This is a genomic window from Spirochaetota bacterium (assembly GCA_017999915.1).
Lineage (GTDB): Bacteria > Spirochaetota > UBA4802 > UBA4802 > UBA5550 > RBG-16-49-21.
On sequence record JAGNKX010000003.1, the window covers coordinates 115,344 to 173,014 of the forward strand.

Below are 57,671 nucleotides of genomic sequence, written 5' to 3' on the forward strand. Positions count from 1 at the left end.
CCCGGTATTTAAATTCTACATCAATAAATCTTTTTGTTATCCGATTAAAGTTATATCTGAAAATAGAATTGTTGGCATTGGATCTGGAATATCATTCGGCAATACGGCATGGTTGGCTCATATCATTGTTAAAGAGGAATTTCGCAATAATGGTATTGGAGCGGAAATTGTAAAATATCTATGCAATTTTCTAAAACAAAATGGCGTTGTTTCCATATCATTAATATCAACGGACCTTGGATTCCCCATATATAAAAAAGTTGGATTTGTTGAACAAACAGAATATGCTTTTTATAGAAATGACGGTGTTCTTGAAAATAAAATATCGAAAAATATCAGTTATTTTTCCAATCCGGACATTGATGATATAATTTTATTAGATAAGAGAATAGCGGGCGAAGACAGGAGTGTTTTATTAAAAGAAAAATTATCTGATTCTTATGTATACAAGAAAAACAATAAACTGTCAGGTTTTTTCTTACCTGAATTAGGTGAAGGTTTAATTGTAGCTGATGATGCGGAAGCAGGTATAGAATTAATGAAATTACGCTATACGAAAGTTAACAGGGGTGCATTGCCAATTAATAATTCAGATGGAATACAATATTTAAAGAATAATGGCTTTAAAGAAGTAATCAGGGCTAAGCGTATGATCTATGGAGAAACATTCATCTGGGAATCAAGCAAAGTGTTTAATAGAATTGCCGGCAATTTTGGCTAAAAAAATCATCTTGATCAATCGATCGCCGACCCGATTCTCGGTCACAAGACCCATGCCCCCGGTACGGGGCAATTAATTATTCCGACCCTTTCTTAATTATCCGCGCCAACTCCACAGCCCTTTTCATCATGGCTGCAGCGGAATGCAGGCCCGCAAGGTCCTGCTCCACCCCGTGCCGAATTTCCTTGTCAAACAACCCCGTCCCGTTGGGGCTCGCTACGGCCGACGCTCCCAGGGGGCTTATGCAATGGTGGACGCTGACCGGGATCATCTCGAAGGTCAGGAAGGCGTACAGGTGTGTGAGGTGGGTGGTCTCCAGGCCGCCGTGGCGCGCCCAGGCCACCGCCGCGCTGACTCCGACCTTGTTCTTGAGCCTGCCGCCTGCGATGTTGCCGAAGACAAAGACGCGGAACCGGTCTATCAGTGCCGCCATCTTCGCGCTGGTGCGCATGAAGTACACCGGGCTGGAAAGGATGATGATGTCGGCCTTTTCCGCTTTCTGATAGATCTCCTGGAGGTCATCCTTGATGGAGCAATACCGGTCAGGGGTCTGCTTGTTCAGGCAAAAATTGCAATGACTGCAGTCCTGGATGTCGATCCTGGAAAGATTGATGATCTCGGTTGATATATCATCGCCCTGGACCGAATCGGCCATCTTTTTCAAAAGAAGCTCCACGTTGCCTTCTTTAACCGGGCTGCCGGACAGAGCGAGGATGGATAGTTTCATGGGTTGTTTCCTTTGGTTATTTGTTAATAATGAAAATAAGGTAGTATTAAATGTAAATAAAAAAATAACTGATAATCAATATCGTGGGGTCAATGCATGCCTGTCCGACCCAATGGAATAGGGATTCCTTGCAAAGGCAGGTTTAGTCATTAAACGTGTGGAAAATTATCATGCAAACAGTTCCGAATAAAATGCTTGAACTTTTTCTGTCTCCCTGTACTGTTACATTGCCTGGGATACCTGTCCCGCGCCGGTGCTGACGGCCGGGCATCGTTCGACCGGTGAGGCATAGCACATACTACGTGGAGGTAGCAGATGAAAAGAAAAATAATCAGATCCATAATCATGGCCGGTATCTTAATGGCCGCCATCGGCCTGACCTACGCGGCGGAGCCTTCTTTTACCTATACCATGCCCGAGGGATGGAAAGTGGAATCGCCCAAGGGAACTGTCGCGACAGCCACCTCGCTGGATAATAACGTCCATATTAAGATATACGAATTCGCCAACAAGGATAAACAGAATGCCCTGCAGCTCTGCGAGAAACAGCTCGCCAGGGGGAAGCACGTGAAGGTTCTCAATCCTCCGACGGACATGTCGAAAATGAAAGACCGCTTCGGAGCGGATTCGGTCGCGAAGATGCAGCTCGTCATGAAGCGCCCCGACGGCGCCGAGGTGTCCTACCGCGCCTTCGTGTTCGTGAAGGGAGGAACCTTCGTAGTAATAGAGGCCTATGCGACAAAAGAGGCCACGAAGGAAGTGTTCGATCAGGCCAACGCGGTCATAGAAAACTTCAAGTTCAAATAGAGGCGTTACGTTCGGAAATATACCTGGTTTAGTACACAACACCTCCCCCTTGATGGGGGAGGCGGGGTGTGGGTGAACTAACAGCCGGAATGAAGCATTTGATGTTCACCCTCCCCTGGCCCCTCCCATCGAGGGAGTGGGATTATGCTTCTGTAAATAATTTTGTCCCGAGATAGATAATGGCCCGGTCCCGAGTAATAATCATTTTTGTCGTTCTCATATCCCTGTTCATCGACCAGGGCCTCCTGTCAAAACCGGCAAAGAAGAAGTACCGGCCCCGGCATGCCCGGTCCCGGCCGGTCAGGATCGTCAAGGAGAGGCCGAAGCCCCCTGACCCGGCCCTTGAATGGAAGGATTGCGGCGAATACTGCCTCCGCAATTTGTTCGGCAGCGACATGGCCGGCGTCAGGATCAATCCCGTGACGGGGGAGATCCGCGACATCGCGATCCAGGGCGGGTATATCTACCTGCTGGTCAAGAATTTCAACCTCATCACGGACGCCATCTTCATCATCAGGAAGGACTCCGGCAGGATCGAGTCGATCTGGGGCATCGGCCGCCAGAGCGCCGAGGGGATCACCTGCGACGGACAGTTTATCTGGATCATCAGCAGCTCCGAAAAATACTTTTTAAGAAAGCTGTCCCTTTCCGGCAGGGGCTCCGGCGATATAGCCATAAAGACGCTTCCGAAAGGGGATATCCGGGGCATCGCCTGCGCGGGGGACAACGTCTTTTTCACCGCCCGCGCCGACGAGGAGTCGGTCCTCTACCTGTTCAACCGGCAGAGCAGGGCCCTGAAGAAGATCGGGTCCTACCGCGGCGGGATCAGCGGCATCGCCTGCTTCCAGGGCAATATCATCGCCGGCGTCAACGAGTTCGACACCTATTCCGGCCGGTGGCTCCTGGTCATGGGCCCCGACGGAGGCCTGAAGAAAAAGCTCTCCTTCGTCAATAGCGACATCTCCTCCATGACCAGCGACGGCAAGCGGGTCTATTTCCTGGAAAAGCGCTTTCCCGGCGCCAGGGTCTCGCCGATCGTGGTCCTGATGGACGGCAACATGGTCCTCGCCGATCCCCGCATCCAGAGGGTCGAATTGACATTCCCGATAAAAGGCAATAATTCCAACCTCTTCAATGTCGACCTGTGGCTTCCCTATCCAATGAACCGGAAATTCCAGAACGTCAGGGCTGTGGCGATAGAGCCCCGTCCCCTGGAGGTCACCCTGGACCGCTTCGGGAACCGCTGGGCCCGGGTGAGATGGGAGCGCGTTTCCGGCAGCGTCAGGGCGGTAATGAAGTTCGACATCATCACCGCCGCGGTCGCCTTTACCATAGAGCCGAAGCTGGCCTTTGAACCGGCCGCTATCCCGGCCGACGTGCGCAAGTCCTTTCTCGGCGAGACGGGCGTCTTCGATCTTTCGAGCTACGTGATAAAGTCGCACTCTTCCCGCATCGAGACCGAAGGGCCGGGCCTCGCCCGGATCCTGGCGATACGAGATTACGTGAACGGGGCCATACGCTTCAGCGGATACGGCGACCGGTGGGTGAAGGCGAGCGATTACCTGTTCCGGGGCAGGGGAGACGCCTACGGCCAGACCGTGGGATTCGCGGCGGTGTCGCGCTTCCTGGGCATTCCGGCCAGGGCCGCCGGAGGGATCCTCCTCGACGGGGCGCAGAGGGAGCGGGAGTCCGACTATTCACTGCCGTGGAACCAGGTCTATCTGCCGGGAAGCGGGTGGGTCGATATCGGTATCGGCAGGGACTACGACCACGGCCGCGAGCAGTTCGCCTGCCGTCCAGGCAGGGTCTTTATAACGATGGAAGGGGATTTCGACACCGTCGATTACGCCACGGTGTTCACCGAAAAAGAATGGACCAGGGCCTGCCGGTGGTCCAGCGTGGACAAGAACAGGCCGGCCGATGTGTCGCCGGGGGCGGTACAGGTCAAAGCGCAGGAACTCAGGGAATGAAAAAAAATTAATGACAGATCGGGCCCTTGTTTTAATCATTTCCTGAATGAAAAGACCAATCGCATTAATCGTCCCGGCGGCGATCATCGCTGTAGCCCTTTTGTGCGGCGCGGGTTCACCCCTCCGCGCCTCCGATAAGCAGACCGTCCCCCTGGTGTTCCACCACGAGTCGTCGGAGGAGCCCCGGGTCGAGCAGCTCCTCAGGGAATTCGATTTCAGCTCCCAGGTCTCCGCTGGCCTGACGGAATTCCAGGAAATGGCCCTTCTGAAGAACTGGGTGTACAGCCACATCCCCTATGACCTGAACTACGCCGATTCGGAGCTGCGCGACTCCATCCGTATTCTCCGGAGGGCGGCCAAGGGCGAGGCTTTCATCTGCACCACCATATCCACGGTTTTTCTCCAGACCGCGGTCAGCATGGGCTGGACGCCCCGCCAGATCATACTCAGAAAGCCGACCGGGGACGAGCACGCGGGCAACGACATCTGGTCGAACCAGTACCGGAAGTGGGTGTATATCGATCCCACCTGGAACATTCATGTGGAGCGGCGCGGTGTGCCGCTTTCGATTTCCGAGATCAGGCGCGAGTGGCTGAAGAACAACGGCCATGACATCGTGTACGTGTTCGGGGCCGGGAAGAACGAAAAGCGCTACACCACTGCGGACCTTCCGGTCAGGCGCAAAGACAGCAAGATATGGAGCCTGATACCCCTTGACCGGAGCTGGCTCTCCTATTCCAATGAGATTGCCGTGCTGGGCAGGAACGACTTTTTCTCGTGCTGCAATCCCAATGGAGCGAACGCCTGGGACCCGATGTACGTGATGATAATGAAAAGGTCCTGGAAGGACAGGTTCAAGACCTTTTTCTCGAAAAGCTCGGGATATTCATCGACGGCTCTTTTTTACGATCTGAACAGGGTCGACATACGCATTGAAGGGAAGGGTGACGGGAAGCAGGGCCCCGGGCGGAAGGCCGTGGAAGTGAGGCTCAACGCCTTCGGCGGCAATGCCTATACGCCCAATTTCATGGAATACCTCATCACGCTGAACGGGTCCGACTGGAAGGTGACCGGGGACCGCTTCACCTGGAAGCTTGAGCCCGGCGAGAACGTGGTGCGTGCCAGGGTCATGAACAGGTTCGGCGTGGTCGGTCCCATTGCTGAAAAACGGCTTTCCATCGAGGGAAAGAAGAAAACCGAGAGTACCCGCAGAAAAGTCCGGCGCGGCGGTAAACGCCGCAGAACAAAGTAACCATGGTGAGACTGTATCAGTATCTGATCGGTAGCGGTACAAATACGGAGGTCGGGTAGGGAACGTGTGGCTGTTTAATATCGTATCGATCAACAACCTCCTGGTGACGATTCTCACGGGCATCATGTTCATCTATTTTTTCACCCGGGGGGAGAAAAACCGGGAACTCTTTTCCCTCCAGTTCTTCATTCTCATGATCCTGCTCTGGCAGCTCTGTCTCCTGGTGAATAACACCCTGTTCCATCCGATAGCGGCCTATCCGATCTATTATTTCCTCAACTCGGGCTATTCAGTCAGCGGCTACCTGGGCCTCGCCATTTTCTCCTATTATTTCATCGAGCCGGTGTTCGAGCGTGAGAGAAAAATCGTCTTTATCCTGGGACTGGCCGTCTTTTTCGCCATCCTTATGTACTCCATCTTCATCGGTTTCTCTCAGCCGATCCAGATGGCCTTCAATCCGGGCCAGGACGTGTATTTCATCCGGCCGTCCCGGCAGAGGAATTACATCATCATCGCGCAGATCTTTCTGTCGATCCTGACCTTTAAAAACCTGATATACAAGACCATCGTTCTCGATGGGGAGGAAAAAAAATTCGCCGCGAAGATCACGGCGACCAACATGACGGGGCTCCTGTCGGTGCCCATGACATATTACCTCGTAACGCTGTTCCACTATGACGAGATCATCATAAACACCCTGCTTACCTTCGTTGCCAGCGTGGTCATCATCTATTTTTTCTGGGCCTATATCGATCACGCAAAGTTACGGTTCTTTTATTCAGATAAGACGCGTCTGATCATTCTCTTCCTGGTCATCATCATCATCGGCGTCATCTCGACGCTCACCTTTACCGCGTACCGGCGGGCCTATTACGATAACCTGGACGGCATCGCCCGGAGAATTGACATCGACGTGAACACTTTTACCAGGGACAGGGACTACTATTCCCGCCGCTACAAGGGTGTCATTGAATTCATAACAGTCAGAGACACCGGAACGGATGAGGAGAGATATCTCCTCGGCAACCAGCCCCAGTTTCCCATGGTCGCGTCGGAGATTCCCGAGAAGGGGCTTCGCCATGATTTCAAGCTCGTGGGGAAGAAGGTGTACCTATTTTTTTCCATGCGGCAGGACCCCTATATCGTCCAGGTGGGGTTTCCCTATATCGCCTATCGCAGGTACATCCATGGATTACTCTCAATAATTTTTTTCGGCACCCTGGCCACCGTTATCGCCCTCTTTTTCCTGCTCCGCTTCATGGTCAGGATAAGCCTCATCAAGCCTCTCCAGGGACTGATGGACGGCATCGAGGAGCTGCAGAAGGGTAACCTCGACTACCGTATCGACGTGGACTCCCTCGACGAGATAGGGTACATCTCGCACCAGTTCAACTACATGGTCTCGGACCTGAAGGACCGGAACGAGGAGCTCCGGCAGTCGGAGAAAAAGTACCGGGAGCTGACGGCCCTCCTGCCGGACATCATTTACGAAGCCGACAGGAACATGAACATCACCTACCTTAACGAGGCTGGTTTCGCCCTGACCGGGTATGCGCCGGAGGACCTGGCGCGGGGACTGCAGCTGAGTGCCCTGATGACCGGCGGCGATTACGAAGCCCTCAGGGGGTTCCTGGCGAAGCAGGACGACGGCGCCTCGGTCAGGATTTTTACCCACGGGGTCAGGCGCCGCGACGGCGCCTTTATCTCGGGGGAGAACAACGCGGCGGTCATCACCGCCGGCGGCGCGGTCGTCGGGATGCGCGGCATCATACGGGATGTCACGGAGAAGCTCCGTCTGGAACAGCGGCTTATCCAGTCCCAGAAGATGGAGATCATCGGGAGCCTGGCCGGCGGCATCGCCCACGATTTCAACAACATCCTGGGCGGCATCATCGGCAGCGTCTCCCTCGTCGAATTCAAGATAAGGAGCGGGGAGATTAAGAACCCGGCCGAGCTCGCGGACGAGATCACCACCATCAAGATCTCCGCCGAGCGGGGCATGAAGATGGTGGAGCAGATCCTCGGCATATCGCGGCAGCAGCGCCTCAGCCTGGGCGTCACCGACATGAACAGGATACTGGAGCACGTGCTCGACATATGCAAGAACACGTTCGACAAGAAGATAGAGCTTGATTTCAGGTTCGACAGGAAGAGCGCCGCCCTGGTCATGGGCGATGCGACGCAGCTCGAGCAGGTGGTCCTGAACCTCTGCATCAACGCCCACGACGCCATGACCGTCATGAGGCCGCCGGAGGAGGAGCACCGGGGCATACTGTCGGTGACCATGCACCGGGTGCCGTCGGGCCGCGAGCTGCTCGCGAAATATCCCGACGCGGCCGAGCGCGAGTACATGTGCCTCCAGGTGCGCGATACCGGGGTGGGCATAAGCGCCGATACGCGTGAGCGTGTCTTCGACCCGTTCTTCACGACCAAGGAAAAGCACCGGGGGACCGGCCTCGGGCTGGCCATGGTGTACAATATCATAAAGCAGCATGAAGGCTTCATCGATCTGTATTCCGAGGTCGGATCGGGCACCACCTTTAACGTCTATATCCCCGCCTCGGACCAGGGCGTCCAGGGCCCCGAAGACGCCGCGGCGGCGCCTGAACACAGGATGGGGGAGGGCCTCATCCTCATGATCGAGGATGACGCGACGATCCAGAAAACGGCGCGGAAGATATTGACCCTCCTGGGCTACGATGTCTTGATCGCCGAGAACGGCCTCCGCGGCATAGAGGTCTTCCGCGAGCACCACCGCGATATCGATGCCGTGATCCTGGACATGGTGATGCCGAAGCGGTCGGGAAAGGAGACCTTTATCGAGCTGAAGAAGCTGGACCCCGGCGTCAGGGTGCTCGTCTCTTCGGGATTCCGAAGCGACTCGCGCATAGACGAGGTGCTCAAGATGGGGGCTCGGGGCTTTCTGCAGAAGCCCTATACGATCGAAGAGCTTTCGGTGGAGCTTGCCAAGGTGATCAAGGGCGACGGGAACTGAATGGAACCGGCCGCGTCCAGGCGCGGACCGGCATATCAATAACGAGGACAAGGTATGAGCACAAGGATCAATTCGGCGATACTGGTTATGGTTGCGGGGGCGGCGATTCTCTTCGGGTCGTGCGCCGACACGAAGCGTCTCAGCGAATCACAGATTCGCACGCTCTACAAGAATTCGCGGAGCCTGAATGAAACGGCGGCCTTTCTCGCCGGGACCCCGTTGAAGAGCACGTCCCCGCTCTATCGACTGACTGAAAACGATCAGTACCGGGCGTACCGGCTGTATATCGACGGCATCTGGGGCAACTACAAAAAAAAGAACCTCAATAATATCGAGGCATGGAGAAGGAAGCATGTAAAGGATGACGGCTCGGGCCTGGTCATGTATCCCTTCAGCGGTCCCGATATCCTGAACGCCCTGGCCTTCTTTCCCGGGGCGGACGAGTATGTCATGATCGGCCTTGAGCAGCCCGGCAACGTCCCTGATCCGCTTCGCTATCAGGGGCCCAATATCTACCTGGAGCTCTGGAAGATCAAGAACGCCCTGCGCACCATCCTTCAGTTGAACCTGTTCCGCACCATAGAGATGGCCGCGGACTTCAAGGCCGATTCCTTCAGCAATATCACCGGCATCATGATGTTCTTTCTCGCGCGCTACGAATACCAGATCCTGGACATCCGGAAGGTCTATATCGACATCGACGGCGCCGTCCGGCGCGGGGACCCGAAGCCCGGCATGAAGAACGCCGACGGCGTGGAGTTTGTTTTCAGGAAGCGGGCCGGGTCGCCGGTCCAAATTGCGCGTTTTTTCAGCGTCGATCTTTCCGACGGTTCTCTCACCAGGCTCAAGGGCGTCTCGGCCTTTTTAAGCAAACGGAAAGGGTTCACCACCTTTGTCAAGTCCGCGTCGTACCTGCTGAGCTATGATAATTTCAGGATACTCCGGTCATATCTCCTTGCGGGGAGCAGGTATATCCTCCAGGAGGACAGCGGCATACCCTACAAGTTTTTTGACGCCGGGGATTGGAGACTGTCGTTCTACGGGACCTACCGGGTCATCGCCATATTTGCCAACCGCTTCCAGAGGGACCTCGACGCGGCAGTGAAGCTGAACAACAGGGGGCCGCTTCCCTTTGATTTCGGGTATGGCTTTGAGCCGGAGAAGTCGAACGTTATGATTGCGGTCAGGAAACCTAAAAAAGGCTAGGCCTTTATATTCTTGTGCCCGGGACCCGGGCAGGGCTTTGACCGTGAGACGGTCGGCATTATGCGAGGGGGAAGGCCTTCCCGGCCTCCCCCCTCGCGCTCCCCCCTCCGGGTCGCTCAGGCGCCGCGACGGGCTGGGCGCTTAACTCGCCCTCATTCACTCCGCTTCGCTCCGTTCTGTGAGGACTCAGACAACAAGCGCCTATCAGTATCCGCCCTTCGGGCGGATGTTTTTAAGGCCGTTATGGCAATAATGATATGTATCCCGGCATCGCCGGGCACGAGGCCCGGCGTCGCGAGGATGGCCCAGGATGGGCCTTCCGGAGCGAAAGGAGTAGGGCTCTTGTACTCATCGCTTTAAAGCGAACATTCGACTAATACTATCAAAAACATATCAGCCTGAAAATAACAAACAACATCAACCCATAGCCCCCGCCGGCATTGAGGCGGCGCGGGGGGAGGGTTCGAAAGGGAGAGGGTATCCGCGGTGATACCCCCTCCCTTTCAATAATAATGCCGACCCGCCTCCGGGTCATTAGCCCGCCCCGGCCCGGGGCAATTAACAACAATACTGTTAAGTATTATCGAAACGCCGGCCCGATGCTGTACTTGAAAACCTCGTTAAAGAGCTCCCTGGCCTCCTTCCCGTGAAGGAGCCGCGGCTGAGAATAGTCGTAGATCAAATAAGGAATAAGCTCGGTTGAAACATGCCTTCCCCCATAGATGTGATGGCGCGCTATCATGCCCCGCCGGGTATTAAGGCTCTGCATCTGGTCAAAGAGAAAATTTCCCAGCCCGTAGGATATGAACCTTCCCTTGTAGAACTCGAGGCCCATGGGCCGGTGGGCCGATGACGAAACGATGATGGTCGCCCCCAGGTCGGCGGCGAGGTGGAAATAACGCTTCTGGATCTCCTGTGGTACCGGCTCGTTCTCGTTGCCCCACTGCACGGTGACGAAGACCAGGGAGGCCTTCGCAACAGCTTCTTTGACAAGACGCGTGAAAAGCTCCTTCGACAGGCGCACTGCGCCGGCCCTCGAATCAGTAGCGAAGGCCGGTTCCGGGCCGTACTGGTTGAAGCCGACGAAGGCGACGGTGATGCCCTTCGCCGTGACGTACAGGACCTTTTCTGCGTCGCTTTTATTCTTTCCGCCGCCGAAATATTTCATACCGGCACGATCCAGCATCTCGATGGAAGCGCTATTGTGGCGGCTCCCGAAATCGTTGTTATGATTCCCCGTGAGCTCTATGATGTCGAAGCCCGATTCCTCCAGTATCTTCAGGTAGCGCGTAGGCGAGCAGAAGAGCATGCGGTCTTTGAGCGGCCAGTCGCAGGGATCGAGGAAGGACACCTCGTTGGAGGTCGTGGCCAGGTCAGCCCGGGACGTTATCGCCTTCGTGTATTTGACCGGCGAGAGGAGGTCTCCCGATTTTTTCACGGCCGGCATGAAGGCCCTGGTCATGGCCGTGACGCCGGTCTGCGCGATGGTGAGGTGGGACTTCGGGTCCCACTGCTCCGCGCCGCCCATGGTGAAGGGATACGTCCCGCCGTCCTCCAGGGAATAATCGTCGCCGATTGTTCCCCAGGGAAGGGTCCTGTCGACATAGAGGACCTTGAAGCAGGGCCTGAGTCCCCGCAGGTCGCTGATGCCGAGGAACCCGCGCTCCGACGCCAGGGACTCCCTGTCAAAAGATATGGTTTTGAACCGGAGTCGCGAGTACTCCCTGGACAATTTAGCTTTCATGGCGCTGTCCGCGTATATGCGGACCGGCGTGTTTTTGCCGCCGATCTCCTTGAAATTCGTTACCCCGCCGGAAAGGATTTTTTTAAGCTGGGATGATGATATGTTCCCGAGAGTATTGGTTGCATGGACCTGTATGAACATCGGCCTGCGCGAAGAGCCGAAAGAATATGCAGGGTCTGAAAGTACCACTATGGCAATTATGAGCGATGGTATTGCAACGCTCCGGTTGATAATGCGGTGTAACATCAAGGTAACTCCAAGGGTTGTATGCATGCGGCATGGCGGCGGCTCATTGCGGCATTGGGAGAGATTTAAAGGGCAGACGGATTTTAGCAAGAAATAATTTATCGGACGGTTTGGCGCTGAAGGGAATTCACGATCTGAGGGACTAGGACTCGAACCTAGGTTTGTGGGGCCAGAACCCACCGTCCTGCCGCTGAACGATCCCTCAAAATGTACTGGGGATATGTAATTATGACCGTCCAATAAATCAAGAAAATAAATGAAAATTATTTAAAATATTAATAATTGACAGGAGCCGCGGGCCGCTTATTTTGGCAAATATATGTAACAGTCTGAATGCATGCCGGATGGGGGTTAACTATCATAACTGTCCGCAATGTGAGGATACCTGAAAAAATGAACAACGTATATGAACCGCTTATCAATGACGAGTTTACCGGGCAGCCGCCCACTAAGCGGCTCCTGGCATACCTGCTATCAAAGAAGGAAAAGGGCGCGAAGATCGCCGGGTTCTATTGTGGATATGCCCCCGTGGAGCTCATCAGGGCCATGGGGCTCGTTCCTGCCGGTCTCTGCGCGTACTCTAACGCGACCATAGAGGCTGCCGAGACAGTGCTCCCGGCCAACCTGTGCCCGCTCATCAAATCGAGCTACGGCTTCATCCTCAAGGATACCTGCCCGTTTTTCGGCATATCCGACGCGGTCATCGCGGAGACCACCTGTGACGGAAAGAAGAAGATGTTCGAGCTCATAGCGGATAAAAGGCCCATGTTCGTCATGGACCTGCCCCAGCTCCCGGATGAGCCTGAAGCGGTCGATAACTGGACCGTTATGATACGAAAGCTCCAGAGGTTTCTCGAAGAGACGTTCAATACGACCGCGGATGACGATACGATCGAAGCCGCCATTAAAGACACGAACAGGAAATCGCGCCTCATGAACCGGGTGTTCGACTATTCCGCCCTGCAGCCGCCCCTGATCGGCTGGAAGGAGATGTACGATATATTTTTTCTGGCACAGTCGGCTTCGGGCGCGGAGCTGGAGCCGTTAATTGAAGACGTGCTGGCGAAGCTCGAGGAGAGGAAACGGGCCGGCTATGTCCACGGGGAAACGGGGGCGCCGAGGGTCATGGTGAGCGGATGTCCCATAGCCGGCGACTCGGCCAAGGTCCTGTCGATCATCGAGGAGGCGGGCGGTGTCGTGGTCGCCCTTGACGCCTGTTCCGGCATGAAGTGCTTCATGGACACGATAGAGGAAAACACCGGCGACCCGCTGCGCGCGATCGCAGCTCGCTATATGAGGATCCCCTGTTCCTGCATGACGCCCAACAACAGGAGGCTGAAGCTCATGGACCGGATGATCGAGCGGTTCAGGCCCGATGCCGTTATCGACGTGGTGCTGCACGCCTGCCATTCCTACAACGTGGAGTCGTATAGGGCAGGCATGAACGTCCAGAAAAAGCACGGTCTTCCTTTTCTTAAAATTGTGACCGATTACTCTGATGGTGATGCGGGCCAGGTCAGGACCCGTATCGAAGCGATTCTTGAAACATGCCATCAATAACGGCAAAAAGCTAATCAAATAGCGATGAAATAGCGTATTGAGACCGCCGTATGGCATTATTACGTTGATTGGATCAGGCTTTGCTGCTTATTCCTTTACCGGCAGCACATGTATGGCTTTAATTATTAGATGTACCGTATCACCGGTTTTTAGATCAAGCGCTTTGACTGAATCCGTTGTAAGTACCGAACTCATTTCATTTGCCGTTACAACGTCAAACTTTACCTGAGTCATGACATCGCCGGTTTTAATTGTTTTCACCTTGGCCACGATGTTGTTCTGGGCTCCGTATTTCATTATGATACCTCCCGATTGTAGTAAAACAGTTTATTGTTATAAAAGAATATGATATACTTGTTGCAAAACTGGCCTCTCGCGCTCGCAGTCCCGACTCGTCGGGATTCAGGGGCTTTTTAAGGGGCTTCGCCCCTTAGACCCCTTTAATTAATTCAGAATTGCAACAAGTCTATTATATTAAACATAGAGCGCTGTGTCAATTTTTCATGAAAACTATCGGATTATGTGCTGCTGTTATCATAATCCAGCCTTTCGGAAAAAATGATTGCTAATATGATACGCTGTTTAGTATGATTTCATTGCTACTTAAATTTGCACACAGGGCCTGGCATCACTATGAAAAAACCGGTCGAAAATACCGATAAACCAATCTATTTAGACAACGCCGCAACGACCTTCCCGAAGCCCGGAGAAGTGGTGGACGCCGTTGTGGACTACATGACGCGCGTCGGCGGCAACCCGGGCCGGTCCGGCCACCAGCTCTCGATCGACGCGGGGGAGATCGTCTTCTCCGCCCGCGAGGCCGTGGCGGAGCTCTTCGGCGTTACGAACCCGATGAGGGTAATATTCTGCTCCAACGCCACGGAGGCCCTTAACCTTGCCATCCAGGGAATACTCCATGAGGGCGGCCATGCCGTGACCACCGCGATGGAGCACAACAGCACAATCCGACCCCTCAAGGAGCTGGAAAAGCGCGGAAGCATTGCCTTGACCGTCGTTCCCTGCACCGGCGGCGTGGTCGATCCCGCGGACTTCGAGCGGGCCCTGCGACCGGACACGAAGCTGGCCGTGGTCAACCACGGCTCCAACGCCTTCGGCGTCATTCAACCCCTGCGCGAGATAGGCGAGGCCTGCCGGCGGAAGAACGTGACGCTTATGGCGGATTGCGCCCAGACAGCGGGCCTTGTTCCCATCGATATGAGGAATGAGCCGGTCGACATGGTCGCCTTTTCCGGCCACAAGGGCCTGTACGGGCCCACCGGCACCGGCGGGCTGCTCCTTTCCGAAAAGTTCGACCATGGGAGGCTCCGGCCCCTGAAGTTCGGAGGCACCGGCAGCAGCTCCGACAGCGTGTATCAGCCCGATTTTCTTCCTGATGAATATGAAAGCGGCACGCTGAACGTGGCCGGCCTAGCCGGCCTCTGCGCCGGTATTAATTATATTTTGTCTTTACAGGGCGGCGTGGGGGCAATACTGATGCGCAAGAAAGAGCTCGCCCGCTACTTCCTGGCCAGGGCCGGCGAGCGGGTCAGGGGCTTTGTCTCACCGGTCCCGGCGGAACTGGTCGGGACCGGCGTGGTCTCCTTTAACATTGAAGACCTGGAGCCGTCGGATGTGTCCTATCACCTGTCCGACCGGTACGGCGTCATGAGCCGCTCGGGACTTCACTGCGCCCCGCTGGCCCACCAGACCATGGGGTCCTTTCCCCGGGGCACCGTCCGGTTCAGCTTCGGCATCTTTAACACGAAAGAGGAGATCGACCGTGCCGTCAGCGCCCTCGAAGAAATAACCATGATGAAGGATGATTGATGAACGCCTTTTCGGTCATTTTGTTTTATTCGGCGACTTCGTCGATATGGACGGCCCGTCTTCTCAAGAAGGCGGGCATCGAGAGGAAGATGGTCCCCATACCCCGCTCTCTCAGCTCGGACTGCGGGTACTGCGTGCGGATAAAGAGCGTGGATGTCGAACGGGTGAAGGATGTGCTGGCGAAAGGCGGGGTGGAGTTTGAGCGGATCGAGGAATGGAAATAACCCCGGGTTTAAACCCGGGGATAAGGAGCGACGATGAGCGACAAGTGCGACATCAGCAAGCTGAACGTCCTGCGCCTCACCGAATCGGTGGCCAGCTCCGGTTGAGCTGCTAAAATAGGTCCGGAGGACCTGCAGGAAGTAATGACGGGATTGCCGCTTAAGTATGACGGCAGCGTGATCGTGGGGATGGACTCCAGTGACGATGCGGGGGTGTACCGCATTTCCGAAACCGAGGCGCTGGTCCAGACCGTGGATTACATTACGCCCATCGTGGACGATCCCTTCACATTCGGACGGATCGCGGCATGCAACAGCCTGTCCGACGTGTACGCCATGGGCGGCAGGCCCATAACGGCGCTGAACATCGTATGCTTTCCGACGAAAAAATTCACCCTGGACATCCTGAGGGAAGTGCTCGGGGGAGGGCTTTCCGTGCTGAATGAGGCGGAAACACAGCTCCTGGGCGGGCACAGCGTGGATGACCCGGAATTCAAGTACGGCCTCGCAGTTACCGGTCTTGTTCATCCGGACCGGGCAGTGCGGAACGATACCCTCCATGATGGCGATCTGATCGTCCTTACCAAGCCGCTGGGAACAGGTTTGATCGCCACGGCGATTAAGGCGGGAACGGCGGGCGAAGAGGTCATGAGACCTTTCATTGGATCGATGACCACCCTGAATCGTGTCGCAGCTGAAATAATGCTCGCTCACGGGGTCCATGCCTGCACCGATGTCACGGGGTTCGGGCTTATCGGCCACCTGAAGGAAATGGCGGGAAAAAATCCGTTGCGGATCGAAATAGATTCAAAAAGCGTGCCGGTTCTTCCCGGCGCGCGGGACGCCGCATCCGGCGGACTGATACCGGCCGGCATGTATCGGAACCGTGATTTCGTCGGAACCCTCTGCGAAACCGGCCCGTCGGTAGCGCTGGACCTGACCGACGTCCTGTTCGATCCCCAGACCTCCGGCGGCCTTCTCATCGCCGTAAAAGAGGAATCGGCAAAAAAACTTGTTGCAGCCCTTCATGATGCCGGTGTTACTGGTGCTTCGGTTATAGCCGCGGTTCGCACAAGCTTGACCCAGAGGATCATAATTACATGACAATAGAATCATTGGTGCGGGAGTTCGGCTATCTGGCCGTGTTCATAGGGACTTTTCTGGAAGGAGAGACCATTCTAGTGGTCGGCGGCTTCGCGGCCTATGAAGGCTACCTGGAGCTGCCCTGGGTCATCGTGACGGCCTTTTTCGGCAGCCTCTTCGGCGATCAACTCTATTTCTTCATTGGCCGCTACAACGGCAGGGCCCTGCTGAAAAGGTTCCCGGGCTGGCTGCCCCGGGTCAACAGGTTCAGAAAACACATGGACCGCCATGACACCTGGTTCATCCTCGTGTTCCGCTTTCTTTACGGCCTCCGCACGGTGGCGCCCTTCGCCATCGGCCTGAGCAACGTGTCCCTGAAAAAGTTCATTTTCCTGAACATCCTGAGCGCGGCCATCTGGGCGGTTACCCTGGGAGTCCTGGGATACTTCTTCGGCCGCGTCATGGAGGCGGTCCTCGACGATATCAAGAAGTACGAGCTTTTTATCATGGCGGGAATTTTCCTTATAGCCTCGATCATCTTCGTGGTAAAGAGGCTCAGGCGGAGGCGCAAAATGAAAGCCGGCGCAGCGGCACCGTCGGCTGGGAGCGCTGAAATAAAATAAGTCTCCCGGGAGGTTGCCATCCATGAACCTTGAATGGGCGATAATGAATTTCGGATACCCGGCCATCGTGGCGGGCACCTTTTTCGAGGGCGAAGTGATACTCGTTCTCGCGGGGTTCGCGGCGCATCGCGGATACCTCAATCTGCCGCTGGTTATCGTTTGCGCATTTGCGGGGACCCTGCTCGGCGACCAGCTCTATTTTTACCTGGGCCGCAATCGTGGCAAGGCCATGCTCGCCAGACACCCCGGCTGGGAGGAGCGCATCTCCCGCTTCAGCCGGCTCATGGACCGGTATCACACCCTCATCATCCTGGGGTTCCGCTTCCTCTACGGCCTGCGGACCGTGGCGCCCTTCGCCATCGGCATGAGCGAAATCCCCGCCTGGAAGTTTGCCGTCCTCAACACGGTCAGCGCCGCGGTCTGGGCTGCGACGGTGGGCGTCCTCGGATACCTTTTCGGCCATACCATGGAGATCCTCCTTGACGAGATCAAGCGCTATGAAATGGCGGTCATGGCCGGACTGCTGGCTCTCGCGGTGATCATTTACGCCATTAAACGCTACAGGAATAGGATTAAATCGAAGTAGCCTTTCCCGGAAATAGAAACAAATCCCTTTTTGATCGCACTTATTATCAAGGACGGTGCCGCGCCACGGTCCCCGCCCCTCCACTCAGCTTGGGGCCAGATGGGATTTGTTGTCCAGAAAAGAAGGTGCATGGTTTGCGGCGATATATATCCGGAGCCAGGCGCAGCACTCCATGCAGATGAAACCATGGCATGTAACAGTTCAGGCGGTATATATAAATCATTCCGAGGAGGCTCCTCATGGCAACGAAACTTCACTTTCCGCAACCCTTCCATCATCAGCATCCGCCGGTCCGGAACACCAATGACATTTTCGAGGAAAAAAGGATCTTCAGCATAAGGGCATCAGACCGCTTCGCGGCCGTTGTCGGCTCCTGGAAGTTTATTGTTATACAGACGATCATTCTCATCCTGTGGGTCATCCTCAACGTTACGGCGTGGGCCTATCACTGGGACCCCTATCCGTTTATCCTGATGAACCTGGTCCTGTCGCTCCAGGCGGCCTACGCCACCCCCATCATCATGATGAGCCAGAACCGGCTGGCCGACCGTGACCGTATCGAGGCGCATAACGATTACCTTCTTAATGTCAAATCCGAGGAGGAGGTGCGCGTTATACTGGAGCACCTCGAGGCCCAGAACCGTGCCCTGGCGGAAATACACGATGCCGTGACATCAAAAAAAAGTATTGATTAATAATTGTTCCCCTGTAGTATGAGAGCCGGACAGACCATGCATTGGGGGGCGTCCCGCGCGCCGGGGGGCAGAGGCCCGCGATCATGGCATGGGGGAGCGAAAAATCTTCATCAGACGGGGCGGATGGACCCCGGTACAAGCCGAAATCCGAGGTGGAGCGATGTCCCTTAACAAGTATACCATCACCGAGCTTGTCTCCCGTCTGAGGAACATCCCCTCCCTGGGCCGCCTTGAGCCCGCCTCCCTATTCGGCGGCATCGACTTTTTTGCCGATGTCACCCCGGAGCTCCTGGCCGCCATCGCCGGCAGCGTATCGCTCTGCGAATTCAACCAGGGTGACATCATCTGCCGCCACGGCATGTTCGACGAGAAATTCTACGTCATCCTCACCGGCAGGGTCTGGGCCGTGATCCCCACCGAGGAGAACCCCAAGTTCCGCCTCTACAGCCTGGGTCCCGGCGAATTCTTCGGCGAGGAGATCATCTACACCTCGGAGCCGCGCGAAAGCACCGTCATCGCCGACAACTTCGTCTTCGCCCTGGCCATGGACGGCGAAAGCCTCCGGAAGCTGATGGGCGCCTCCGCCTCGGTCCGGTCCGCCATGGAGAAAAGCTATATCGACCGGCAGCTCAGGAACGACCTGCGGCGGGTGCCGGTGTTCACCAACATGAACGACCGCCTCTTCGAGGAGGTCCTGGGCCGGGTCGAGCTCATCACCCTGACGGGAAGCAGGACCATCTGCACCGAGGGGGAGACGGGCGACGCCTTCTACCTGATCCGCGACGGAGAGGTGAACGTGTACCGGCACCTTGAAAAGGAGGAGCGCCTCATCGCGATCCTTTCGGAGGGGCAGTTCTTCGGCGAGATGTCGCTTCTCTCCGACGAGAAGCGGAACGCCACGGTCATCACGTCGAAGAAGACCGACATGGTGAAGATATCGCGGGACGATTTCCTCTCCATCGTCAGCAAGGACGCGGTCATGCTGAAGGAGCTCAACGAGGTCGTGGACGAGCGCCGCGTCCACCAGCGGGACGCACTGAAGAACCCCAACATGGCCGTCATCACGAGGAAGCTCCTCGACCTGAACCGCGAAGTCAACGTTCACCTGGACATCCTGTCCCAGTGCTCCATCGACACCGAGCGGGGGAGCGCCCTCATGGCCACCCTCCCGGGGTCGCGCTATCCCTACGTGTACCCCCGCGACAGCGCCTGCGCCGCGCGCTTTCTCTTCCGCCTGGCCACGAGCACCCTCAAGTCGGGTGAGATCGCCCTGCGCCTCCTGGGCGAGATCGCGCGCTACATCATGAACTGCCAGCGCGCCGACGGCTACTGGGGCCAGCGCTACGGGGTACACGGCGAGGACAAGGGGATCTACAAGCAGGAGGACAATGTCGCCCACGGCGTGTCGATCCTCTGCCGCTACCTCCTGGCGGCGAAGATCAAGAACATGGACATCCCCGGCGTTGAGAAGTATTTCGACGCCATCGACCGGGGCGCCTCCTTCGCGCGGAAGAACTACTACCGCAAGGAGATCCACCTCTTTTACTCCACCACGTCGATACACGAATCGGCCATCGAGGAGGGGTATACCATATGGGTCAACTACGCCTACCTCCTGATGTACCGCCTAATCGAGCGGGTGGGGGCGGCCTACGGCATCCCCGGGCGCTTCGCCGGGGAGGCGGAGGTCAGGGCCGGGTTCCAGCCCACGGTGGAGAAGGTCTTCACCCACACCGGGCGCTATATCCGCCGACTGAAGCCCGACGGCACCCTGGACCTCAGGCCCGATATCACCCTCCTGTCGCCCTTCTTTTTCGGCACCGGCCTGGACGAGGATTACTTTGACAATGGCGCGACCTTCGGCAATTCCATCGCCTTCATAGAGGACATGCTATGGGACCCGGAGCTGGGGATGCTGCAGCGCTACCTTCCCTTCATCGAGGACCCGGAATCCCACATCCACGCGGGCAACGGCCCCTGGGTGCAGTACACGGCCATGCTGGCCCAGTACTATTTTTACACAGGGAACGCCGCGCGGGGGAACGAGATCATGGGCATCATCGACGGGTACCGGAGCAAGGAAGGGTACCTGTGCGAGCACCTGACCACGCCGGAGCGCTTCTTTGAGTTCAAGAACCTGGAGTGGCTCACGGGCCATGACTTCGACAAGGAGTTCGAGCCCCACATATTGATTGACGATACGCCCTATGACAATATAGTCGAGGAGCTGAACCACATGCGGAACGCCTACGCCCGCGTCGAGGAGGAGTGCGGCAGGATCGGCGGCAACGGCCACATATCCTTCGCCACTCCCCTCATGTGGTCCCACGCGGAGTACGCCATGGCGCTGATGCTCCGCGCCGAGAAAGAACTGGAGAAGTACCGACAATGAAGCGGAATCTAACAACAGTGATCGCGGCCGCCCTGCTGGCGGTGCCGCTATGGGCCGCCGGCGACGACGGCGCGGCTAAAAAAATTCGGTTTGCGTACAGGGCCGGTGAAAAGTACCGGGTCGTGACCGAGGTTAACGAGGATGTCCTGGTCAACGGCGTCCTGTCGCACAATTCCCTGATCCTCAACAAGGTGGCGGTCGACACGGCGGAGGTGAAGGGCTCCTCCGGCCGCCTCCAGTGCGAATTCCAGATGTCGGAGTCGATACGCGGCGGCTTCAACACCTATTACCTGAAAGAGGACTACCGGTCCGAATTCTGGCGCGATGAATTCGGCGTCTTTACCATCGATCCGTCCTACTTCATGCCGGTGGTGCGCAACGTCCCCCGCTTCCCTGACGGCGCGGTGAGGCCCGGAGACACCTGGACCGGCGACGCCGACGAGGCCCATGATTTCCGGCGGAGCTACGGCATCGCGAAGGCCTTTCATTTTCCGGTGAAGGTCCACTACACGTACCTGCGCGACGAGGTGAAGGAGGGGGTGAAGACCGCGGTGCTGAAGGTCGAGTTCACGATCTTCCACAGGGTGAATTACGACGGCGCGCCTTCGCGGCCGGTGCCGGTGAGGATAACCGGCACTTCATCGCAGATATACTGGTGGGACATTGCAGCCGGGCAGTTCCATTCGTACCGCGAGGACTTTGATTTCATCTTCTTCCTGTCCAACGCCGCCACTGTCGAGTACCGCGGCAGCGCCGAGGGGAGGCTACTGAAATCGCCGAAGCTCGACCGGGACCGAGTCGCCGATGACCTCGCGAAAAGCATAAAGGAGGGCAATATAGACGACGCCGCGGTCCGTAAAGACAGGAACGGCGTCACCATCGTCCTTGATAATGTCCGGTTCCCGCCCAATTCCCCGGCGCTGACGGAGTCGGAAAAGGACAAGCTCTCGCGCATAGCAATGATCCTGAAGCGATATCCGGAGCGGGATTTCCGGGTTACGGGGCATACGGCCCGGGTCGGCGAGGAACAGACGTCGCAGACGCTGTCGGAGCAGCGCGCCATGGCGGTGGCGGAGTTCCTCATTGCAAAAGGGGCATGCCGGAAAACGCAGGTAGTCACGCAGGGGAAGGGCTCCCGGGAGCCGGCGGCTGACAACGACACGGAAGAGGGGCGGAAGCGAAACCGCCGTGTGGAGATAACGATACTGGAGAACTAGCCATGAAAAAAACCATCATAGCAAAGAAAACCATCCTGGCGAACAAGTTCGTGAAGCTCATCGAGGAAAGCCATGAAGAGCTCACAGAAATATTCATGAACGATCTTCTCAAGCACCCGGAAACGGACGCCTATAAGAATTCGGACAGGGACGACATATACCGCTTCAGCGACCTCGTATACAAAGACCTGTCGCTCTGGATATCGAAGGAGTTTTCAAAAGAGAAAATAGATGAGCGGTACGGCAAGATGGGGAAGGAGCGCTGCGAGGCGGGGATACCCATCGAGCAGGTCCTGAAGGCGCTGATACTGCAGCGCCGCCATATCTGGCTGTTCGTCATGGACAAGATGTATGACGATAAGACCGATTACATGGAAGCGCTGGAGCTCAACAACAGGGTCACCCTTTACTTCGACCGGGCCATGATCGCCATGGCCCGGGGCTACATGAAGATGATACATCCCCAGCTTCGTTAACAGGAGGCCTCTTCCTCTGAGGCGGAACGCCTGTTAACCCTGACAAAAAACCATGCCCGCCAAGAAAAGATATTGTATTTGGCGCGGATTGTGTAATAATGGAATCCGGCTCCTCCTTCGTGTTCGGGGAGCCTATCCGGGAGGCGCGGCTGCGTATCCCGTTGTCCTCTTGCTTGCTAACGTTGAAACGGCCCCGGTCCGGGGCCTGTGATAAGGATTGTGTTATACCATGAATACCGTACATGACAAGGAACTGGCCGGAAAGATTAACCTCCTGAAGGGAGTGAGCATATTCACATCCCTGGATGAGAAGGAGCTAGATGTTGTGGCCGATAACAGCGAGTTCTATTCGTACCGGAAGGGAGATGTCATCTTCCAGGAGGGAAGCTACAGCGACGGGCTCTACGTCATCCGGGAAGGCGAGGTCCTCATAACCAAAAAGCGCGCCGACGATGAAACGATGAACATAGCCCAGTTCATACCGGGCGAGAGTTTCGGGGAGATGGACCTTCTGGAAAACCGTGTGATGAGCGCCACGGCTATGGCGGAATCGGACGCTGTCCTATTGGTATTCCCGTCGCGGGGAACGAAGTTCCGGGATGTGCTGGGCCGGTATCCCGAGATTTCGGCGCGGATCCTTCATGAATTGATGGCGGCCATTGCCGGAAGGATCCGGGGCACCAACCGCCTCATTTCCGAAAAATCCCAGTGGGTCGATGATTTGAAGCAGCAGCTGTACAACGATAAGCTCACCGGTCTCTATAACAGGACCTTCCTCGACGAGGAGCTCCCGCGGCAGATCCATGAATACGGCCCGGTGTCGTCCCTGGTGATGATAAAACCTGACAGCTTCAAGGCGATCAACGACAATTGTGGCCACGAGGCGGGCGACAAGGCGCTGAAGCTGATCGCCTATGCCATCAAATCACATATCAGGGACGCGGACATTGCCGTTCGTTTCCGCGGCGATGAGTTCGCGGTGGTGCTGCCCGGCGCGGCCCTGGACGACGCGCTTGCCCGCGCCGAGCATCTTCGGACACAGCTGAATAATCTGAATTTCGATCATATAACGGGCGGCGGGTTTTCCACTACGGTGAGCATCGGCGCCGCCGAATACCAGGACCACGGCGGCGATCCGAAACGGCTGGTCGAAACCTGCTTCAGCAGGATGTTCGCGGCCCGTGAGCGCGGGGGCAACCGCATTGTGAGCGGTGATTAAAAACAGCAAGGACGTGTATCGGCATGACCATATCAGTTGAATTTCTCAGCACGGTTGAGATACTTTCCCTCCTGGGACCGGAGGAGGTAAACAGCATCGCGGGTCTCTTCAGCGTCCATGAGATCGACGAGGGAGAGGTGCTGTTTCGGGAGGGCGACGAGGGGAACGAGCTCTTTATCGTAAAAAGCGGATCCGTAGCGAGCTCCATCCGGCTTCCGGACGGCGGGGAGCGGCAGATAGCCCGGTTTATGGCCGGCAACTTCTTCGGCGAGATGTCGATATTCGAGAACGCGCCGCGGTCGGCCACCTGCCGCAGCCTGGAGAAGAGCACTCTCCTGGGCCTTCACGAGCGCGATTTTTACCGGATGATCGAGGAATATCCCGATATCGCGACCAAGATCATGTACCGGATGCTCAATATCACCGCCCAGCGCCTGCGTGATACCGGTGAATTCCTTTCCGACATGGTTCACTGGGGCGAGGCGGCGCGGCGAAGGGCAATCACCGACGAGCTCACCGGGGCCTATAACCGCAGGTTCCTTGACGACGCCCTGGTGAGCCAGATCGACGTGGCCAGGAACAGCGGCAATCCGCTCTCCCTGATCATGGTTGACCTGGATTATTTCAGGGAGATAAATGAAAATTACGGCCACGACGCGGGCGACCGCTGCATCATGGAGGTCATGCGCGTCTTTAACCGCCATCTCCGGGAAACCGATATCCTGGCCCGGTTCGGTGGCGACGAGTTCACGGTGCTCCTGCCCGACACGGCGCCGGAAACGGCGCGCGATATCGCCGACCGGGTGCGGACAGCCCTGGTGGGGCTGGATCTGCTGAGCGCCTACCAGGGCCCGGTCAAGACGCTCTCCATGAGCGCCGGCGTGGCGTCGTTTCCCGGGGACGCCGATGAGATGAAGAAGCTGAAGGACGCCGCGGACAAGGCGCTGTACCGGGCGAAGGAAAACGGACGTAACCAGGTCGCGTGCGCGGGTTCATAATCAAAACGGGGCAAACATCACGTCAATGAACAAACAGGCGATAGAGACCATTTACGAGAAGAACAGGATCGTCGAAAATATCATCGACGCCCTGCAGGAGCGCAGCCATTTTCTTTTTCTCGGACACAAGAACCCCGATGAGGACTGCATCGGATCGATGGTAGCCTTCGCCCTGATAGCCGGCAAGTTCTCGAAGAAGGCCAATGTTTACATAAGCGAATCGATGCATGAGCATTTCCAGTACCTCCTTGATATCTGCCGCCACAACGCGATCAGCTGCTCCGAGGCGATGGCCAACATCGACGAAACCGTCGACGCCGTCGTCGTGTGCGACACGCCAAAGCCCTCGATGATAGACCTCAACGCGGACATCGAGAAGATCCTGGGAAGGCCGGGCGTTCTTAAGATCGAGGTGGACCACCACCTGGGAGCGGACAGCGCCTATATCGGCGACGAGGGATACCGCCTCGTAACCGAGGCCACGTCATCCAGCGAGCTGGTCGGCCTCATCGCCATGAAGCTGGCGAAGAGGAAGGAGATCCTCAAGCGCTACAATATCAACAACCCCCTTTCCAGGAACGTGATCCTCTCCGTGCTCACGGGGATCGTGGGCGATACCAATATGGGCCAGTACATCATCTCAAAGCGCCAGAAACGGTATTATGACATCTTCAGCAACATGTATAATTCCCTCCTCGAGCGGGAAACCACCAAGGAAACCAATTTCGTGAACAAGGACGAGGTGTTCCACGAGATCCAGCGCCTCTCCGCGGTTGAGGACAGTTGCTTCAGGTTTATCTATAATAAGAAGAAGTTTTCGAAATCGATCGGCTTTTCGGTGCTGAGCGTCGATGACATGAAGGCCCTCTATGACGCGTACGACAGCGATACCATCGTCTCGGTCACCCGTTCCGTCGCCGATCATCTCGCCGAAGAGAGCGGGTGCTTGGGTTTCGTCGTATACGATGATTCCGAGGCGTCCGGCCTGGTCCAGTTCAGGCTGCGCCGCGGCCAGAAGTACAAGGGGCTCGATCTCCGCAGCGTCCTCGAGATTTTTTCATTTAAAAACGGCGGCGGCCATGAGGGCGCCATCGGCTTCCGGGTCCACCGGAAAAGCATCGGCGACCTTGACGCCTATGTCGCGCAGCTGATCGAGGGCATTGAAAAAGCCCTCGAAAGGTACGCGCGTCCCTGAAAGGTCCCACGTTCGATGCCGCAGCCCCTATGGGTGGAATAAGCAATCAGCCGGGATGCCGCGGTGCCGGCACCCCGGCCGGACGATCGCAGCGTGCGCTAACCCCGGAGCTCTGCTCCGGGGTTGAAAGCGCGCAACACATTATGCGACAAAATACCCCGCAGCTTGCTGCGGGGTATTTTGTCAGGCCGATTTCCTCTCCAGGCCGCCATCCTGTCTCTTGAACGACTCGATGAAGCGGACCTCCTTGCCGATTAACTTGATCCGGGACTTCTTCTTGCCGTCGCTGCCTTCCCACCGCTCCTGGCGCAGGGTCCCCGCGACCATGATCCTTCTGCCCTTGGCTATGCTACTCGAGCAGAATTCGGCGAGCTTTTCCCATGTCTCCACGTCGATGTAGGAGACCTGGGGATCCGCGTCGTCCTTCGAGTAGTGGTTCATGGCCAGGGAAAAGGTGCACACGTTTTTCCCTGTTTTGGTCTGCTTAAGGACCGGGTCCCGCGTGGCGTTTCCCTCGATGGTGACTGTCTGGTAGTTTTGCATAGCGTTTCTCCTTTTTGGTTGATTTACATCTGTTAACGGATGGGGTCGGGGGATGTTAAAAATAATTTTAAAATTATTTAAATTTTTCCCATATCCTTGGGGGGTGCAATTGCCCCGGACCGGGGCAGGGTAGTGCCCGGGGACCCCGGGCGGGGTTTGTTGCGAGAGGGAAGGACACTCCGTCCTTCCCTCTCGCGCTCTCCCATCCCGGTCGCTCAAACGCCGCGACGGGCTTCGGGTGAACTCGTCGAACCGGCTTCGCCGGATTCGACTCAGCGCCGCGCGCTTTTCCGACCTCCTGTCGGCGCGTGGCATTGTGACATCCTGTCAGGCACACCACCCTTATTAGGTATGTCCGCCTGCCGGCGGACGTTTTGAGGGCCTTGTTGAAGGGAATGTATGGGTTTTTGCGTAAGTAACATAAAATGTTATAACATGTTAAAAGATGATGTTATTAAATGCCTTCCGCCTTTCGCTTTGGAAGGCCCATCTGCTAACCACAGGATGTGGTTAGTGCCGGCGGAGACAGGATGTCTAAAAACCGCCGGCGTCCATCCTCGCGACGCCGTGCCTCCTGCACGGCGACTCTATGTGGCTAACCAGAAGAAGCGCCTATTACGGTAAACGCAAATCAGATCAGTTGGATTTGAATTAATTGCTTGTTATGTGAAATTGGCTTGACCATCTATCGGGAAATAAATAATTAAAATATAATATATAAATAACTCCGGGGGGAGAATAATTTGAATTAAAAAAGATATTGATATAATCAGATATCATTGGATTTATCTCTTATAAACGATATTTGGATACGATTTGATATATGAAATAAAATCACAGCTTTTTGAATAAAGATTATTACAGTAATGTTGAGGAATGTTTATGGATAAAAATGAAATACCATTATTAGATGAAATAAAAATGCAAACAGATGTAATAATTCCGATTATGCGGATTTTGCGAAAAGAATTGGGAAAAGAAAAAGCTGCGGCATTGATTAGTGACGCACTTCGTCCTTATATTCGCAGTGTTTATCATAAAATAGGTGAACGAAAATCCGGAACCCCTTTTGAAAAATGGGAAAAAGTGTGGGATGATATTCGACCAAGAATCGGGGATAACGTAGAAAGAGAGTTTATAATTAATGATGAAACTTCTCGAGATTACAATGTAAAACGATGTAGATTTGCTGAATTTTTTAAGGAATTAGGTGAACCGGAACTTGGAATGATCATGATGTGTGATTTTGATTATTATATAGCTGAAATTGGTGATCCCGTTGTTAAGTTAACCAGAACACAGACGATAATGGAAGGAGCTGAACACTGTGATTTTTGTTACCGATTTAATAAACAAACTTGAGCGATTGTGATTTTACTTCATATAACATTGGCTAAACGCTCCGCTGCGCTCCTCGGGCTTCGCAACATTATCACCTCCACTGCGCTACGGTAAAAACGTCGCATAAGCCGGGGACGTTATATAAAACTGTGTGCTTTTTATTGATTTATTAGAATTTATTTCTACAATGGTAATTGGTGAAAAATCTTAATATTATTTTTTGAAAGGGAGTTGTCATGAAGAATAAATTGATCTTATCAGTTGTTATAATAATTGTAAGTATGTTTTTGTTTGGTTGTCTGACATTTGAAAAAACTAATGCGTGGCTTAATTCACAGAAAGGTGTCCCAAAGATAAATATATCAGGAGATTGGGATGCTGGTTCAATATTTGCTGGGTGGGGTAGTGCAATTATTGTTCAAAAAGGAAATGAATTTTATGGCACACTAGGCTTATATAATATTAAGGGTGTAATAAATGGTGATAATATATATTATATATTAACCTCAGGATCAAAAATATATTATACTGGATCCTTGAAATACACTCAAAGTGGGAATCTTGAAGGATTAGCTGTGGAAAAAGCAATAGTTGATACAGAAGGAGCAGTAAATGCAACAAAATATCCTTTGATAATGAAAAAAGTAGATAAAACAAAAAAATAAAGATCGATCAATTCCGCTCCTCGCTCGTTTAGGCCGCCTGCGGTGCTCGGCCTCGCGCTTATCCCGCCAGCTACAGCGCGGTTTGGGGGAGGTAAAACGCGCATTGCTGGCGGGGCGCTCGGCAAACTGGCTTCGCCAGGTTCGGCTACGCCGGAAACGTTATATGTAATTACCCCGTTTATATTGGGGGATTTAATACATTTTTTACTAAAAGCATTTATCTGCTAAATACGTTTCATTACTTGTGCGAGGTATATTAAAATGTCAAAGATGATAGCATATTGCGGGCTTATTTGTTCGAATTGTCCTACATATTTAGCCACTCAGAATGATGATAATGTGGCAAGAGCAAAAACAGCTGCATTATATTCTGAAAAATTTAAGCTGAATTTAAAAACTACTGATATCAACTGTGATGGATGTCTATCAAATGGAGGTAGAATAATCGCATATTGCCAATCTTGCGAAATAAGAAAATGTTGTCGGGAAAAAGGTTTAAACAATTGTGCAAGATGCAACGAACAGCCTTGTGAAAAATTAATTAAATTTCATAAATTTTCACCAGATGCTAAAAATTGTTATGAAATGCTTTTAAAAGAGATTGGGTAAATTATTTATGTAGTAATGTTAAGTTTAGAAATAATTTCATTAAATATGCGAGGCAAATACATATAACAGCGCATATATGATCTGCTTCCGATGGTCGCTTCCGGCTGTGCCACATTTTCACCTCCGATATCGCTTTGGAGAAAGCTTCTTATGCCCCGGAGACGTTGAGCGTAATATCATGTTTTTTGTTTTTATTATTGCCAACTTTTCATGTTCGGCAATAATAATATCAAAACAATATTTTTGAAGTAATAATATGTCACCAGAACATAAAGGAATTCTAAAAGATGAAACTGAAATTATAATCAGAAATGCCTTGAAAAAAGACATGCTTGCAATAAACGATATTTACAACTATTATGTTCAAAATTCTACATGCACTTACCAGACAAAACTTGAATTAATAGAAAATCGCTATATCTGGTTTGATGAACATAATGATTATTATCCAATTATTGTGGCGGAAATCAATAATGATGTTATCGGTTGGGCTTCGATTTCAAAATTTAAAAATAGAGAAGCTTATAAACCTACTGTTGAAAATTCTATATATATAAGACATGATAAATTATTTAATGGTTTAGGTGCCATATTATTGGATGAACTTATTAAATTATCGAAATCAAATAGTTATCATAGTATTATTGCTGGTATTTCAGGCGACCAAGAAGCAAGTATAAAATTACATGAAAAATTTGGTTTTACCAAGGCTGCTCATCTAAAGGAAGTCGGCTATAAATTTGATAAATGGCTTGATGTTGTTTATTATCAATTGCTATTATAGGCTCTATTATTGGTTTGCCTCGGCTTCCTTATCATCGATACCTTAATTTTGCAGATAGTGTAAATTATCTTTCGCATTTATTTTATATCGCCGGCCAGGACGGCCGGCGTCGCGAGGATGGACGCCGGCGGTTTTTAGACATCCTGTCTCCGCCGGCACTAACCACATCCTGTGGTTAGCAGATGGGCCTTCCGGAGCGAAAGGCGTAAGGCTCTTGCTGACATCATCCTATCCAATACAATGACATTTTCAATCATTGAAGTATAATCTAGTACATTCCCTGCAAACAGGCATTAAAATGTCCGCCGTCAGGCGGACATCCCAATCGGGCGTCTGTCTGAGGGCGAACTCCCGACCTAGTCGGGATTCGCCCGAGTTACGCCCGATAGCCTGTCGCGGCGACTGAGCGACCCGAAGAGGGGAGCGCGAGGGGGCCATAGCCCCGGGTTTAAACCCGGGGCTATGGCCCCCTCGCAAAAATGTACGACCCGCATCGGGTCAAAACTCCCATGCCCTGGTAAGGGCAAAATCATTTCGACTCCGCAATCCCCGACCAGCTCGTGGGGTCGTGAGGACCATCGGCGGGCTTCACCGTCACCGGAATCCCCGTAAGGTGCGCCATACCCGACAGGGGGTCAAGACTGTCCGGCCCATCCGCCGCAAGGATATTGACGTTCACGCCCCGGGTCTTGCTCGCCACAGAGAGTCCCCGGGCCGGCTGGTGGCCCCAGCCATGGGGCAGTGCCACGGTGCCCGGCATCAGCTCTGAAAGGAACCTGACCGGGACGCGGACCTTGCCGGTCGCTGTGGACACGTCTGCGAAGGCCCCTTCAGTGAGGCCACCGTCGGCGGCGTCCGAAGGGTGCATGTAGAGATAGTTGGTGTTGTTGTCCCCGCTTACGAAATCCTCCAAATTGTGCATCCAGGAGTTATGGGTTCGGACGGCCCGTTTGGTAATGAGCTTTAATTGTCCCCGGCTCTTCAGTTCGTCGGAATAGATATTTTCCAGCGCCGCTGCTCTTTCTATAAAGTGCACCGGAGCGAGGTTGACCCTGCCGTTATCAGTCACGACCCTTTTACCCAGGAACGAATGTTCCCGGTGGGACGGCCGCAGAAACCCATGGGGATGGCGCAGCAGCTTTTTAAAGCCAGGCTGACCAAAGGAGCGGAGAAGCAGTCCCAGCATCCTCTCCGGGGTCAGAGCCATCCATCGGAAAAACATCGAGCTGCAGGCCCGCATGTTGAGGTTCATCAATGCCTGGGCGAAACCGGAGCCGAAGAGGGGCGTTCCGCAGGCGCGGGCCAGGTCGCTGTACACCTCCCAGGGGTGGCGCTGCTCGCCGTCGCGCTCGAGAATGGCCCGCGTCGCCTGCAGGTAGGGCCTGATCTGGAGCCCGCAAAAAAGCGGGAATATGAAAGGAATGCCGGGCATTTCAAAGAAGGAGGTGACCGGCAGAACATAGTGTGCCAGGGATGCGGTCTCGTTCTGGAAGATGTCCACCGAGACCAGCAGGTCGAGCTTTTTGAAGGCCTCGCTGACACGGGCGGAATTGGCCATGGTGTTCAGTGGATTGCCACCCGTGCAGAAGAGGGCCCTGATCTGACCCTGGCCGGGGGTCAGTATCTCGTCAGCCAGGAGGCCGCCGGGATAGCAGTCGCTCACCGAGGCGAAGCCGCCGATGCGGGAGCGGTCCTTCCGAAGAAGGAACCCGTGCTTTTTGCCTAGCTGTTCGAAGGAGGCGATGCCCTGTCCCACGAGGGTCCCGCCGAAGCGGTCCAGGTTGCCCGTTATGGCGTTGATGACCTCCTGGAGCCAGAACGCCAGGGCCCCGTTGCGTCCCATGTTGACACCGGTTGAGGAATAGAGGGCCGCTCCGTCCGCTGCGAGGTATCCGCCCACGATGTCACGTAGTGTCGCAGGGGATATGCCGGTGACCTCCGCGGTGCGCTCCGGCGTCCAGGGCTCGACGATACTCCTCATCTCATCAAGGCCGTCCATGTATTCCCTGGTCCTGGAATGATTTATGGCGTCCCTCAGGAAGACCTCCCTTAGGAAGGAAAGGTAGAAGAAGACATCGGTATCGGGCCTGATGAAGACGTGCTCTCCCACGGCCCTGGCGGATTCGGTGCGGCGGGGGTCGATGAAAATGACGCGTCCGCCCCCCTCGACGATGGACTTCAGCTTTTTCACCGGATGGGGCAGCTGGAGAAAGCTGAATTTCGATATGGCCGGGTTGCCGCCGGCGATGACCAGGAACTTCGTGTTGGCGATGTCGGGGAAGGGCTGCGTGAAGGGAAAGCCGTAGAGGTGATGGGCCACCGCGAACTTGTTGGCGCAGTCCTGGGTGTGAGGCGAATACATCTGCTTCGTGCCGATGCCGGTCATGAACCCCTGGGCGAAGGCCGGGTGGAGCAGGTCGAAGCCGGTGGCCGTGCCCACATACATGCCGATGGAATCCGGCCCGTGGGCCATCCGGAGACTCTTGATCTTCTCGCCGATTTCCCTGAGCGCCTGATCCCAGGATATCCGCCTGAATTCATTGCCTTCGCGCTTTAATGGATAACGCAACCGGTCCGCCGATTCGTAGATTTTGTGCTGCTTCAGGCCCTTCACGCAGGCATGGCCTTCAGTGGCCACATGGTCTTTATCCGCCTCGATCTTCTCCACGCGGTTGCCGTCAAGGGTTACCTTGAGGCCGCAGAGGCATTCGCAGATTCTGCAGAAAGTGTGTTCGGTTCTCATGGGGAGCGGGTCCTTAACTGGTATCTGATTGTCATCGCATCGTGGCGGCATCCTGCATTGACCGGGGTTTTTCCGCAATGATATTTCAACGGGACCGCCCTGTTCAATCCGATCTTGTATTCTGTCTCCCGCCGGACAGAACGCTTTTTTCTTGATATTTACGCGCATGATGATACCATATGGGTATTCCAGGCCAAGAGGTAGCCATGATGAGAAGATCCTTGATCGCCGTCGTTATCCTGATGGTCAGTTCCCCCATATATCCCTACTTTTACTCGGAACAACCTGTCGATCCTGACAGCTATTATCCAATCGTGCAGAATGGCGCGTGGGGATATATCGACCGTCGGGGAAAGATCGTGATAAAGCCTCAATTCGAGACGGCCAATTATTTTTCCGGCGGCATGGCCCTGGTCAGGCAGGGAGGGAAATACGGCTTCATCAACCGCGACGGGCGGGTCGTCATCGAACCGAGGTTTGCCCTGGGGAGCTATTTCGAAAACGGCATCGCCGTGGTCGCCGTACCCGGTCCCGAAAAATACACCTACCGGTTCGGCACGATAAACACGAAAGGAGAATATGTCGTTAGGCCGGAGAAGATGAACATCTACCGCGAGGGTAGGGCCCTCTTCGTGCAAGACAGCCTTAACGGCCGCCTGGCCCTCATGCTGGAGAACGGCCGCGTGGTCACCGACCATGCTTTCGAGGAGATGGAAATCGGCAATACTCATATTACCGAAGAGCAGAACAATATGGATTTTCCTGAGGGAGCGCCGGTCATCAAGCGCGACATCCGCTTCGCCGAGGGACTGGTGCAGTACATGGAGAAGGGGAAGTACGGATACATGGACGGCGACGGAACGGTGGTGATACCAGCTCGTTTCGATTTCGGCTTTTTTTTCAAGAACGGCGAAGCGCCGGTCAAGTACAGGGGCAAATGGGGTATCATAAATAAGAAGGGCGAATTCGTGATAGGGGCCAAATACGGACGGATTGGACGGATGGGATTTGAAGAAGGCCTCTGCGGCGTCCGTATCGGCGGGAAGTGGGGGTTCATCGACCGGAATGAGAAGATCGTCATCAAGCCGCAGTTCTGGCTGGTGGGGCATTTCTCCGACGGGGCCGCCTCGTATGCCGTCAACACCAACCGGAGTGGCCACCCGGTCAAGTACGGGTATATAGACAGGTCCGGGAAGCCCTTCATCCAGGCCCGCCTCGTGCTGACCATGCCGTTTCGCAACGGCTTGGCCGTCGCCCTGCGGACCGCGAGCGAGGGGCGGCACCCCTACATAATCGACAAGCGGTGCCGGGAAATCCTCTGGGACAAATACGGGGCGGAAATGGAACGGATGGACGATGATTATATGATCCTGGCCAGGGAGGGGCAGGGAGGGCTCTATCTAGACCTGAAAACCATGGCGACCCTGTTCGTCATCGATTATCGCTATTATTTCATCAGTCTCCCCGTCAACGGCATCATATACATCTGCTTCGAAAAGAGCAAAGAACGCGCGGAATACGGCTACCTTGATCTGGAGGGTAATGTCATATATCGTTATACCGAAACAGGCGCGGATAATATAAGAAATGGGGAATTCTGACAGGCCCTATCACGGTCAAGGCTTAATGGCTCTCACCGCTCCATGATTCAGCAGCTCCATGGCGGTCCGGGCAATATTTCTTGACGCGAAGGGGCATCGGTACTAACAGATACAAAGACCATTATTAAGGATGATAACCATGCTGAGCTCCAATCATATCGAAAAATACGCGGACGTGCTGATATGGGCCCTGGAAACGGCCCGCACGAAACCCTTCAAGCCCTACGATGTCATCCTGCTCCGGTATGAGCTGCCGTCGCTCCCCCTGGCGGAGGCGCTTCACCGGAAGCTCGTTCGGAGGAAATGGAACGTGGTGGTCCGGGGGCTCCTGAATCCCGCCATGGAAACCGACTTTTTCACCTATTCCGACACCCGCCAGAGGAAGTTCATCGGCCAGTGGGAAGAGAAATTCATGGAGAGCCTGAACGGCAACATCTTCCTGTCGGCGCCCGAATCGTTGACGCATCTCAAGGACATTGATCCGAAGCGCATCAACGAGGCGATGGTGGCACGGCGGGGCCTTCGCCGCATCATGGAGCGACGGGAAGAGAAGGGGCTTTTAAGCTGGACCCTCTGCACCTTTCCGACCCCGGAGCCGGCCCGCCGAGCGGGGATTACCATAAATGAGTATACGAACCAGATCATAAAGGCCTGCTTCCTCAACGACAGGGACCCGGTGGCCCGGTGGAAAGAGATTTACGCCGATTCGATGGAGATAAAAAAGTGGCTGAACCGGCTCCCGATAAAAACCATCAGGGTCGAGTCACGGTCCTTCGACCTTTCGGTCAGCCTGGGAGAAAAACGGCGCTTTCTCGGTCTTTCCGGTCACAATATCCCTTCCTTTGAGATATTCACCTCGCCGGACTGGCACGGGACCAGCGGCACCTATTACGCGAACCTCCCATCGTACCGGAGTGGGAACCTGGTGAAGGGAGTTCGCCTCGAATTCAGGAACGGCTCCGTGGTGAAGGCCCGGGCGTCCCAGGGCGAGGCCTTTCTCAGGAAGATGATATCCATGGACCGGGGCGCCAGCCGGGTCGGGGAGTTTTCCCTCACGGACCGCCGCTTCTCGCGCATCGACCGCTTCATGGCTGATACGCTCTTCGACGAGAATTTCGGGGGCCCCAGCGGGAACTGCCATATTGCCATCGGCAATTCCTATTCCGATACCTTCACCGGGAACCCGGCCGCCCTTACGGCCGCCGCGAAAAAGAAGCTCGGGTACAACGACTCGGCCCTTCACTGGGACCTGGTGAACACCGAGGAAAAGACCGTGACCGCCCGACTGGCCGACGGAAAGAGCATGGTCCTGTATGAAAAGGGGATGTTCCGATACTGAGGAGCTCAATATGGCGGAGAATAAAAATCTTAATACCTATACATGCCCCGGCTGCGGCGCGATGCTCGATCCGGGAGAAGCGGACAAGGCTCGCGGGATAATCACCTGCCGTTACTGCAAAGCCAGGGTACAACTAAAGAAAAATGATGAAACCAACACCGCCGGTCTTCCTTTTACCGGAAGGAACAGGAGGCCCGGCAAATTCCTGATGGCTTTCCTGGTCCTGGCCCTTGTCGGAGTGGCCCTGATCAGCGCGGTCATATTCTTTCTGAGTAAAGGGGTCTCTCGAAAAACAATGGATAACCCTGCCGCGGGCCGGTTCCCGGAGGGCACGATCCAGATCAATGCCGAGACCCAATCCTCTTTCCCGATTAGCTGCAAAGGGGAAAAATCCATAGCCATAGTTAACCAGTCTTTCACCAGGGACGGCATCATCCTCGATACCGGCGGTCCCTGCAGGGTCTTCATCGACAACACGACTCTTATCTCGAAAGACCGGCCTGTGAAAATTACTGGAACCGGCACGGTGACCATCGACAACAGCAATCTCACCGGCGGGTCCTGCGCCCTCTGGGTCTCAGACAGGGTCACCGTTGTCATAAGCAACTCCAACATTAACAGCGATGGGACGGCGATCCATGCGATGGGCAATGCGTCGGTGACCATCAGGAACTGCAATCTGACAGGATCCGTGGCGGCCCGGGCGGGAGACAGGGCGAAGATCGTCATAGCCAATACGAACGTGAAGGGAGAAACGAAAGGGAACATAGAGGTCCAATGACCGGGACCGATGCCGGTTTGATTCAACAGTTCAAAACCAGGTGTAAAGGGAGGATTATATGTATCCGAAAAGGATGATGGTTGCCGGAGTGATTCTGGTAGTGGCGGCGGTGGCGTTATTCGTCGCGGCTATTACCATGCTCGGGAAGGATGAGGACGTGATCAGCAGGGCCGTCCGTTTTGACGGGAGCGCTGCCGCTTCGATAAAACAGGGAGACCTGGTCGTTGTCGAAGGAAAGGTGAGCGTGAAAAATAAAATCCTTATCCATGATTTTGTCGATGCCGCCAGCGAGCACCAGGTCAAGGGCGGATCGTGGTCGACCCTGGAATTTTTCCGGCAGCCGGTCCTCGCCGACCTGGCCCATGGCGAGATCCTGCTTAACTCCGAAAACCTCTGTTCCGAGGCGAAGGGGAACAATGTCCTCATGACCGGCGAGAAGTCGAAGTGGAACCATGAGGTCCGCTATATCGGGCTGAGGAGAGGTGACCCGATTACTGCCGTCGGCATTCTTGCGTCATTGGCCCCGGCCGCTCTTACGGTTAAGGACTGGTATTCAGGCTCCGTTGCCGATTATAAGGACTCCCTGTCATCGAGCAGGAAGAACCTGTTTATCTTATGCCCGATACTGGCCCTGGTTGGAGCCGGGATGTTCATCCTTGGGTTCAGGAAAAGGTAGGCGTTAATGCCGGACAAGACATGTCAGAACAGGACTACAGCGACATAGATTTCGGATACGAGTGCGATCTCCATTTCTTCGAACCCCGTGAGACGGACGACGTGGTGCGCGAATTCATCCGCCAGGCCGTGGCCGGCGGGCGCAGGAAAATACGCCTGGTCCACGGCAAGGGGATATCCGCCAAAAAGAAGCGGGTCTACGAGCTGCTCCAGAGCCACCCGGATGTGGCCGAGTTCCGCAACGACGGCCCCAATTGGGGGGCTACGATAATAAAGCTGAAATGAACCTTATGAAAAAAATATAAAACGGTTGCAGATTTCACGCAATTCATGTATATTCATAGTGCCTCAACTATTCGCCGGCTTCATTGATTTGTATGAAATTCATTGATACCATTTCCGCATTTCTGTATAATATCCTGATCCATCGCCATGATATAGACATGGAGGAGCGTTCACGGCGGAGAATCTATATCATCCTTAATTCGCTGGCCATTCCCCTTGTTGTAATTTTCGGATATGAAAAGCTGCAACACGAGGAATACCTTTTCGGCATAACAGATCTGATGCTGGCCGGGCTGCTGACCGGGCTGGTGATCTATCTCAGGCGCATGAAAGAAGGAAGAAAGCTTTTCCGGATAGCGGTGTTCTTCATGTCTTCCGCGGCCATTTACTGGCTTTATTCGGGGGTAAACGACGGCTCTTCCAGCCTCTGGTACCTGGTAATACCATCGGTGGCGTTTTTTTTGTTCGGCAAGAGGGAGGGCCTGGCGTGGGCCGCCTCCCTGTTGATTATCAGCATAATCGTATTTGCGTCTGTACGGTTGTCGGGCCCGCCCTTTCAATATACAGTTCCATTTATGACCCGGCACCTTGTTATTCAGCTCCTTATCATATTGCTGACCTTCAGCTACGAGTCGGTCAGGACAATGTACAAGAATAAAATGGAGGAGAAGCAGGTAAGGCTATTATCCGAACGCAATTCCCTTGACAGGGCCAACTCGATGCTGATGGCGGAGATCGAGGAACGGGAGAGGATCGAGGAGGAGCTTCACACCCACAAGGATCACCTTGAAGAACTGGTCTCGCAGAGAACCGATCAGCTTGCTGCCTCTCTCAAGGAAAAAGAGGTCCTTCTCAAGGAGCTCTATCACCGCACGAAAAACAATATGCAGGTGATATCAAGCATGATATCGCTCATCGCATCCAAACCCGGAAACGAGGCGTTCGCCGATATCTGCAGGGAGCTGGACCTGAAGATTAAGTCAATGGCCCTCGTCCACCAGAAGCTCTATGAGTCAATGGACCTGACCCATATTAACATCAAGGAATATCTCGAAGCCCTTTCGCAATACATTCTGAACACGCTTCACGTCTCCGGCGGCGCCGTATCGTTCCGGTTTCAGGGGGATGACGCGAGCCTTTCCATAGATGTCGCCATTCCCTTCGGGCTGGTGCTGAATGAATTGATGACGAATTCCATCAAGCACGCCTTCAGGGGCGGCAGCGATAATCGCATCGAGCTGGATATTGTTTCGACGGATGATGGTTTGAAATTGAAATACCGCGACAACGGCGTGGGTCTTCCCCCGGACTTCGATTCGAACGATCAGAATGCCATGGGCATGATGATAATGCGCAACATTATTGAAATGCAGCTCGGTGGGAAAATGCTCGTTCTGAATTCAAAGGGTTTTTCCTGCGAGATCTCGATAAAGACTGGTCTCTACAGGAAACGGGTCTGATGCGGAATAAATTGTGTATGGGCGCCGGCATGGCGGGGGCGCCGATCACGTGGGATTCTTTATCTTCTCGATCACCTTCCCGAGAAGGTCCAGGTAATCCTTCTGGCTCTGGATGTATTCCATTACCAGGGTGTTCTCCTCGAGTTCCCGCTGCAGCATGGCGTGCTCCGACGTGTTGTCCCGCTCGATGGCGTTCCCGGCCGCCATGCGGTCGTTGAGCTCCTTTCCCATGGCGATCAGCCGCGAATAAAGCTGCTGGGCCTTCCGGTCCCTGTTCATCCTGCCCAGGCACTCGTTGTATCGGAGGGTGGCATCATGCTCCCGAATTGTGGCGGCAAGCTCGCGGGCCTTCCTGATGATGGGCTGGAGGGATTCGGTCATCGGTCACGCTTCCGGACCGCTTTGACCATGTCCTGGAACAGGTCGTAGAACTCCTTGAGCTCGTCCTTTTCCCTGAGGGGCCGAAGCTTCGGGTCCCTTCCTTCTATTATGTCCTTCATGAAGCTGGACATGACATAGATAGGCCCGGAAATGTGATGGGTTTTCCTGATGAGAAGGAGATACAGGGCAATGCTTTCGATGATGACGATTACGAGGATCGAGGCAAGGAGTATCCTGTTATAGGTGATGATGCCCGTGTTGTCCGTGATGATCCGGTTCAACGTCTCCATGTTCCTGTCGTGGTTCCTGCCGTTCTGGAGCAGCGCCTCCTTGAGCCTGGCGTCCTTCACCGCCTCGGGAAGGGATGACAGGGAAACGAAAATGCTGTTCTCGATTTCGTAGATATTCGTGATCTTGGTGTTGTTTTCCCGCAGGCTGTTGTTGTTGTAGACGACGCTGATGGTGATGACGCCCAGGATGACTGCGGTGATTATGCTCACGAGGCCGATTATGGAAAAGGTGGTCCGCAGCTGGAAGCTCTTGTCAATGATATATCGTTTTCGTTTTATCATCTGATACCTCGGTGCGAATTCTGGTAATGCCCCGGTGCTCCCTATTCATGCATCGGGGCCCATTAAAGTCAATATATTTTCAGCTGAAGACCCTCCCGGCGATACCCTGGTCCGCAAGCATCGAAAAGAAAAGGCGCAGGGGAAAGCCGATGATGTTGGTCGCCGATCCCCGGAACCCTTCGACGATCATGCTTCCCTGTTCCTGGAACGCGTAGCTCCCGGCCTTGTCCCGGTAGTCTATCGTGTTCAGGTAGCGGATGACGCCGTCGCGGTCAAGGTCCCTGAAGGTCACCTCGGTCGCCTCAAACCCGGTCATCATGGTGCGGGGGGCCTCCGGATTTTCCGCGGCAAGGAGGGTGACTGCGGTTATGACCCGGTGGGTACGGCCCTTCAGCATCATGAGCATCGCAACGGCGTCCTCGAAATCGGAGGGCTTGCCGATGACGCGCCCGTCGATTGTGACGATGGTGTCCGCGGTGATGACGAGAAGGGGGAACTCCCGGCCGTAGAGATTCGTTTCTATGGCACGGCATTTATCCTCCGCGATGCGGGTTGAGAAGGCCTCCGGGGTTTCACCGGTCCTGGGAATTTCCACGATGGAGGGATGGGCTATGCTGAAGGAGCGCACCAGGCCGCCCAGTATCGATTTGCGCCGCGGAGATGAAGAGCCGAGAATGATATTCATGGATCACTTGAGAACGACTTTTTCGTTCAGCTTGTACACGTTGGTTATATTCTTGATGTTTTTCAGCCTGGCCATGATCTCCTTGAGGTGGCTGTTGCCGCTCACTTCGAGGATGAACTTGAACACGGCGTGGTTGCCTTCCTCGACGCGGGCCTCCACCTTGATGATGTTCGTCTTGGCCAGGGATATTTCGTCCGCCACGTCCTTGAGAAGGCTGGGGCGGTCAATTCCCTCGACGGCCACCTTGACCGGGTAGAAGGTGTCCGGCGCCCCTTCCCACTTGATGGTCACGAAGCGCTCCCGCTCGTGGGCCAGGCGCTTGAGGGAAGGGCAGTTCCGCTTGTGAACGGTGATTCCCCGGCCCCGGGTAATGAACCCGACAACATCGTCCCCCGGTATCGGCTGGCAGCACTGGGACAGGCGTATGAGCACGTTCGAGGCGCCGTTGATGGTGATGCCCGCCTGCCGCTGCCTCCGTTTCGTCGCGGTCTTGACCTTGACCGGTTCCTCGCTCGGCACCGGCGGGGCCTCGGGCTTTGCCTCTTTCGCTTTTTCATCTTCCTCGAACCGTGTGCCCGCTTCCTCCAGCTGGCGGCGCAGCCAGGAGCGTATCTTGTTGCGGGCGCTGGGCGATATGGCGAATTTGAGCCAGGACTCGGAGGGGTGCCCCTTCTTGCTGGTCATGATCTCCACGATGTCGCCGCTTTTCAGCTTGGCCTTGAGCGGCACGATCTGGGAGTTGACCTTGGCGCCCACGGTGGTGTGGCCGATGGCGGTGTGGATGGCGTAGGCGAAGTCGACCGGCGTCGCGCCCTTGGGGAGCTTTATGATCTTTCCCTTCGGAGTGAACACGAAGATCTCGTTGTCGTACAGGTCCATCTTCAGGCTCTTCATGAACTCGCGCGTGTCCTGGACGTCGGTCTGCCATTCGGTGATGTCCTTGAGGAAGGTTATGTTCTTCGAGTCTTTCCTGATGACGCTGGGGTCTTCCTTGTAGAGCCAGTGGGCGGCAATGCCCATCTCGGCGGTAGCGTGCATCTTTTCGGTGCGGATCTGCACCTCGAGGCGGTGTCCGTCCGGGCCGATTACGGTGGTGTGGAGGGACTGGTACATGTTCGACTTGGGGACGGCGATATAATCCTTGAAGCGCGTTATGATGGGGGACCAGAGGGTGTGGACCACGCCCAGGACGCCGTAGCAGTCCTTGATCTCCTCGGTTATGATCCTGACCGCCCTGATATCGTATATCTCTTCGAAGGATTTTCTTTGCTCCTGGATCTTCTTGTGGATGGAATAGTAGTGCTTGGCGCGGCCGGTGATCCTGGCGCCGATATTGAGCGAGGCGAGGCGCTCGCCCAGTATTCTTCTGACATTCTCCAGGTATTCCTCGAGCTCCGTGTCCCGCTGGGCGATGTTGTTCCTGATGTCGTTATAGGCCTCGGCATCGAGGACGCGGAACGCCAGGTCCTCCAGCTCGCTGGACACCTTCGACATCCCGAGGCGCCGCGCCAGGGGTGCGTAGATGTCGATGACCTCCTTGGCCACCCGCGTCTGGGTCTCCGGCGGCTGGAACATGATGGTCCTCATGTTGTGGAGCTTGTCGGCCAGCTTGATGATGATGACCCGGATGTCCTTGACCGTGGCGATGAGCATCTTGCGCAGGGTGGCTGCCTGGGCGGTGGCCTTGGTCCTGCTTTTTATGGATGATATCTTGGTGACGCCGTCCACCAGCCGGGCGACCTCGTCGCCGAAGGCCTTTTCGAGCATGTCGAGGGACGTGCCCGTGTCCTCCACGGTGTCGTGGAGCAGGGCGGCGGCTATGGTATCGGTATCGAGCTTGAGCCCGGCCAGGATGATGCCCACCTCCAGGGGATGGACGATGTAGGGCTCGCCGCTGAGGCGCTTCTGTCCCTCGTGGGCGGCATTGGCGAACAGATAGGCCTTCTGGATGACCGCCAGGTCAATATCGGGATTGCTGTTTTTTATCATTTTCAGCAGCGTCCCGATGTCCCTGCTTCTTATTTTTAGATCTATGTCGGACATGGTTCAGTATACTAACAAATTAATCATCGGGTCGAAGTCAATCCTAATATTTTGTCAACCCATGGCATAAGAATACAAATAAAAATATAAAGATATATATTTTTTTTCCCGAAAATATAAAAAATAGTAGGGTCATTCGTTAAAAAGGCAATGACCGGGCAAAAAAGCCGAGGGGAATACATCAATGGGTGAAAAAAACAAAGGAATACTGATGTGGCTGGTGCCTCTTGTTATTGTGATCAGCCTCACCGGAGGCGTAAGACTGTACTCCCAGTTTTTAGCGGATGAAGAAGAACACAAGGAGGAAAAGAAGAAACCCGTTGAAAAGAAGGCAGAACCCTTCCCCGATATCATAGCCAAGAATTTAAAAGCCGTATCCGTCCCCGATAAGTCCGGAGCGAAATGCACTATTAAAGTCACATGGGACCTCGATCAGAAAAATCCTGGAGATTTTATCGTAGCCAAATCGAGCGAGATCATAGATACAGCGGAAAAGGCCCGGTCGGCGCAGGTGGTCAAGGCGGTAAAAGGTGCCGCTAAGAATTCCGTGATCGACCCTGATTGCGTCCCCGGCAATCATTACTACGTTGTCCTGTCGAAAAAGAGCATCAAAAATGATGCCATTGAACTGTCCCCGGATGCCAATTACATGACGAACCCCCTTGTTGTCAGCATTTCGACGGAGCTCCCCATCGTTTCCAATATCCAGGCCTTTGACGCGGGGGACCTCAGGGTGCGCATTTCCTGGAGCAGGGTCAACCAGGACAGCCTTTTTTACACCATATACCGGTCCAGGCAGGAGATCAACAATGAAAAGCTCCTGAAAAAGGCAGAGAAGCTTCATTCTGAGTCTGATATCAACGAATACCTGGACGGGGGAGTGGCCACGGATATCCCCTATTTCTATGCCGTTACGGTGAAACCGATCAAGGGCAAGGAAAACAAGCTCCTTGTCGCGGATCGGAACTACACCACCGCCGGCGTTATGGTGACCGCGAAAAAGAAAGAGCAGGCGGAGATACAGTCGATCAGCGCCCGCACCGAGGGTGACGGCGTCATGGTCACCTGGCAACATGGGGGCGGCGACGGCTTATACCGGCTATTCAGGTCAGCCAGAAAGGCCAAAACCGCCGGCGAAGTCCCCGGCAGCGACATTATCGGCAATGTGAACCTGGGCGACGGCAAGTATATGGATTCCTCCGTGCCTGCCGGCCAGTATTACTACGGCCTGATTCCGGAGACCGGCGCAGACCTCTCTTCCTACGCCCTGGTTCCCGGTGTGAATATAACGCGGAGCCCGGTCGGCGCCAGGGAGGAGATAAAGGAGCAGGAGGTCGTGGCGTTCGAGCTGGACGATGTGGACCGCATCCTGAAGCGGACCTTCTTCAAGAACAAATATCGTGAGGCCATAAAGGAGCTGTCAGACTACATCAGCGGAGGCGGCGCCGAGAGAAACGCGGCCAAGGCGAACCTCTTCATCGGCAGGTCCTATATCGAGCTGGGAGGGTACAGGACGGCGGCGAACTACCTGCTTCTTCCCAATGTTAAGAAATATTTTCCGAAGGACGCTGACTTCTGGCTTGCCTTCGCGTTGACGCGAATACGGAATTACTAATAGGAGTTTAAAATCGAGGGTATATGATGAAACAAGGAATTATAGTGGGCGCTGTACTGGTTGTTTTGGGGATCGGCGTTTTCGCCTATTACGAGAATTTTGTCCGGGATGAGCGGCAGGCGCGGGAGCTCCTCACCGAGGGCAAGCTGATCTATGAACGGGGATCGCGGGAAGCGATCAATGACTCGGTAAATATCTTCACAAAGGTGATCGCCAAGTATCCGGGCACCAAGGCGGAACCGGAGGCCTGTTTCTATATCGCCCAGGCCTACGAGAGGATGAACCTGAACCGTCTCGCCTACCTGAAGTACGTGTATATCCTCAAGAGCAACAGGGACATCGATCCGGCCTTCGCGCGGGAGATAAAAACCCGGATCGCCCGTCTCAAGGTGATGAAGCGCTATACCGAGGAGGGTATTTACGAGCTCCTGGGCCTGGTCCACAATTCCGAGAATCGCGATTTCAGGAGCAGGGTCTATACCGAGCTCGGCCACACCTACCTCCAGATGAGGGAATACGAGAAATCGAAGCGGATGTTCGATATCGCCCTGTCGGAGAACGGCGAAAACGAGGAGGCCATCCTCGGCAAGGCCCGGGCCTTCAAGCGCCTCGGCCAGGACGACATGGCCTACGATATGTATGATCATTACCTCAAGTATTACGGCGCCTTCAGCCCCTATGCCGATGACGTAAAGCACGCCTATGTTCACCAGCTCTACCGGAGCGGCCATGAGAATTACCGCAGGGGAAGGTTCTCATCCGCCATCTCCAATTTCAAGAGGGTCCTCAGCCATTTCCCGGACAGCGGTTACGCCGAAAACAGCCTCTACTGGATGGGCCAGTGCTACTTCGCCATGCACCGGTACGGAACGGCCATCGGCTATTACAACCAGGTCCTCAGCAACTATGACAGCCGGAAGGACGAGGCCGCCCGCATCAAAAAGGGCTACTCCTATTTCCTGATGAAGAAATATGACCTGGCCGCGCGGGAATTCCAGCTCTATATCAACAACTATCCCCGCGGGGCCAATATCGACACGGCCCGGAAATGGAAAAGCATGAGCACGCAGGAGATGCTCTCCCGCATCCAGAACAGGATGGTCCCCGACGCGGAAGAGGAGACTGTGAAGCCGGACATCAAGAAGAAGGACGACTCATCGCAGCGGCAGGACCGGGAATCCGACGACAAGGGCATGACCGGGACCGCCTATGATGAGGACGAATACGAGAACGTGGGGGAACTCTAGGAGCCCCAGCGTCAGGGCCGCTCTTTCACCGTCACCCAGACATTAATCTCGCTCTTGTCTCTCCAGACGGTGACCCTGACGCTTTTACCGATCCCGGTGGCGCCGACCAGCGACACCAGGTCGGAGAAGTCCCGAATGGCCTTACCCTCGATATGAGTAATGACATCCCTGATACGGAGCCCGGCCTTGTCGGCCGGGCCTTCCTTTTCCACGGCCCCCACCAGGGCGCCCTCGGGCTTCTGCAGCCCCAGCTCCCTGGCGAATTCCGGCGTGAGGGGGGATATCTGGACCCCGATGTAGCCCCGTTTGACCTTCCCGTATCTCTTGAGCTGTATCAGCGTGTCCCTCGCGGTATTGATCGGGATGGCGAAGCCGATCCCGAGACTCCCGCCGGTGCTGGAGTATATCATGCGGTTGACGCCGATCACTTCTCCGTCGATGTTGATGAGGGGCCCGCCGCTGTTGCCGGGGTTGATGGACGCGTCGGTCTGTATGTGGGAAATGCCCATGTCGTTGTACACGTGGCGACCGGTGGCGCTTATGACGCCCGTAGTGATGGTCTTGTCGAGGCCGAAGGGGTTGCCGATGGCGATGGCCATGTCGCCGACCTTAACGCTGTCGGAATTCCCGAAATAGACCGGCGTGAAACTCCCGCTGCCGGCGACTTTCAGGAGGGCGATATCGGTCAGCTGGTCCGAGCCGACCAGGGCCGCCTTGTAGTCCTTGTTGTTTATCCTGACCATGACCGAATCCATGTTGGCGACCACGTGGTGGTTGGTGCAGATATACCCGTCGGCGGATACGATAAACCCGGTGCCGAGGCCCTTCTGCTTGCGCGAATCGGGCGCCGGCCGGTTCTTCCCGAAGAACTCCCGGAAGAAGGGGTCGTCCATGAAGGGATCACGATACGCGGTCTTGACCGTCTTCTCGGTGCTGATGAATACGACGCTGTTGCGGTACTGGTCGTAGATCTTCTGGAACGTCCTCTGGAGCTCGTAGATCGGCGAATTCTGGTTCTGCTTTTTCAGGGGCGATTCACGGCCCGTATCACCCAGGAATTGTTCCCCGTACAGAGAGGAGGCGGCGATGACGGCTGTTCCAAGGAAGGCAAACATCAATACTTTTTTCATGGTATTCTCCACAGGTTGCGGCGTTAACGGCCGGGGCTTCCTTCGGGAAGCGATACTATCAGTTACAAAAAAATATAAATGTTACAACAATTTTTTTTGATATTTTGCCGGATATTGCGGGCGGGTATGTTTACTGCTTGAAAAAAAATCACACATAATAGAAACAAGTCAAATAATCGCGATGTTACAACCCCGGAGGACGTATATGAAAAGGATTGTGGGCGTATTGGTTTCCGTTGCTATTCTGTCTTTTGCCCTGCCGGCGCTCTCGCAGGAAAAGGCGGACAAGGCGAAGCCCGAAAAAGATAAACAGCAGGCAGCGGAAATCGATAAGAAAACCGAAACCGAGGAAAAGGACCCGAGCAAGCTCTATGTCGACCTGTCGGCACTCGTGTATATGGAATGGGCCTATTTTAGCGGTTTTAAATATACCGGCGGCTCGAGCTGGAGCAAGGTGGCACGCTGGGGATTTCTCGATGACACGTATATTCTCACGAAAAATATCCAGGACATCGTTCCGGTGGAGCGGTATAACTACAAGAAAGACGAAAACACGTTCCGGTTAAACCGCTGCTATCTCACCGTCAAGAAGCGTCTCGGCGAGATATTCAGCCTGAAGATAACCGCGGATATCGATCCCTATAGCTCCGACCTGATCTATCTCAAGTACGGCTTCGTACAGCTTTACAAGGATTTTGCCACGCCGGTGGGGTCCGTAACCCTCAAGGCGCAGCTGGGCAAGATAGCCACTCCCGTGGTCGGCATAACCGACAATCTGAACGACCTGCGCTGGATAGGCCCCAATTACCTCAACAATTCGAAGCTGGTGCTGAACGGCAGAAGCTTCGACGACTCGGCCGACCTCGGCGGCCTGGTGTCGCTGAACCTCTTCAAGATGGTCACCCTTGAGTATTCCATCACAAACGGCGAAGGCGTCAAATCCGACAACAACGAGCAATACGGCGGCAAGGCCCATACCGTGCTGGTATCTGTCAACCCGGTCGATTACATCAAAGAGCTCCATGTGAATTTTTACGGCAGGTGGGAAGACACGAACAAGAACAAGACCACCGGCACCGGGGCCGCTTCGGTGATCTACCGGGGAATCGAGCGGAGGGGCTATTACGGCGTAGGCGCCGCCTGGTCCAGCGACCTCATAAAGGTGGGTTGCAATTTTTTCATGCCGGAGATGCAGAATTCCAGGACCATCTGGGTCGCGGCGCCCTATAGCGGTTACTCGCAGCGTCACAAGCTGAAATATTACCTGGTGGACGGATGGTTCAACGTCAATCTCGGCGCCATAACTCCCGCCGGCGTCCTGTTCCTGGGACGAGTCGCCTGGGGAAAAGAGCTGCCGAGCTTTGCCGGCAACATGAGGCAGACCCATGAGACCCTGGTGCTCGGCGGCGGCATCGGGTACCAGTTCAGCCAGTATTTCAGGATGGTCCTCTACTATGAGACCGTTCGGTACCATATGAAGGCGTACCTGTCCGATTTCACCAAGAAGGATCCGACACCTAACAATAATGTGTATGTCAAGGCGGAAGTGAAATTCTGACATGGTATCCCTCCCCCTTGATGGGTGAGGTCGGGTGGGGGTGATAGGTATAATAAATATAAATACCCCCTCCCACCAGGGGAGGGGGAGAATGATTTTGGAATAACTCTCGTTGAAGGCGGCCATGAATTATAGAAATCATAAAATAGAAGAGATAATTAAATCGAAAATACGCACCATTCCCGACTTCCCCAAGCCGGGAATCATGTTTCGTGACATCACCACGCTCCTCCATGACAGGGAAGGGTACCGGATGTGCATCGACGCCTTTATCAGGCGCTACGCGCGGATGGATATCGATTGCATAGCGGGTATCGAGGCGCGGGGCTTTCTCATCGGCGGCGCCATAGCCTACGAGCTGCGGAAGGGCCTGGTGCCCATCAGGAAAAAAGGAAAGCTTCCCTCGAAGAAGGTCTCATACGAATACGAGCTCGAATACGGCACGGATACCCTCGAGGTCCATATCGACGCGGTAAAAAAGGGAGACAAGGTGCTCATCATCGACGATCTCCTGGCCACGGGCGGGACGTCGCTGGCCTGCGCCAAGCTGGTGGAGAAGCTCGGCGGCGAGGTGGTGGAGCTCGCCTTCATCGTCGACCTGCCCGACGTCGGCGGCCGCGCGAAGATCGAGGAATCGGGCTACAATATCTACACCCTGGTGGAGTTCGAGGGGGATTGACGGCTCCACTCATAAAGGGCAATGGAGACCGATACCGGCGCGTTCAGCGACTCAACGGAGCTGTTCAGCGGTATCGAAACGGATTTGCCCCTGAAAGTATCGGGCAGGCCCGGGCCTTCAATGCCCGGCAGAAGCAGAAAACGCTCCGGGAAGGTGAACGAGTGCAGCGGATCGCCCTCCGCGTCCAGGGCCACCACGGACGAAACCCTCTCCTTTAACAGCGACGGCAGCTCGCGGATCGACGGTCCCCTTTCCATGACGGCGTTAAAGACACTCCCCGCAGAGGCCCTGATCGATTTAGGGTGATAGGGATTGGCCGCCTCCTTCAGCAGCACGATCTTTCCCACGTTGAACCCCACGGCGGAGCGTATGACCGATCCCACGTTCGCCGGATCCTGGAAGGGGACCAGGAGGGTGCACCCCGGACCGATATCCATATCCCATTCCTTCATCTCGGGGGTGCGCACGACAAGGATCGGCCCGCCGGTATTGAAGATGTCGATCTCGTTGAATAGGGATTTTTTCAGCACATAGAGGGACCCCGCGGCTTCATGCTTGTCTATAAGGGCGTTGATCCCATCGTCATCCTCGCCGTAGCCGTCATGGAGTATCAGCTCATCGATGGTTATGCCGTCCCGCCCCATCAGCTCGGCGATTATCTTTTTTCCCGATACCAGGGCCGTGCCCGATTTCCTGATGGCGCTTCCGTCGCCCAGCCTCTTCAGCTCTTTGAAGGTTTTGTTCTCCGGCGAGGTGATTGCGGTACCGGCAGTGGCTTTCAGGTCCTTGAGGATGGTAAAGGTTTTCTTCGTCACGGCGGTTTCCTTCCGATATGTGATGATGCGGCGCTCGTAATTGGTGCCGGGCAGACGGTAATGACGGTCCGTTTCCAGGGAATAGGACCGAAGGTTTTCGGGCGACACGCCGCCGAGGTCCCGGTCAGCCTCCGGTCCCTTCATGAAGATGACCTTTCCGCCCCTGGGCAGGAAGTGGTTCACCCGCGACAGGGTCTCGTCGATCGATTCCAGGGCGCGCGTTATCACCCCTTCCACCGTGAAAAAGGATTTGTCCGTCACCATGTGGGGATACACCTTCACGTCGCCGAGGCGGAGGGTGCGCGCGGCGGTCTCGAGAAAGGAGGCGCGCTTCTTCCTCGGCTCCGAGAGGATGACGCTGAGACGCGGAAGGTATATCTTCAGGGGAATCCCGGGGAAGCCGGCGCCGGTGCCGATGTCTATGATGGGCGAGGGGAGCTCGATGAATTCGGTGAAGTAGATCGAATCCACAAAATGCTTGATCACGATGTCCTCGAAATTGGTGATGCGCGTCAGGTCGAGCTCATCGTTGTTCTCGACCAGGAGATCATAGTAAGAGCCGAACTGGTCGAGCTGCCGCGGCGTCAGGTCGATGCCGCAGTTGCGGAAGATCTCGTTTATGAGGTTAGTGCTTTTATTGTCTGCCATGGAATTGTCACAGGGTTCCCACAGGGGAAGGATCCGGCAGATCGGTATCAATGTTTTTTTCGAACAATAGCACGGGCACGGCCTCGCTGTCATTGTGATTCTTTATCATGATCTCAAAGGGCCTGAACCCCAGCCTGGTATAAAGCAGCACGGCCGGCGTGTTTTCGCTCCAGCAGGGTATGACGATCCTCGTGACATTGTGCCGTAAAACGGCGATGTCGACCATCTCCTGTATGAGGCGCCGCCCCGCTCCTTTGTCGCGATGATTTTTGTCGATCATGACGTTGCCGATGTAGCACTGGACGTTCCTCTTGATGTTGAACAGATCGGCGAATCCGACGGGCGTGCCGTCCTCCATGAGGATCGTGGCGTCCGAACGGGATTCCACGAATTTCCTGAGGACCGCCACGGTCAGGGGATAGGCGACATCGGGAAAGGCGTAATGTGTCTCGCGCTCCCCGGCGATGAATCCGCACACCGTAGCAAGGTCGTTCTCATTGACAGGTCGTATTGTGTACATGGCTCTGACCCCCCGCCGGTCCGCGCTTCCCATCCAGCCCCGTTACGCAAGCCGGGCGCGCAAATAATCGACTATTGAATCGGCTCTGACCCCCTCCTGGGCGCCGCTCTTCAGGTCCTTGACAGTGCAGGTGCCGGCCGCAAGCTCGTCTTCGCCGATGACCAGGGCGAAGGACGCGCCCTCCCGGTCCGCCTTCTTGAACTGGGCCTTGAATCCCTTGGAGCCGGGATCCATGTCAGCGGAGATGCCGCCGGCGCGCAGTGCTCCGCAGAGGGAGACGGCCCGCTCCTGGGTAGCGCCGCCGGTGTGAACCAGGAATACGTCCACGCCGCCGCCTGATATCAAGCTCCCTTCAAGGAGCAGCTCCATCCGCTCTATGCCCGCGGCGAAGCCCACGGCCGGAGTCGGCTTCCCGCCGAATTCCTCCACCAGGTTGTCATACCTGCCGCCAGCGGCGAAAGCGTTCTGGCCGCCCAGTCGCGAGGTGACGAACTCGAAGGTGGTCCTGGTATAGTAATCGAGGCCTCGGACGAGGAGGTGGTCCTCCGTAAAGGCGATGCCGCCGCCGGCGAGGTATTGCTTTACCGCGCCGTGGTGCGTTTTGCACTCGTCGCAGAGGAAGTTCGTTGTCTTCGGCGCGTCCTTCTTCAGGGGCTGGCACGAGTCCTGCTTGCAGTCCAGGAGGCGCAGGGGATTCCGGTCAAGGCGAGAGGCGCAGTCCTTGCAGAGGAGGTCCTTCATGCCGCTGTAATAGGCGGTGAGCTCTTTCACAAAATTGGGCCTGCAGGCCGGGCATCCGATGGAGTTGATGAGGAGCGTGTAATCGCCGACCCCGGCCTTCTTCGCGATGGCGTCCATCATGGCCATGGCCTCAAAGTCATGGTAGGGGTCAGAGCTACCGAAGAGCTCCGCGCCGAACTGGTTGAACTGGCGCAGGCGGCCCTTCTGGGGCCGCTCGGCCCTGAACATGGGCCCGATGTAGAAGAACTTGCATGTGGCCAGGCGGTTGTACTCGCCGTTCTCGACGTAGGCTCGCACCACCGACGCGGTTCCTTCCGGACGGAGTGTGAGGCTGCGGCCGCCGCGGTCCTCGAAGGTGAACATCTCCTTGGACACGATGTCGGTCTCGTTGCCGAGGCCGCGCACGAAGACATCGGTGAACTCCATCACGGGGATGATGATTTCCTTGAAATTGAACAGCCTGAAGGCTTCCCGGGCAGCGCTGACAACGTGGTTTCGCCGGTCGATCCTATCGGGGAATATATCTTCAATGCCTGGAGGTCGTGATAACATTGTATAATCCTTAATTTTTATGCTTCTTAATACACTCCCGTAACGGGAGGTTGGAAGGGGTGACCCATAATGATGTCACCGTCGGTTATTATGTAACTAATGTGTCGCAGAGCGCGGTTTTTGTCAAGAGTACAATGGTAATTCGAAGAGATTTTTCATGTTGGGACAGCGATTATTATTCATGCGGCTAAGTTTAAAGATGATTAACATTACCGTCTTCTTCGAAGAATCGCATGGTCTCCCATTTCGGGATCAAATCTAATAGTATAGATGGCATTGGGCCTCGCCATTTCCACGCTGTTATTTTCCGCATCGATTATATCCTTAACAGTGAACCGCCCGTCTCTGATCGAGTCGTTAATAGGAAAGATTGCCTCAACGGTTTCTCCGCGGTAAATGGGATTGAAGGTTTTGAACATGGGGACCCCGCGGGGGTCAGAGCTGGCCCTGTATCCGAGGAACATGGCCTTATTAATGTAATTGATGCTTGAAAATCCCTTTCCATTGAATTCATTAAAGAGATTGTCAGTGTAGGGCCGGTGGCTCACCAGGTCAAGCTCCTCACGGTAAAAGGGGAGGCGCTTCTCGAACTCGGCTGTGCCAGCTGTGCGCACCGCGTCACGGTAGATCCTGGTCGTGTTGGCTGCATAATACACGGATTTCATCCTTCCCTCGATTTTGAAGGCTCTGACCCCGGCATCTATATACTGGCCGATTCGTTCGATAAGGCAGAGGTCTTTCGATGAGAGTATCTCCGTGCCGGCCCGACCCTCGATTATATCAAGGGGTTCTCCGGGCCTGCTTTCCTCCACGAGGGAATATCGCCACCGGCAGGCCTGGGCGCAATCACCCTGATTGGCGTCGCGGCCTGTGATGTACCGGCTCAGAAGACAGCGGCCTGAATAGGCGATGCAGAGGGCGCCATGGACGAAAACCTCGAGTTCCGCGTCGGTGTTTTCCTGAATCATGCGTATATCATCAATCGTAGCTTCCCGTGCAAGGACGATCCTGCTGATGCCGGCATTGTGCCAGAATCGGACTGCCAGGTGATTAAGGGTGGACATCTGGGTGGAGAGATGTACCGAACAGGTCATGCCGGCTTCCCTGATAAGGGTCATCATGGCCGGATCGGATATCATGACCGCATCGAAGGGAATGGCTCTGACCCCGTTAATATACCGTTTTGCGGCGGAAATGTCCTTTTCGTGTAAGAAAGAATTCAGGAGGAATATGGCCTTGGCGTCATGGTCGTGGCAATAGCATACTCCTTCGTTGATGTCATCGATGGAGAAATTGTCCGCCTGGGCCCGCAGGTTATGCTCTGACCCCCCGAAATACACGGAATCGGCCCCATATAGAACGGCAAATTTCAACTTTTCCAGGTTTCCTGCAGGGGCCACAATTTCTGGTAGTATGCATGAATTCTTCATAATATGGTATTAGCCAAAAATTTTATCATGGGAGCAAGTAAAAAATTTGAAATGAATCGCCTGTAATAATTTTCCATCAAAGAATTTTTATCTGTAATTTTTTTGAGGTGATGTGCGTGAGAGGGTCAGAGCATGGTGGTATGATCCCGGGTTGAAGTAGGGGGTCGGAGCATACATCATGGGGGTCAGGCAATCCTAAAAAACGCTTCCTTAAAGAGAAGGCTCTGGCCCTATCTTTCCTGCCTCTCTTATCATTGGCTCTGACCCCCTGATTTCGCCTCATTTTGCCACAATTTTTTTCAAATCATCCGTTCTCAATCGTATACCCTTTAAATACGATCTATGGAGAACACAATGCCACGACCAACTCGAAAAATCGCACAGGGATCAACCCATCACGCTTATTCCATGTGTCACGGAAAGAGAAATTTACTTCAAGGCAAATACGGAAAGAAATATTTTATTGAGGCAATCACCTTGTGCCAGGAAAAATATGAATTCGAGCTCATCGCCGCTGAAATTGTCGCCAATCATATTCACCTCCTTATTAAAACCTGCGAGGACAAGGAAACAATATCCCGCATCATGCAATACATCAAGGCGAGAATTGCCGAGAAATACAATAAAGCCATGGGGAAAACCGGGGCATTCTGGAATGGGCGATTCGGCTCAACCATCATTGAGGAGGCCGATAACCCGGAACAATATCTCCTATGGCTTCTCTGGTATATCGGATATAATCCTGTCAGGAAAAAATTATCCCGGGACCCGCGGAAGAATGATATCGGATTTATCAACTGCTATCTTGATGAGAACTTCCAGGCGCCGCTTAAAATTACTCTGCATTATTTTTTCCTTAAACTGGGGGACTCATTTGAGGAGCGTGTTAAAAAGTTTCTCTTTTACGAGGAGGCCTATCGGAAGAGGCTGGCAATATATTTTTGGAATGCAGGCCAGGGGGTCAGAGCCTGATAGGAATTTATAGTGGAAAAAATGGCTATGGAAGGAAATGTAAGAACATTAAGAACATTAAGAACAATAATTAACATCTGTGAAAAAACCAGAAATCATCCTACTATTAATAACAAAAATAACTGGACACCGTAAAATATCCGGCATAGCATATACCATGTTACATCTATATAAATCTTGGAGGATTTGTATGAGAAAAATAGTGGGTATAGCGGTTATTGTTATCGCCCTGGTCGCAGTCATGGGGCCGGCGCCGGCAGGAGCGGTGCAGGTAAAGGTCGGTCTTTCTGGTATGTATGATATATGGGACCCTCCTTTCAAGGAGCTTCATTCAGGAAAATCAACCAGCCTCTTTTATGGCGGGATGAAGGATGATGATGACGGATCCCTCATGTTGGGACCGGCTTTGGGTCTCAAATGGGGAGGCTGGAGGATGGACCTCCAGGCGCTTTTCGGTGTTACGAAAAATGAATTCTCCTATACAAACTTGAAGTGGGATTTGACGCTATGGAATTTAGCTCCATTCGGTGTGCCCATGTTGAACTATACGGTGGGCGATTCATCGGCCCGCCGCTACGATGTTGACGTTAAATTTGGCAAGAGCATTGTACAATACCTCTATATTAATTTCGGGGCCCGTTTCAATTACGCCAAGGGGAACGGTGATCAATTTCTGCTGCATCTGCCGCTGCAGATAAATTTCGGCGATTATGACTACAAGTATTTCCAGGTGGGGCCCCTTGTCGGAATAGGCTTTGAATACGAGATAAAGGGATTCTCCATCTATTTCGATGTGAATGCTATCGTCAACTTCGGGAATCACAAATTTGAGCGCAAGTACCTGTTTCCCTTCCCCTGGTCATATGTTATGCCCTTCAAGTATGATACAGACGTGATCGGCTTCGGCTTCGATACCGACGTCGGTATAGCCTATTTCATAGCACCGGCACACATCTCCATCGGAGCCGGATTCCGCTGGGTCGGCGTAGCCTGCACTCCCGGTGAGGACGACAGCTCAATGCTCGATTTTGCATACAAGAACAGCTGGGTGAAAGGCAAGTGGGACCATTTCTACGGATTCACCTTCAATGTGAGCGCGAGATTTTAAGTAGAGGTTTCATATGAAATGATTCATAACGCGGCGGGGTTTTTCCGCCGCGTTATTTGTTTAATATCGTAAACATGGGGGGAATCCATGAACGGCGGCATGGTCATTGCTGAAATACTAAAGGAGGAAGGGGTCCGTCATGTTTTTACACTCTGCGGAGGGCACATTTCACCTATCCTCGTGGGATGCAAGAATGAAGGCATAAAGGTTATTGATTGTCGTCATGAGGTTACAGCTGTCTTTGCGGCCGATGCGTCCGCCCGCATCACAGGAATTCCCGGCGTTGCCATTGTGACGGCCGGGCCGGGCGTCACAAACACTATTACAGCGCTGGTCAACGCCCTCCATGCGCAGACACCCATGGTGCTCCTTGGAGGGGCGGCAGCAACAGTGTTAAAAGGAAGAGGATCCCTCCAGGATATTGACCAACTGGGTCTCCTCAAAGCCGCTGTGAAGCGCACCCTGACAATCAGAAAAAATTGCGATATTATTCCTGTAGTGCAGAGCGCTTTCAGGATCGCACGGTCCGGCGTTCAGGGGCCGGTCTTTGTCGAGTGCCCCATAGATTTGCTCTATGATGAAAAGACTGTAAGGGAGATGTACGGGACTAAAAGCGGCGGCCCGGCCGCCGCCGGCCTGCGGACCAGGATCCTTAACTTCTATTTGCGCCGTCACGTTGACAGAATGTTTGCCTGTGATCTGGAATCCGTGAAACTGGAATCGATACCAACTGCTGAAAAGAACTTCAGCCGGCACAGCGTAGGCCGTGTAGCGGCGATGGTTGCCCGGGCCGAAAGGCCTCTCATGATTGTGGGAAGCCAGGCTCTGACCCTGCCGCGCGAGGCTGCATCATTGGCCGGTGCCGTGAGACGCCTCGGAGTGCCGGTCTATCTCACCGGAACTGCCCGGGGGCTCCTCGGCGCCAATGATCCTATCCAGTTCAGGCACCGGCGCAAGGATGCTCTTCGTGACGCGGACCTGGTTATCCTGGCCGGCGTTCCCTGCGATTTTCGCCTCAATTACGGCCGTGACATCAGCGGGCACGCAAAGCTCGTATCGATCAACCGGAGCCGCAGGGACATGGTTTTAAACAGAAGGCCCGATGTAGGGATACACACCGATCCTTCCCTGTTTCTCCGGGCCCTCGGGGAGGCATTCCCACGGGGTTCCACAGACAGAGCCTCCTGGCTGGCTGCTCTCCACGGACGCGAGCTTGAGCGCGAAGCTGAGATAGACTCCTTGTCCGGGGAATCCGGCGATCTGGTCAACCCCGTGCTTCTGCTAAAGAAAATCGCCGCGCGCATGGGAGAAAAATCGATAATCGTGGCGGATGGCGGCGATTTCGTTGGCACAGCGTCCTATATCCTCCGCCCGCCGGCTCCTCTGTCATGGCTCGATCCGGGCGTCTTCGGCACACTGGGGGTTGGGGGAGGATTTGCCATCGGCGCGTCCCTTTGCCGTCCTGAACGGGAGATATGGATCATTTATGGTGACGGTGCGGCAGGGTACAGTATCCAGGAATTTGACACCTTTGCGCGCCATGGGATTCCGGTAATAGCCATTATCGGCAACGACGCCTGTTGGAGCCAGATATACCGAGACCAGGTTGAAATCCTGGGCGACCCCGTGGGGACAGAGCTTAACTATTCGGATTACCAGAGGGTCGCCGAGGCCTACGGTGGAGCCGGGTTTGTCATAAGCAGCGCCGGAGAGATCGACGCTGTGCTTGATGCGGCCCTGGATGCCCTGAAAAAAGGGAAACCTGTGATAGTCAATGCGAAGATCAGTAAAACCGATTTCCGGAAAGGTTCGATTTCAATGTGATGCTCTGACCCCAACGGAAGGCTCTGCCCCCCCCCCATTAGGGTGGCAAGTGGACACGAATGGAATCCATAAAAGATGCCCGGTCAATAATTTCGAAATCCCATTACCTTGCTGCCCTCACCGGGGCCGGGATTTCAGCGGGGAGCGGCATCCCAGCGTTCAGGGGCAGGGGCGGCCTGTGGCAGGTGTACGATCCGGCCCTTGCGCGCATCGACGTGTTCAGGGACAATCCGCACCTTGTGTGGGATATGACCCGGGAGCTCATAGCATTAATTGAGGGGTCAGAGCCCAATCCAGCTCATCGCGCACTGGCGGAAATGGAGCGTGGCGGTGTCCTCAAGGGTCTTGTCACCCAGAACATCGACAACCTTCACCAACGCGCGGGCAGCAGGAGCATTATCGAGCTCCATGGCACTATCGGGAATCTCCGCTGTCTCACCTGTAATACTGTTTTTAATAGCGCGGATTTTAAAATCATGGATGAAGATCCGCTCTGTCCCCATTGTTCAGCCGTGTTAAAGCCGGGCATGGTTTTCTTCGGCGAAGCTTTGCCCTTCGGCGCCCT

General features: G+C 54.7%; 51 protein-coding genes and 1 tRNA gene (2 of these 52 cut by a window edge). 37 read left to right on the top strand and 15 right to left on the bottom strand.

The window, feature by feature from the left end; translation table 11 throughout:
- Positions 1–721, top strand: partial view of a GNAT family N-acetyltransferase gene (locus KA369_06195; GenBank protein ID MBP7735548.1) — the 3' portion only. It extends 77 nt beyond the left edge of the window; only the last 721 of its 798 coding nucleotides appear in the window; its start codon lies beyond the left edge, outside the window; its stop codon occupies positions 719–721.
- Between the two features lie 76 nt (positions 722–797).
- Here the strand turns inward: KA369_06195 and KA369_06200 are convergent, their stop codons facing one another.
- Complete coding sequence (locus tag KA369_06200) at positions 798–1,448, bottom strand: flavodoxin family protein (protein ID MBP7735549.1); 651 nt, start codon at positions 1,446–1,448, stop codon at positions 798–800.
- A 315-nt stretch (positions 1,449–1,763) separates the two neighbouring features.
- Between KA369_06200 and KA369_06205 the strand changes: the two genes are divergently transcribed.
- From KA369_06205 to KA369_06225, 5 genes are all read left to right on the top strand, one after another.
- On the top strand, positions 1,764–2,255 hold the full coding sequence (locus KA369_06205; GenBank protein ID MBP7735550.1) for a hypothetical protein: 492 nt from the start codon (positions 1,764–1,766) through the stop codon (positions 2,253–2,255).
- Positions 2,256–2,434: 179 nt separating this feature from the next.
- Complete coding sequence (locus tag KA369_06210) at positions 2,435–4,225, top strand: transglutaminase domain-containing protein (protein MBP7735551.1); 1,791 nt, start codon at positions 2,435–2,437, stop codon at positions 4,223–4,225.
- Positions 4,226–4,271: 46 nt separating this feature from the next.
- Complete coding sequence (locus tag KA369_06215) at positions 4,272–5,477, top strand: transglutaminase domain-containing protein (GenBank protein ID MBP7735552.1); 1,206 nt, start codon at positions 4,272–4,274, stop codon at positions 5,475–5,477.
- 64 nt (positions 5,478–5,541) lie between these two features.
- The gene (locus KA369_06220) at positions 5,542–8,472 is read left to right on the top strand and encodes a response regulator (GenBank protein ID MBP7735553.1); all 2,931 of its coding nucleotides are present in this window, start codon (positions 5,542–5,544) and stop codon (positions 8,470–8,472) included.
- 54 nt (positions 8,473–8,526) lie between these two features.
- Positions 8,527–9,678, top strand: coding sequence for a hypothetical protein (locus KA369_06225; protein ID MBP7735554.1), 1,152 nt, complete (start codon positions 8,527–8,529; stop codon positions 9,676–9,678).
- A 580-nt stretch (positions 9,679–10,258) separates the two neighbouring features.
- Here the strand turns inward: KA369_06225 and KA369_06230 are convergent.
- The gene (locus KA369_06230) at positions 10,259–11,668 is read right to left on the bottom strand and encodes a CapA family protein (GenBank protein MBP7735555.1); all 1,410 of its coding nucleotides are present in this window, start codon (positions 11,666–11,668) and stop codon (positions 10,259–10,261) included.
- A gap of 134 nt (positions 11,669–11,802) precedes the next feature.
- A tRNA-Gln gene (locus tag KA369_06235) sits at positions 11,803–11,873 on the bottom strand.
- A 188-nt stretch (positions 11,874–12,061) separates the two neighbouring features.
- On the opposite strand from KA369_06235, the gene KA369_06240 reads away from it, so the two are divergent.
- A complete protein-coding gene (locus tag KA369_06240) occupies positions 12,062–13,228 on the top strand; it encodes a 2-hydroxyacyl-CoA dehydratase (protein ID MBP7735556.1) in 1,167 nt (388 codons plus the stop codon).
- A gap of 87 nt (positions 13,229–13,315) precedes the next feature.
- Here KA369_06240 and KA369_06245 read toward each other — a convergent pair whose 3' ends face one another.
- Positions 13,316–13,525, bottom strand: a complete 210-nt coding sequence (locus KA369_06245) for a TOBE domain-containing protein (GenBank protein MBP7735557.1) — start codon at positions 13,523–13,525, stop codon at positions 13,316–13,318.
- Between the two features lie 336 nt (positions 13,526–13,861).
- Here KA369_06245 and KA369_06250 point away from each other — a divergent pair, with 336 nt between their 5' ends.
- From KA369_06250 to KA369_06305, 12 genes are all read left to right on the top strand, one after another.
- Complete coding sequence (locus KA369_06250; protein ID MBP7735558.1) at positions 13,862–15,055, top strand: aminotransferase class V-fold PLP-dependent enzyme; 1,194 nt, start codon at positions 13,862–13,864, stop codon at positions 15,053–15,055.
- The gene (locus tag KA369_06255) at positions 15,055–15,279 is read left to right on the top strand and encodes a DUF3343 domain-containing protein (GenBank protein ID MBP7735559.1); all 225 of its coding nucleotides are present in this window, start codon (positions 15,055–15,057) and stop codon (positions 15,277–15,279) included. Before KA369_06250 ends, KA369_06255 begins: the two co-directional genes overlap by 1 nt.
- Positions 15,280–15,312: 33 nt before the next feature.
- The gene (gene selD / locus KA369_06260; protein MBP7735560.1) at positions 15,313–16,380 is read left to right on the top strand and encodes a selenide, water dikinase SelD; all 1,068 of its coding nucleotides are present in this window, start codon (positions 15,313–15,315) and stop codon (positions 16,378–16,380) included.
- Complete coding sequence (locus KA369_06265) at positions 16,377–16,982, top strand: DedA family protein (protein MBP7735561.1); 606 nt, start codon at positions 16,377–16,379, stop codon at positions 16,980–16,982. Before selD ends, KA369_06265 begins: the two co-directional genes overlap by 4 nt.
- 22 nt (positions 16,983–17,004) lie before the next feature.
- Positions 17,005–17,568, top strand: a complete 564-nt coding sequence (locus KA369_06270; GenBank protein MBP7735562.1) for a DedA family protein — start codon at positions 17,005–17,007, stop codon at positions 17,566–17,568.
- A gap of 239 nt (positions 17,569–17,807) precedes the next feature.
- The gene (locus KA369_06275) at positions 17,808–18,263 is read left to right on the top strand and encodes a DUF1003 domain-containing protein (GenBank protein MBP7735563.1); all 456 of its coding nucleotides are present in this window, start codon (positions 17,808–17,810) and stop codon (positions 18,261–18,263) included.
- Positions 18,264–18,423: 160 nt separating this feature from the next.
- Positions 18,424–20,655, top strand: a complete 2,232-nt coding sequence (locus KA369_06280; GenBank protein ID MBP7735564.1) for a cyclic nucleotide-binding domain-containing protein — start codon at positions 18,424–18,426, stop codon at positions 20,653–20,655.
- Complete coding sequence (locus tag KA369_06285; GenBank protein ID MBP7735565.1) at positions 20,652–21,872, top strand: OmpA family protein; 1,221 nt, start codon at positions 20,652–20,654, stop codon at positions 21,870–21,872. Before KA369_06280 ends, KA369_06285 begins: the two co-directional genes overlap by 4 nt.
- 2 nt (positions 21,873–21,874) lie before the next feature.
- Complete coding sequence (locus KA369_06290) at positions 21,875–22,348, top strand: hypothetical protein (protein MBP7735566.1); 474 nt, start codon at positions 21,875–21,877, stop codon at positions 22,346–22,348.
- A gap of 229 nt (positions 22,349–22,577) precedes the next feature.
- Positions 22,578–23,567, top strand: coding sequence for a GGDEF domain-containing protein (locus KA369_06295; GenBank protein ID MBP7735567.1), 990 nt, complete (start codon positions 22,578–22,580; stop codon positions 23,565–23,567).
- Between the two features lie 23 nt (positions 23,568–23,590).
- Positions 23,591–24,565 (top strand): GGDEF domain-containing protein, encoded by a 975-nt coding sequence (locus KA369_06300; GenBank protein ID MBP7735568.1) that lies wholly within the window; start codon positions 23,591–23,593, stop codon positions 24,563–24,565.
- Positions 24,566–24,590: 25 nt separating this feature from the next.
- Positions 24,591–25,760, top strand: coding sequence for a hypothetical protein (locus tag KA369_06305; protein ID MBP7735569.1), 1,170 nt, complete (start codon positions 24,591–24,593; stop codon positions 25,758–25,760).
- A gap of 183 nt (positions 25,761–25,943) precedes the next feature.
- Here the strand turns inward: KA369_06305 and KA369_06310 are convergent, their stop codons facing one another.
- Positions 25,944–26,303, bottom strand: a complete 360-nt coding sequence (locus KA369_06310; GenBank protein ID MBP7735570.1) for a single-stranded DNA-binding protein — start codon at positions 26,301–26,303, stop codon at positions 25,944–25,946.
- An 882-nt stretch (positions 26,304–27,185) separates the two neighbouring features.
- On the opposite strand from KA369_06310, the gene KA369_06315 reads away from it, so the two are divergent.
- From KA369_06315 to KA369_06330, 4 genes are all read left to right on the top strand, one after another.
- Positions 27,186–27,665, top strand: a complete 480-nt coding sequence (locus tag KA369_06315) for an L-2-amino-thiazoline-4-carboxylic acid hydrolase (protein ID MBP7735571.1) — start codon at positions 27,186–27,188, stop codon at positions 27,663–27,665.
- Positions 27,666–27,880: 215 nt separating this feature from the next.
- Entirely contained in the window at positions 27,881–28,309 is a 429-nt protein-coding gene (locus tag KA369_06320) for a hypothetical protein (protein MBP7735572.1), read from the top strand.
- A 261-nt stretch (positions 28,310–28,570) separates the two neighbouring features.
- Positions 28,571–28,918: a DUF3795 domain-containing protein gene (locus KA369_06325; protein ID MBP7735573.1), complete on the top strand. Its 348-nt coding sequence runs from the start codon at positions 28,571–28,573 to the stop codon at positions 28,916–28,918.
- 256 nt (positions 28,919–29,174) lie between these two features.
- Positions 29,175–29,702, top strand: a complete 528-nt coding sequence (locus tag KA369_06330; protein MBP7735574.1) for an N-acetyltransferase — start codon at positions 29,175–29,177, stop codon at positions 29,700–29,702.
- A gap of 529 nt (positions 29,703–30,231) precedes the next feature.
- Here the strand turns inward: KA369_06330 and KA369_06335 are convergent.
- Positions 30,232–32,445 (bottom strand): molybdopterin-dependent oxidoreductase, encoded by a 2,214-nt coding sequence (locus KA369_06335; protein MBP7735575.1) that lies wholly within the window; start codon positions 32,443–32,445, stop codon positions 30,232–30,234.
- A 206-nt stretch (positions 32,446–32,651) separates the two neighbouring features.
- Between KA369_06335 and KA369_06340 the strand changes: the two genes are divergently transcribed.
- The 6 genes from KA369_06340 (at position 32,652) to KA369_06365 (ending at position 38,586) form a co-directional block, all read left to right on the top strand.
- A complete protein-coding gene (locus KA369_06340; GenBank protein ID MBP7735576.1) occupies positions 32,652–34,046 on the top strand; it encodes a WG repeat-containing protein in 1,395 nt (464 codons plus the stop codon).
- A gap of 139 nt (positions 34,047–34,185) precedes the next feature.
- The gene (locus KA369_06345) at positions 34,186–35,385 is read left to right on the top strand and encodes an aminopeptidase (protein MBP7735577.1); all 1,200 of its coding nucleotides are present in this window, start codon (positions 34,186–34,188) and stop codon (positions 35,383–35,385) included.
- 10 nt (positions 35,386–35,395) lie between these two features.
- The gene (locus tag KA369_06350) at positions 35,396–36,166 is read left to right on the top strand and encodes a right-handed parallel beta-helix repeat-containing protein (GenBank protein MBP7735578.1); all 771 of its coding nucleotides are present in this window, start codon (positions 35,396–35,398) and stop codon (positions 36,164–36,166) included.
- 58 nt (positions 36,167–36,224) lie between these two features.
- Entirely contained in the window at positions 36,225–36,842 is a 618-nt protein-coding gene (locus KA369_06355; protein MBP7735579.1) for a hypothetical protein, read from the top strand.
- Between the two features lie 20 nt (positions 36,843–36,862).
- A complete protein-coding gene (locus KA369_06360) occupies positions 36,863–37,126 on the top strand; it encodes a Smr/MutS family protein (GenBank protein MBP7735580.1) in 264 nt (87 codons plus the stop codon).
- 92 nt (positions 37,127–37,218) lie between these two features.
- Positions 37,219–38,586: a sensor histidine kinase gene (locus KA369_06365; protein ID MBP7735581.1), complete on the top strand. Its 1,368-nt coding sequence runs from the start codon at positions 37,219–37,221 to the stop codon at positions 38,584–38,586.
- A gap of 45 nt (positions 38,587–38,631) precedes the next feature.
- On the opposite strand, the gene KA369_06370 is transcribed toward KA369_06365, so the two are convergent.
- From KA369_06370 to KA369_06385, 4 genes are all read right to left on the bottom strand, one after another.
- Entirely contained in the window at positions 38,632–38,967 is a 336-nt protein-coding gene (locus KA369_06370; GenBank protein MBP7735582.1) for a YlbF family regulator, read from the bottom strand.
- A complete protein-coding gene (locus KA369_06375) occupies positions 38,964–39,539 on the bottom strand; it encodes a hypothetical protein (GenBank protein MBP7735583.1) in 576 nt (191 codons plus the stop codon). The genes KA369_06370 and KA369_06375 overlap by 4 nt, the downstream gene beginning before the upstream one ends.
- A 79-nt stretch (positions 39,540–39,618) precedes the next feature.
- Positions 39,619–40,224 carry a septum formation protein Maf gene (gene maf / locus KA369_06380; protein MBP7735584.1) on the bottom strand — a complete coding sequence of 202 codons (606 nt, stop codon included), beginning with the start codon at positions 40,222–40,224 and terminating at the stop codon, positions 39,619–39,621.
- Between the two features lie 3 nt (positions 40,225–40,227).
- Positions 40,228–42,267 (bottom strand): bifunctional (p)ppGpp synthetase/guanosine-3',5'-bis(diphosphate) 3'-pyrophosphohydrolase, encoded by a 2,040-nt coding sequence (locus KA369_06385; protein MBP7735585.1) that lies wholly within the window; start codon positions 42,265–42,267, stop codon positions 40,228–40,230.
- A 184-nt stretch (positions 42,268–42,451) separates the two neighbouring features.
- Between KA369_06385 and KA369_06390 the strand changes: the two genes are divergently transcribed.
- Positions 42,452–43,882 carry a hypothetical protein gene (locus KA369_06390; protein ID MBP7735586.1) on the top strand — a complete coding sequence of 477 codons (1,431 nt, stop codon included), beginning with the start codon at positions 42,452–42,454 and terminating at the stop codon, positions 43,880–43,882.
- Positions 43,883–43,908: 26 nt separating this feature from the next.
- Entirely contained in the window at positions 43,909–45,129 is a 1,221-nt protein-coding gene (locus KA369_06395) for a tetratricopeptide repeat protein (GenBank protein MBP7735587.1), read from the top strand.
- An 11-nt stretch (positions 45,130–45,140) separates the two neighbouring features.
- Here the strand turns inward: KA369_06395 and KA369_06400 are convergent, their stop codons facing one another.
- Positions 45,141–46,259, bottom strand: coding sequence for a trypsin-like peptidase domain-containing protein (locus KA369_06400; protein ID MBP7735588.1), 1,119 nt, complete (start codon positions 46,257–46,259; stop codon positions 45,141–45,143).
- Between the two features lie 205 nt (positions 46,260–46,464).
- Here KA369_06400 and KA369_06405 point away from each other — a divergent pair, with 205 nt between their 5' ends.
- Both KA369_06405 and KA369_06410 read left to right on the top strand, forming a co-directional pair.
- Entirely contained in the window at positions 46,465–47,817 is a 1,353-nt protein-coding gene (locus KA369_06405; GenBank protein ID MBP7735589.1) for a hypothetical protein, read from the top strand.
- A 124-nt stretch (positions 47,818–47,941) separates the two neighbouring features.
- Positions 47,942–48,496: an adenine phosphoribosyltransferase gene (locus KA369_06410; GenBank protein MBP7735590.1), complete on the top strand. Its 555-nt coding sequence runs from the start codon at positions 47,942–47,944 to the stop codon at positions 48,494–48,496.
- On the opposite strand, the gene rsmG is transcribed toward KA369_06410, so the two are convergent.
- The 4 genes from rsmG to KA369_06430 all read right to left on the bottom strand — a co-directional run bounded on the left by rsmG (position 48,466) and on the right by KA369_06430 (position 53,145).
- Positions 48,466–49,959, bottom strand: a complete 1,494-nt coding sequence (gene rsmG, locus KA369_06415) for a 16S rRNA (guanine(527)-N(7))-methyltransferase RsmG (protein ID MBP7735591.1) — start codon at positions 49,957–49,959, stop codon at positions 48,466–48,468. The genes KA369_06410 and rsmG overlap by 31 nt on opposite strands.
- A gap of 7 nt (positions 49,960–49,966) precedes the next feature.
- Positions 49,967–50,479 (bottom strand): GNAT family N-acetyltransferase, encoded by a 513-nt coding sequence (locus KA369_06420; GenBank protein MBP7735592.1) that lies wholly within the window; start codon positions 50,477–50,479, stop codon positions 49,967–49,969.
- A 42-nt stretch (positions 50,480–50,521) separates the two neighbouring features.
- Entirely contained in the window at positions 50,522–51,772 is a 1,251-nt protein-coding gene (locus tag KA369_06425) for a histidine--tRNA ligase (protein MBP7735593.1), read from the bottom strand.
- A 209-nt stretch (positions 51,773–51,981) separates the two neighbouring features.
- A complete protein-coding gene (locus tag KA369_06430) occupies positions 51,982–53,145 on the bottom strand; it encodes a U32 family peptidase (protein ID MBP7735594.1) in 1,164 nt (387 codons plus the stop codon).
- A gap of 411 nt (positions 53,146–53,556) precedes the next feature.
- On the opposite strand from KA369_06430, the gene KA369_06435 reads away from it, so the two are divergent.
- From KA369_06435 to KA369_06450, 4 genes are all read left to right on the top strand, one after another.
- Complete coding sequence (locus tag KA369_06435) at positions 53,557–54,174, top strand: transposase (protein MBP7735595.1); 618 nt, start codon at positions 53,557–53,559, stop codon at positions 54,172–54,174.
- Between the two features lie 190 nt (positions 54,175–54,364).
- Complete coding sequence (locus KA369_06440; protein MBP7735596.1) at positions 54,365–55,282, top strand: hypothetical protein; 918 nt, start codon at positions 54,365–54,367, stop codon at positions 55,280–55,282.
- An 87-nt stretch (positions 55,283–55,369) separates the two neighbouring features.
- Positions 55,370–57,106, top strand: a complete 1,737-nt coding sequence (locus KA369_06445; protein ID MBP7735597.1) for a thiamine pyrophosphate-binding protein — start codon at positions 55,370–55,372, stop codon at positions 57,104–57,106.
- Positions 57,107–57,165: 59 nt separating this feature from the next.
- Positions 57,166–57,671, top strand: the 5' portion of a protein-coding gene (locus KA369_06450; GenBank protein ID MBP7735598.1) for an NAD-dependent deacylase. Its footprint extends 235 nt past the window's final position; the window shows 506 of its 741 coding nt (coding positions 1–506); its start codon is at positions 57,166–57,168; its stop codon lies off the right edge, out of view.

What these genes read in the sequence shown, in the direction of transcription:
- KA369_06200 (MBP7735549.1), bottom strand. Translation starts at nt 1,448, where the DNA reads ATGAAACTATCCATCCTCGCTCTGTCCGGCAGCCCGGTTAAAGAAGGC.
- KA369_06205 (MBP7735550.1), top strand. Translation starts at nt 1,764, where the DNA reads ATGAAAAGAAAAATAATCAGATCCATAATCATGGCCGGTATCTTAATG.
- KA369_06210 (MBP7735551.1), top strand. Translation starts at nt 2,435, where the DNA reads ATGGCCCGGTCCCGAGTAATAATCATTTTTGTCGTTCTCATATCCCTG.
- KA369_06215 (MBP7735552.1), top strand. Translation starts at nt 4,272, where the DNA reads ATGAAAAGACCAATCGCATTAATCGTCCCGGCGGCGATCATCGCTGTA.
- KA369_06225 (MBP7735554.1), top strand. Translation starts at nt 8,527, where the DNA reads ATGAGCACAAGGATCAATTCGGCGATACTGGTTATGGTTGCGGGGGCG.
- KA369_06230 (MBP7735555.1), bottom strand. Translation starts at nt 11,668, where the DNA reads ATGTTACACCGCATTATCAACCGGAGCGTTGCAATACCATCGCTCATA.
- KA369_06240 (MBP7735556.1), top strand. Translation starts at nt 12,062, where the DNA reads ATGAACAACGTATATGAACCGCTTATCAATGACGAGTTTACCGGGCAG.
- KA369_06245 (MBP7735557.1), bottom strand. Translation starts at nt 13,525, where the DNA reads ATGAAATACGGAGCCCAGAACAACATCGTGGCCAAGGTGAAAACAATT.
- KA369_06250 (MBP7735558.1), top strand. Translation starts at nt 13,862, where the DNA reads ATGAAAAAACCGGTCGAAAATACCGATAAACCAATCTATTTAGACAAC.
- KA369_06255 (MBP7735559.1), top strand. Translation starts at nt 15,055, where the DNA reads ATGAACGCCTTTTCGGTCATTTTGTTTTATTCGGCGACTTCGTCGATA.
- KA369_06265 (MBP7735561.1), top strand. Translation starts at nt 16,377, where the DNA reads ATGACAATAGAATCATTGGTGCGGGAGTTCGGCTATCTGGCCGTGTTC.
- KA369_06270 (MBP7735562.1), top strand. Translation starts at nt 17,005, where the DNA reads ATGAACCTTGAATGGGCGATAATGAATTTCGGATACCCGGCCATCGTG.
- KA369_06275 (MBP7735563.1), top strand. Translation starts at nt 17,808, where the DNA reads ATGGCAACGAAACTTCACTTTCCGCAACCCTTCCATCATCAGCATCCG.
- KA369_06280 (MBP7735564.1), top strand. Translation starts at nt 18,424, where the DNA reads ATGTCCCTTAACAAGTATACCATCACCGAGCTTGTCTCCCGTCTGAGG.
- KA369_06285 (MBP7735565.1), top strand. Translation starts at nt 20,652, where the DNA reads ATGAAGCGGAATCTAACAACAGTGATCGCGGCCGCCCTGCTGGCGGTG.
- KA369_06290 (MBP7735566.1), top strand. Translation starts at nt 21,875, where the DNA reads ATGAAAAAAACCATCATAGCAAAGAAAACCATCCTGGCGAACAAGTTC.
- KA369_06295 (MBP7735567.1), top strand. Translation starts at nt 22,578, where the DNA reads ATGAATACCGTACATGACAAGGAACTGGCCGGAAAGATTAACCTCCTG.
- KA369_06300 (MBP7735568.1), top strand. Translation starts at nt 23,591, where the DNA reads ATGACCATATCAGTTGAATTTCTCAGCACGGTTGAGATACTTTCCCTC.
- KA369_06305 (MBP7735569.1), top strand. Translation starts at nt 24,591, where the DNA reads ATGAACAAACAGGCGATAGAGACCATTTACGAGAAGAACAGGATCGTC.
- KA369_06310 (MBP7735570.1), bottom strand. Translation starts at nt 26,303, where the DNA reads ATGCAAAACTACCAGACAGTCACCATCGAGGGAAACGCCACGCGGGAC.
- KA369_06315 (MBP7735571.1), top strand. Translation starts at nt 27,186, where the DNA reads ATGGATAAAAATGAAATACCATTATTAGATGAAATAAAAATGCAAACA.
- KA369_06320 (MBP7735572.1), top strand. Translation starts at nt 27,881, where the DNA reads ATGAAGAATAAATTGATCTTATCAGTTGTTATAATAATTGTAAGTATG.
- KA369_06325 (MBP7735573.1), top strand. Translation starts at nt 28,571, where the DNA reads ATGTCAAAGATGATAGCATATTGCGGGCTTATTTGTTCGAATTGTCCT.
- KA369_06330 (MBP7735574.1), top strand. Translation starts at nt 29,175, where the DNA reads ATGTCACCAGAACATAAAGGAATTCTAAAAGATGAAACTGAAATTATA.
- KA369_06335 (MBP7735575.1), bottom strand. Translation starts at nt 32,445, where the DNA reads ATGAGAACCGAACACACTTTCTGCAGAATCTGCGAATGCCTCTGCGGC.
- KA369_06340 (MBP7735576.1), top strand. Translation starts at nt 32,652, where the DNA reads ATGATGAGAAGATCCTTGATCGCCGTCGTTATCCTGATGGTCAGTTCC.
- KA369_06345 (MBP7735577.1), top strand. Translation starts at nt 34,186, where the DNA reads ATGCTGAGCTCCAATCATATCGAAAAATACGCGGACGTGCTGATATGG.
- KA369_06350 (MBP7735578.1), top strand. Translation starts at nt 35,396, where the DNA reads ATGGCGGAGAATAAAAATCTTAATACCTATACATGCCCCGGCTGCGGC.
- KA369_06355 (MBP7735579.1), top strand. Translation starts at nt 36,225, where the DNA reads ATGTATCCGAAAAGGATGATGGTTGCCGGAGTGATTCTGGTAGTGGCG.
- KA369_06360 (MBP7735580.1), top strand. Translation starts at nt 36,863, where the DNA reads ATGTCAGAACAGGACTACAGCGACATAGATTTCGGATACGAGTGCGAT.
- KA369_06365 (MBP7735581.1), top strand. Translation starts at nt 37,219, where the DNA reads ATGAAATTCATTGATACCATTTCCGCATTTCTGTATAATATCCTGATC.
- KA369_06370 (MBP7735582.1), bottom strand. Translation starts at nt 38,967, where the DNA reads ATGACCGAATCCCTCCAGCCCATCATCAGGAAGGCCCGCGAGCTTGCC.
- KA369_06375 (MBP7735583.1), bottom strand. Translation starts at nt 39,539, where the DNA reads ATGATAAAACGAAAACGATATATCATTGACAAGAGCTTCCAGCTGCGG.
- maf (MBP7735584.1), bottom strand. Translation starts at nt 40,224, where the DNA reads ATGAATATCATTCTCGGCTCTTCATCTCCGCGGCGCAAATCGATACTG.
- KA369_06385 (MBP7735585.1), bottom strand. Translation starts at nt 42,267, where the DNA reads ATGTCCGACATAGATCTAAAAATAAGAAGCAGGGACATCGGGACGCTG.
- KA369_06390 (MBP7735586.1), top strand. Translation starts at nt 42,452, where the DNA reads ATGGGTGAAAAAAACAAAGGAATACTGATGTGGCTGGTGCCTCTTGTT.
- KA369_06395 (MBP7735587.1), top strand. Translation starts at nt 43,909, where the DNA reads ATGAAACAAGGAATTATAGTGGGCGCTGTACTGGTTGTTTTGGGGATC.
- KA369_06400 (MBP7735588.1), bottom strand. Translation starts at nt 46,259, where the DNA reads ATGAAAAAAGTATTGATGTTTGCCTTCCTTGGAACAGCCGTCATCGCC.
- KA369_06405 (MBP7735589.1), top strand. Translation starts at nt 46,465, where the DNA reads ATGAAAAGGATTGTGGGCGTATTGGTTTCCGTTGCTATTCTGTCTTTT.
- KA369_06410 (MBP7735590.1), top strand. Translation starts at nt 47,942, where the DNA reads ATGAATTATAGAAATCATAAAATAGAAGAGATAATTAAATCGAAAATA.
- rsmG (MBP7735591.1), bottom strand. Translation starts at nt 49,959, where the DNA reads ATGGCAGACAATAAAAGCACTAACCTCATAAACGAGATCTTCCGCAAC.
- KA369_06420 (MBP7735592.1), bottom strand. Translation starts at nt 50,479, where the DNA reads ATGTACACAATACGACCTGTCAATGAGAACGACCTTGCTACGGTGTGC.
- KA369_06425 (MBP7735593.1), bottom strand. Translation starts at nt 51,772, where the DNA reads ATGTTATCACGACCTCCAGGCATTGAAGATATATTCCCCGATAGGATC.
- KA369_06435 (MBP7735595.1), top strand. Translation starts at nt 53,557, where the DNA reads ATGCCACGACCAACTCGAAAAATCGCACAGGGATCAACCCATCACGCT.
- KA369_06440 (MBP7735596.1), top strand. Translation starts at nt 54,365, where the DNA reads ATGAGAAAAATAGTGGGTATAGCGGTTATTGTTATCGCCCTGGTCGCA.
- KA369_06445 (MBP7735597.1), top strand. Translation starts at nt 55,370, where the DNA reads ATGAACGGCGGCATGGTCATTGCTGAAATACTAAAGGAGGAAGGGGTC.